The organism is Bacillus changyiensis (assembly GCF_027706145.1).
GTDB classification, from domain to species: domain Bacteria; phylum Bacillota; class Bacilli; order Bacillales; family Bacillaceae; genus Bacillus; species Bacillus changyiensis.
This window is the reverse complement of the sequence record NZ_JAQFWW010000001.1, coordinates 229,969-287,639: the sequence shown is the minus strand read 5'-3', so window position 1 is coordinate 287,639 and position 57,671 is coordinate 229,969. Positions and strand designations below refer to the sequence as shown.

The following is a 57,671-nucleotide window of genomic DNA, read 5'->3' as shown; positions in this document are numbered from 1 at the left end:
TGGGTAACCAATGAAGCTGTCTTAAAACGCGAAAAGGGCATCGACTCCATATTTTCAACCTTTTTCAAACCGTAACGAACTGCTTGCTTGATCGATCAATAATGATATTAGCAGAATCTATAGGTTTTTCTAACTTCTATATCATGTTCTTCAGCAGTCATCCATAAATCTTTCCAAAGATGACGTTTGCCTTACCATCACGTTCAGGCTGCAAACCGAAAATTTATAGCAAAATCTTCATGAGATAATGATGATGATCAGTCCACTTGCAGGTACATGATGCCATTCTGCCGCTGATCTTTATCCCAAACATATCTCTGATATTTAGTATTTTGATTTTTTCTCAATGGTTCTAACACGTGCGTTTTCACACGTTCACAGTCCCAATCTCCAAAGATAACAGTAAAAATACCATCACAAATGAAAATCGTCCAAAAGATGTATTCATATGTGCGAATCATGATTTCCGCACATATGAATCAACTATATTGATAAATAATGATCACATGCTGTCATTTTCTATATTGAAAATTTGATCTGCCCAATCTCGGTAAAAATTCTCTTCGTGAGAAACTAGTAGTACACTGCCTTTAAACTGGATTAAAGCAGTTCGTAAAGATTCTTTCGCGTCTGCATCCAGATGATTTGTGGGCTCATCTAAAATAAGAAAATTACAAGGAGAAAGTAGCAAACTACACAATTTCACTTTTGATTGCTCTCCACCACTTAATGTGCTCATTTCTTGTGAAACATTCTTATCTTTTACGCCAGTTCGTGATAGATGATGTCGAATCTCCTTTACATTCAGTTTAGGAAACTGTTCTGAAAGGATTTGGAGAGGCGTTAGTGATCCGTTGTTCCAGTTTAAATCTTGCTCATAATATCCCACTTTTATTTGATTTGAAAATTGAAAATAACCTGAAATGGCTGGGATATGACCTACTAAAGTTTTTAATAAAGTTGATTTCCCAACCCCATTAAACCCTGTAATGATCACTTTTTGTCCACCCATAACTGAAAAATTCAGTTTTGGTAAAAGCACTGAGTCATAGCCCACTTCAAGGTCTTGGATTGTGAGTACCGTATGTGATGAAATAGGGACTTCATTAAACTGAATGCACAGCTTTTGAGTTAATGGAGGTGGAGCGATCCTTTCTATCCTTTCTAATTGTTTTCTACGTCCTTTTGCTATTTTTGAGTTATTCCCTGCGATATTTTTTCGAATATATTCTTCAGTTTTTTCAATCTTTTTTTGCTGAGCATGATATCGACGAATATAATCTCGTTGTAAATGTTCTTTTTGCCTTAGAAAATCTGAATATTTGCCATTATACTTTTTGATTGTTCCAAATTCTATGTCACATATACAGGAAGATACTTTTTCTAAAAAAGCAAAGTCATGGGAAACGACAATAAAAGCACCAGCAAACACTTCTAAATCATGTGCTAGCCATTCCACATGTTCCTGATCAAGGAAGTTTGTAGGCTCGTCTAGCAATAGTATATTTGGTTTTTCCAATAACAGTTTGGCTAAAATGACCTTGGCACGTTGTCCACCACTTAACTCTTGAATCTTTCGATTGATTCCAATTGCATCTATACCTAGGCCGACAGCAATTCTATTTATGTTGCGATCTATTGAATAAAAGTCGTTAGCTTCCAGTTGTTCTTGGTATGTTGCTGCTTGCAGTAATTGTTCAGTATCACCAGTCATATCTTGGTATAGTCTGTTCATTTTACTCTCAATCTCAAACAAATCCGCAAACGCCGTTTTGAGGTATTCCTCAACCGTATCATTTAGATTGATTTCAGCATATTGGTCTAAATGTCCGATTTTAATATTGGGTTGCCATTTGATCTCCCCTTCATCTGGCATTATCTCTCCCAGCAATATTTTTATTAAAGTACTTTTCCCAGTGCCGTTTTGCCCAACGAGCCCCATATGTTCGCCCTTATACAAGTCAAAAAAGGCATTTTTATATAAAGTTTTGTCTGCAAAAGAGTGTGATAAATGTTCAACTTTCAGTAAGCTCACCATCATTCCTTCTTTCCTAAAAAATAAAAAAGCAGAGGGCCATGTTTTTTGACATTGGCCCTCTGCTTTGTAATGTGTCATGCTTTTAACAAAACCAATTTGATGTAAAACTCAGGTTGGTTTTTGCTACAAACACAAAGGACCATAGACAAAGCATTGTCTATGGTCCTTAATCTATTGTTTCATCAGCAAATAGCCATGACTTAATAAGCATAGTAAAAACTATCCTTTTTATGGACTATTCAACCGATGAATATAAGAAGCATTATGCTCCTTGATTAAGCTCCGTACAACGCTTCATCGTATACATTTGTACAGAGCAAAGTTTTCTAACGAGTTTTACAAATTTTATATAAAGCATTTTGAAACACCTTCCTTAATAGGAATTTTAAATCAAATGATAATGAATGACAAGTTGAAATTTACATTTCTTCGTTTGCAAAAACATAAAAAAGCTTGTCGATAAGCCGTTTTTGACGACTTTTATCGACAAGCTAATAGGTTGAGTTATTTAAAAACACCGATTACATCCAAGAAAACGATGATGATGACAACTGGTGCTACATAACGTATTAATAAAAGCCAAACGGCAAACGCCTTTCTACTGATTGACGATCCTTGCTTTAACTCAGCAAACAGCTCGTCCTTTGGTATTTTCAAAGGAACAAACACAGCGATTAATAAGGCCCCAATAGGCATTAAAATATTACTGACAAGATAGTCTGCCGCATCAAAGAATGATAGGTTGAAAATTGTTAAATGATGTAGGACACTAAATGATAAAGCAGAAGGAATGCCAAGTAAAAAGATCGCAATTCCTCCTATCCATGCAAACAACTTTCTTTTTCTCGTATTTCCTTTAGAAAGAGAAGAAACGAGAATTTCCAACATGGAAAAGGCTGAAGTCAATGTTGCAAATAAAAACAAAATCAAGAAAGCTAATAAGAAGACAATCCCAAACGGCAGTTTTTGAAAAACGGATGGCAGAACATTAAATAAGAGCATCGGTCCTGCGTCAGGTTTTAAGCCAAATGAGAATACAGCTGGGAAAATCGCAATTCCCGCAAGAACAGCAACAGAGACATTTAATAGTGTAACCGAAACAGCTGATTGAACTAAATTTTCTTTTTTGGATAAATATGAGCTGTATGTCACCATCACCGAAACCCCAACACTAAGTGAGAAAAATGCCTGTCCCATTGCAAATAAAATCGTACTCGTACTGATATGTGAAAAGTCTGGTTTTAGGAAAAACTCAAGTCCTTCCATTGAACCATCAAGTGTGACAGAGCGGATAATCAGCAGCAAAAAAATAATAAAAAGTGCAGGCATCATAATTTTGCTTGCTTTTTCAATACCGCTTTCGACTCCTTTTGCAACGACTACAATTGTAATGATGATAAACAGTAGCTGACTAGCGAGAACAAGATAAGGGTTGGCAATTGTTGAATTAAATAGCCCTGCATAATCTGGACTTCTTAACAGTTCCCCTGTTATCCCTTTGAATATATAAATGATAATCCAGCCACCAACAACACTATAAAAAGATAATAGAATAAAACAAGTAATAATACCGAGTCGACCGATCCAATGCCAAAGTGAACCAGGAGCGAGCTCTCGATAGGACTCAACAGCATCTTTTTGAGTCTTTCTACCGATAATAAATTCTGCAATTAATAAAGGAAGCCCCACTAATAAAGTAAAGAGAATAAAAATAAGTAAAAATGCTCCACCGCCACTTGTCCCTGCAACATATGGGAACTTCCAAATTGCGCCAAGTCCAATTGCCGAACCTGCTGATGCTAAAATAAATCCAAGCTTTGATGACCATACATTTTGTTTGTCTTCCACTAAAGCACCTCTTCTTCTAAAAACTATATTCCAAATGATTACCCACAAGTTCTCATTTTAAAAATCATAAACGAATTCGTCAAGATTTTCAAACATTTCTTTCAGTTTACATAATAAAATTACAGTAACCATATAACTTCATGTTGAATTATTCAGAATATTAATTATAATAGGAGAATGTTCAATTTTTTAATGATGAGGAGCTGGACTTATGGGTTATTTAATTAAAATCAGTCAATTTGCAGGAAAAACTTTCGCTGTCTGGGTCATCATATTCGCTTTGCTCGGCTTTGTATTTCCATCTTCTTTTGTTTGGATTAGCCCTTATATTACAATCCTGCTCGGTCTGATCATGTTTGGCATGGGGCTGACACTGACAGCAAATGACTTTAGAGAACTTTTGAGAAACCCACTTCATGTGCTGATCGGAGTCTTCCTTCAATACACGATCATGCCTTTAACTGCTTTTGGACTAGCCTATGGACTAAGACTGCCATCAGAAATTGCAGTTGGTGTTATTTTAGTTGGCTGTTGTCCAGGGGGAACAGCGTCAAATGTGATGACTTTTTTGGCAAAAGGGAACACTGCACTGTCTATTGCGATCACAACGGTATCCACTTTGCTTGCACCTTTTTTGACACCGTTTCTTATTTTATTTTTTGCGAAGGAATGGCTCCCTGTGTCTCCAGGGTCACTGTTCACTTCTATTTTGCAGGCCGTTCTTCTTCCAATTATTGCAGGACTGATCGTCCGATTTTTCTTCAAAAAACAAGTTGAAAAAACGGTTCAGGTTTTACCGCTGATCTCTGTCCTTGGAATTGTTGCCATTGTCGCTACTGTCGTTGGCGGTAACCGAGAAAATATCATTCAATCAGGCCTGCTTATTTTTGCAGTTGTCACCCTACATAATGGTCTTGGATTGCTACTCGGATTTGTTTCAGCCAAATACTTTAGAATGGATAAGGCATCACAAAAAGCCATTGCTATAGAAGTCGGGATGCAGAATTCAGGCCTTGGTGCAGCGCTAGCAACCGCCCATTTTTCTCCGCTTTCCGCTGTACCGAGTGCGATTTTCAGTGTCTGGCATAATCTATCAGGCTCATGGCTTGCAACATATTGGTCCAAACAAACAAAGAAGACGCATTCTTCTGCCCTGTATATGGATAAAAAGCTTTAAAGGTCAGGTGATGACGAATGAAAAGAACTTCTGCCTTCACCTATCTCAGGTTTAGTTATTCGTTTTGGGTGGCACATAAAAATCGCGCAGCTTATCTGGCCACTTCAGTTTAATAAACTGACGCCATTGGAGAACTCGCTCATAAAAAATCTCCTGATAGCAAGTTTTTGCTATCAGGAGATGATTGCTACTTATCCTTCTAAAAGAAGCTGTTCTGGATCTTCAAGCAAGTTTTTAATCGTCACTAAAAATCCGACTGCTTCCTTTCCATCGACAATTCGGTGATCATACGATAATGCGATATACATCATCGGCCGGTTTTCAAAGCGCTCTTCATCAATTGCAACAGGACGAAGTTGAATTTTATGCATTCCTAAAATTCCGACCTGTGGGCTGTTTAAGATTGGTGTTGATAAAAGTGAACCAAATGTTCCACCATTTGTGATTGTGAATGATCCACCTTGAAGTTCTCCAAGTGATAATTTATTGCTTCTCGCTTTTTTCGCGAGCTCGCCGATATCTTTTTCAATATCTGCAAAGGTTTTCCGGTCTGCATCCCGAACGATCGGAACAACAAGACCTTCAGGAGCAGCAACGGCGATGCCAATATCATAAAATTGTTTAATGACAAGTTCATCACCTTGAATTTCTGCATTAAGAAGCGGGAATTTTTTCAAGGCAGCCACAACGGCTTTTGTAAAGAAAGACATAAAACCAAGTTTCACATCATGCTGTTCAAGAAATTGCTCTTTTCGGCGTTTTCTGAGATTCATCACCGCTGTCATATCGACTTCATTGAAAGTTGTCAGCATAGCAGCAGTATGTTGAACTTCAACAAGTCGTTTGGCAATCGTTTGTCTGCGACGAGACATTTTTTCACGTTTGACCGGTTTTTGCGAATCGTCAAGTTTAGCAGTCTGGGCCGCTGTTTCACGTTTTGGCTCAGAAGCTTTTGGCGGTTGCTCATTTTGATATGCTGCAACATCTTGTTTTCTGACCCTTCCTAATGGATCAACAGTTGGAACTTCTGATAAGTCAATACCTTTTTCACGGGCAAGCTTTCTAGCAGCCGGAGAAGCAATCGTTCTTGTTTTTGCTGTCCCTGCATTGTTTTCAGCTGGTTTTTCATCTTCTGTAGAAGTGCTGCTTTGTTGAGCTTCCCCTTGAGGTGAGCCAGCCCCTTTCTCGCCTTCTGAAATCGTTCCAATGATTTCGCCAACCTGAACTGTATCCCCGGAATCTTTCAGCACTTCCTGGAGAATCCCCGACTGTTCTGCAGTCAATTCAACATTGACTTTATCAGTTTCCAGTTCGAGCAGGAACTCCCCTTGTTCCACATAATCTCCAGGTTGTTTTAGCCATTGAGCTATTGTTCCTTCTGAAATTGATTCCGCTAATTCAGGTACTTTAATTTCCGCCATTTTTCTAGTTCCCCCTTAGTTTTTGCGAGTCAAGCTATCAGATACGATACGTTCCTGTTCTTTTTTATGAATGGTCGGATCCCCTTCTGCTGGACTGGAACGTCTTCTTCTTCCAATATAACGTACTGTCACATGTTTCGGAGCAATTTCTCTTAAGTAAGGCTCAATATAGTTCCACGCCCCCATATTTTGAGGTTCTTCCTGAACCCAGACGATTTCTTCCAACTGTGAGAGTTTGCTAAAGATCGCCTTCAAATGTTTGGCAGGGAAAGGATAAAGCTCTTCAACTCTTGCAATATGAAGCCAGTCTTTTTCTGCTTCCATCTGATAAAAACGACCACTAATATCAATTGAAATTTTTCCGCTTGATAAAACAAGACGCGTCACCTTCTCATACTGATCGGAAAGACCTGCTATTTCGTAAACTGGCTTAAAGCCACTGCTTGTGAATTCCTCTACTTTTGATATCGTGTTCGGATTTCTGAGCAGGCTTTTTGGCGTCATTAAGATGAGTGGACGGATTTCTTCACGAAGCAGCATTTTTGCCTGTCTTCTTAAGATATGAAAATATTGAGCCGCACTTGTCAGATTAGCAACAGTCCAGTTATTTTCTGCTGCGAGTTGGAGAAAGCGTTCCGTTCTTCCACTGGAATGCTCAGGCCCCTGTCCTTCGTACCCATGTGGAAGCAAGACAACAATACCGGACTTTTGCCCCCATTTTGCCCTTCCTGCAGAAATAAACTGATCAAAGTAAACTTGTGCGGCATTTGCAAAATCCCCAAATTGAGCTTCCCAGATCACTAATGTTTCCGGTGAAGACACATTGTAACCGTACTCAAATCCAATCACAGACCCTTCCGACAACGGACTGTTATGTAGTGCAAATGCTGCCTTTGTATCTGAAAGATGATGTAAAGCGATAAATTCGTCACCTGTCTTATTGTCATGCAGGACAAGATGTCTTTGTGCAAAAGTGCCGCGTTCTGAATCCTGGCCGGTCATTCTTACAGGTGTACCATCTTTTAAAATAGAAGCAAACGCCAGTGACTCTGCCAAAGACCAGTCGACCTTATCATCATCAGAAAATGCTTTAGCACGTTTCTCAAGAATTCTTTTTAGTTTACCGAAAACGTTAAAGTTTTCTGGCCATGAAATCAGCTCTTGATTGATTTTGTGCAAAACAGCTGTTTCAACTGAAGTATTAGTGTCAGGAAAACCGTTTGAAACAGGCTCCGGAAGTTCAATTTCATGGGCCAGATCTTCCTTTTTCGCCGGCACTTTCCGATATGCTTCATCCAAGCGTTTCATGGCTGAGTCATGAAGCTTTTTGACCGTTTCTTTTTCGATAATCCCCTCTTGAATGAGTTTTTCTGCAAAAATATGTTTGACCGTCGGGTGTTTTCTTACCGCATCATATAACATCGGCTGGGTTGTCGCTGGTTCATCCATTTCATTATGTCCAAATCTGCGATAACCGATCAGGTCGATCAAGAAGTCTTTATTGAAAGTCTCGCGGTACTCGACTGCAAGCTGAACGGCAGAAAGACAAGCTTCAGGATCGTCGGCGTTCACATGAACAATTGGGATTTCAAATCCTTTTGCAAGATCACTCGCATATTTCGTTGATCTTGATTCATTGCTCTCTGTTGTGAAGCCGATCATATTATTGGCGATAATATGAATCGCTCCACCAATCTGATATCCTTTCAACTGACTTAAGTTCAGCGTTTCAGCGACAATCCCTTCACCAGGAAATGCTGCATCTCCATGGATCAGAATCGCCAGTGATTTTCTGACATCTTGCACTGGATAGCCACTTTCCGTTCTTGTTTCTTGGGCAGCTCTTGTGCTACCTTCCACAATCGGGTCAATAAATTCAAGGTGACTTGGATTATTGGCCAAATGAATCCGCGCTGTTTTCGTCTCTTTATCCTGAATCTCACGGTCTGCTCCTAGATGGTATTTCACATCTCCTGTCCAGCCGTAATTAATTCCAGTCGATCCTTCTGACGGAACAAGATCTTTATTAGGTGCATGCTGAAATTCAGAAAAAATAATTTCATAAGGTTTTCCAAGTACATGCGCTAGAACATTCAAGCGCCCCCTGTGTGCCATGCCAATATTGATATTTGTCGTTCCTGAAGCAACCGATTTGGCGATCATGTCATCCAGCATAGGAACTAGTAAATCAAGACCTTCAATTGAAAAACGCTTTTGTCCGACAAAGGTTTTGTGAAGAAATTGTTCAAGTCCTTCAACTTCTGTTAGTCTTCTTAGAACGTCGATTAATTTCTCTTTCGGTTTTGGAGTAAATAATTCACCCGATTCAATCTTTTTCATCAGCCAGTTACGCTCTTCAAAAATGTGAACATGATCAAACTCAAAAGAAATCGTTTTTTTGTATGTGTTTTTCAAGTATTGAATGGCTTCTAAACCGTTCGATAATTCTTTAGGAGCATTTTTACATATGACTGATGCCGGAATTTTTTTCATGTCTTGCTCGGTTAGCCGGTATTCAGCAAGTGGAAAAAGCTCAGTTTTTTCTTGTGTTTTTTTTAATGGATTAACGGAAGCATTCAAATGGCCATAGGTTCTAATATCTTCTGCAAGTTTTATTGCCGCTGCGATTTTCTCAATGGTTTCAGCCGTGAAGCTTGCCTCTGTGTTTTTTTCAGAGGCGGTCCTTATCTCTCCCGGAGGAGCTCCGAGCTGATCAAACATCTCCCTTATGTCAGGATCGATGGCGGAAGGATCCTTGACATATTGATCGTACAGCTCCAGCGCGTAGCCGAGGTTCGGACCGTGAAATTCTCCCCAATGCATGGTTTGTTTCATACTATTTTGAAACATTCGAACATTACCCCCAACTTAATAATCAAGTGAAAGACACTATTTTGATATATCTCCTAAAACCCTATGCCCAAAAATATGTAATAAATCGCTTCCAAGTACATTTTACCACTGATTCAAATTTGTTTCTACACAGATTGTTCAAATAAAATTAAAAAAACGTCTTGAAAATTTAAAATTTTTATACTACCAATTTAGACTTAAAGAAGATGATTTTAACCTTTTTTTATTTCCTGTTTTTATAGTTACTATTTAAGGAAAATTCTGAACATTTAAACTAAATAAAAATAATAAAAATTGTATTAAAAATGGCCGCACCTCGTTAGGTGCTGACCATCTGTTTTTCTACAATAGACTTTTATTTAGCAGTTTTTTCAAAAGCGGAAACAACCTATCTGGCAACTGATCAACATCAGGGACGAATAAGCAGTACTTTCCGTACATATCTTGGATCGTTTTAATTTGTGATTCTTCAATTTCACTGTTTGATAAAAAGACATTGATCACTTCAATCTTTCTTTTTCTTGCTGCGATCACCGCTTCATGTGTATCAACAATACCATTTTGTTCATAGTCAAAAGCCGCAGGCTCCCCATCTGAAAAGACAATCAAAAATTTTTGCGACTCATTTCTCTTCATTAGCATATTCGTCATTTGTCTAAGCGCAAACCCGTCACGATTATCTTCTTTTGGCTCAAGCTGCATAATATGAGGTCCAGCATCTTTTGTTAAAGAATCGATGAAAGAAACGACTGTATGGAAGTAATTAGGTTGACTTATGTTTGTTGCATCATTTGTGTCTTCCCAAAAACCAACGATTTGATGGGGAACTGCCACTGATTTAAGTGCCTCATGAAAGAGGATGATGCCTCTTTTTGTTTCAGCCATTTTATCAAACATACTAGCAGAACAATCGACAAGTAAAGTAAACACCGCATCGATTTCAGTTGATGGATCATGTTTTTTAAAAAACAGTCGCGGATTTCGCTCCGTAAAATAGCGCAACAGTTTATGATTCAATCTTCCACTATGCAAATCGGTCCGCGGTAGAATTTTTTTATGTTCAAGCGTTTTTTGGATCATCTGTTTCAGTCGTTTTTGATAAGATTCAATCGTTTTCGCCTGATGACGATATTCAGATATTTCATCAATAGAAGGTTTTTCAGGTGCTTTAAAAATTGGAAAAGCGTAGCGATTTTCTTTGCCACTTTGTCCACCTGAAGGAGGGAGATCTTGAACTGTTTCAAGGGATTCCAGCTTCCTATAGTCTTTTCTGTTTGATTGTTGTGCCCGTCCTTGAACTGCACCTAATGCCTGATCCCCATCCTCTCCTTCTCTTAAAGCTCCGCCGGAAAGGTCTGTTTTTGCACCATGCTCTAAATCAAATTGCAGAAAGCTTTTAGCAGGTGCCTCTGTTTCCCTGTGCCATGTCGGCATTTCTTCATCGAGAACTTCTTCATCACCTGATTTTTCCTTATCAAGATTCAACTCCTCGCTAAGCTTGGGTTTGGCTTTTAAATCTTTAAAAAGAGACGTTTCATCAACTTGTTCATAGGCCAACTCGGGAAAGAAAAAATAGGTATTCAACATATCCTTTTCAAGAACTTCTTCAAAACTTTCCATTAAAGTGTTAACAATCCATACAATATCTTCAGTCGTCCGGGCATCAAATACACGGCTTAATTGATGTTCGATGAATCGTTTCAACGGATCAATCGATAGATGGATCTCAGGTATATCCTCAAGCGGTGACTTGGCGGTTAATTTAAGATACATGGCACAAAATAATGCGTCAGTAAAAATGCTCCGTTCTTTATTCAATGTCAGTTGAGTCATAAAAAATTTTCTGTATATCTTTTGCCTGCTGAAAAACACTCGTTTAGTTCCAGGTCGCTCCTGTTTAATATACTCTTCGATTCTAATATCTTCGAAAAGCATAAATATTTGCTTTGCAAAACTCTTACACTTGAAATCCTTGATGTTGTCCAACAGATTGGCAAATTCTTTCATCGAACTATATGTCGTTCCGATCGCGCGCAAATAAACATCGCTTTTTAGCCCAGCGACCATATCATGATAAGAACGATCCTTCCAAAAATGACTCAAATATATCTTTTTCTCAAATGGATTGTAATAGGATTGAACACCGTACTCGACTTCAACTTGATCGCTTTTAGCAAGCGTCCTTGCTAAATCTGTTAACTCCATAAATAGAAAAGAGTCAATCTTCTTGTCATTAAATTTAATAAACTTCATGACATAACCCTCACTCAAATAAAGTTTGGGCAATATTACGAACAGCCGCTTTTTCGCGTTCATCATCTAGTTTCTCAACGATTCCCCATTCTATCGCCCTTAGGGGTGGAATGTATGTTGAAAGGTCACAAGTATCTATAAGTGCCCTAATTGATGCAGCATCTTCAGATACTTGTCCATTTCGTGCCTGTGTCATTAAGTCTGATGCCAAAGTCACGAAACGGCTGATCAGCTTTGGATTTTTTAATTCAGATTGATTTTCAAGGACGCTCTTTAAAAGATCACCTTGAATATATGGGACATCAATGATAATAAAACGGTTTTTCAATGCTTCATTTAAAGGAACGGTTCCGACATACCCTTCATTAATAGCTGCGATTACGCCAAACCCTTTTTTGGCTTTGACGACTTCTCCAGTAAACGGATTTGTCATCATTTTTCGATAATCAAGCACTCCGTTCAAAATTGGTAATGTTTCTGGCTTCGCCATATTGATTTCATCAATATATAAAAAGTGACCGTGGGTCATCGCTTTTGTAACAGGCCCTTCGATAAATTCAATCGTAGCTTGTCCATCCGTATTTACAATCGTCTTATAGCCAATAAGCGCCTCTGCATCAAGGTCAACAGAACAGTTGACACTGTGCATTGGCTTTTGAAAATAAGCAGACAGCGTTTCGGCAAGCTTTGTTTTCCCTGAACCAGTAGGCCCCTTTAACAATACGTTTTTCCCAAGTACCAGAGCGATCAAAGCGTCAGAAAGGATGGCATGATCCTCAGCTTCATATTCGGGAGTTCCGATCAATGATTGAAATTCACGTTCACTCTTTTGCTCGGCAGAGAGAAGGAGCCGTTCTTTTATTTTATTTGGCAAGTCAAGTTCATGTAGGTCATATTTCATTAAGATAATTCCTTTCTAAAAACGTCATATTCACAAGTATACTAAGGAATTGTTCATGACCTCAATTGATATGTTTGCTTCATTCTATTTTGTACTGTCTTTTAAAAGAGCACCGCAAACCATCCGATCACCTGAGTTCCCAGATGGATTTGTTAAATCATCATCCTGATGCTGATGAATAATAAAAGCACTTCCATCTTCATCAAGTAGGCTAAACTTACTGTTTTCGTCAAGGGTGACTTCCGGTGCATTTACAACAACATCGACTTTTCCATCCGCACCGATTTCAATATTAGGCAAATCACCGGCGTGATGTCCTTTCGGATTATTAAAGCCATGTTCCTTTTGCTCAGGATTAAAGTGGACACCCGCGCTTTCAAAGTCAGGTTTTCTGCACTCTCCTGTTTCGTGAATATGAAAAGCTAGTAGTCCAGGTGGAAGGTCATGAGCTGAAACCCTAATATCAAGACCTTTTTCGGCAGATTTAGAAACTTCTATGAATCCTGTATTTGTTCCGTCTTGTTTAATGAGCGGGATTTTTACAGGTTGTAGTTGCGTTTTAAATGTTTCTGTATGCTCTTGTTCAACAGCCTTTTGTTCCAATTCATTTTGCTGTGTACACCCTGTTGCTAAGTAAATCGGAATACTAATTAAGACCGCTTTGTACAATGAATTCAACGGATAAGCCCCCCTTTGTTATTTTCCTCTCTATTGTAGACAAGTGCTAAGTCTCATAAACCTTTCCATAAAAATAGGAGACATGCGAAATTGTTCATTTATTTTGATTTGTTAAATGGGGATGAAGTAAAACATATACGAATAAGAGGATGACGAGGTCACAAGATTTATTATATTTGCCGCCCAAGCGATTACCTTCTTGATCGGATGACAGGCAGATTCGATAGATTAAACCTAAGGACATGAACCTAATCTACAAATTAAAATACCCATCTTGAAAATCTAAATATTAATGTGCAATTCGTTTTTCCATTCTCACATATTGGTGGGGCTTGTCTTCACTTTAAAAAAGCACCTTGATAAGTGCCGAGACTTCGTGTTTTTTCAGAAAAAAGTCGTCCATACAATACAAATAAGGCATGAGTTCTATCATTTCAGAACTCACGCCATTTTAACGATGAAAAACAGATCCGTACTCCTTTAAAATGCGTAACGTTTTGCACCGAGATACCGTTGTTTCCAATAAGAATTGTTCATATCGCTAATTGTAACACCAGAATCATTCGAATTGATAAATTTTCCATTTCCCAAATAAATGCCAATGTGCGACGGCCCTGGTTTATACGTTGAGAAAAAAACGAAGTCCCCTCGTTTTAGCTCATTGACCGGCCCCATACTGTTCCAATATCCGGCTGCAGTTAGTCTAGAGACAGATGTCACTTTATTCAAGGTATAATAAATAAACCCGCTGCAATCAAAACCTGAAGGATTGTTGCCTCCCCATCTATAAGGAACACCGATATGCTTTTCAGCTTCATCAATCATTCGTTCAACCTTTGCACTCCCCATCGTTCCTCTTGAAACCGAGCCTGATGAAGAACTTTTTGACGGAGTTGAATGTGATTTGTGTGTTGCGCCGGAAATTTTCAATTTTTGACCAACATATACAACATCTGTTTTTAAATTGTTATTTTCCCTGATGCTCTGCACCGTCACATTCATCATGTTTGCAATTTTCCATAAGGAATCCCCAGACTTAACAGTATAAGTTTCCTTTTTTGAGCTGTTTGAATGATGCTTCGTTGAGCGTGAAGATGAACTTGAAGACGAAGACGACTTCTTGTGCTTTGAAACTGTGCCTTTCACTTTAAGGACTTGACCTGGATAAATAGTATCCGATTTTAAATTGTTCATTGCTTTAATCTCAGCAACAGTCAAATTCATTTCATTGGCAATTTTCCACAAAGAATCTCCGAGCTCGATTTTGTATGTACTACTTGATCTTTTAGAACTACTAGAGGGCTCTGATAACCGCTTGACACTTGAGGATTTACGGCTGCTATTTTTTATTTTCCCTTTAATAATCAGCTTTTGGCCAGGATAAATTAGATCATTATCTAAACCGTTTAAGTCTTTAATCTCCTTGACACTTGTTTTGTAATCTTTGGCAATCATCCAGAGAGAATCTCCCAATTTAACCGTAATGGTCAATTCGGATTCATCTGATTTAGAGCTTTCATCTTTCACTTTAATGTCTTTGTCTTCTGCTTTATCATCAGGAATTTGCAAAGTTTGTCCAACAAAGATGGTTGTAGAGGAAAGATGATTAACTGATTTAAACGCAGAAACACTTGTGTCGAAATCAGTGGACAGTTTCCATAAAGTGTCCCCGTTTTTCACCTTAATCGTCTGAGCCTCAGCAGGTGAAGCCGCCAAAGAAGTACCGACAACTGCAGAAGCCGCCAAACCTACTGCTATCTTCTTCTTCATCATGTGATAACCTCCTCCTTAGAATTTTCTTTTTCTCTATGTATCCCATTCCACTTTCCACTCATGATCAAGGTATACCTAATAAGTCTTTATACCTATCGATACCTCCTTGAAATTGAAGAAAAAAATGTAATTCACGATTTCTATCGGTCTTTTTTATGTTTTGTTAATAGTTTTTAATGACTTTTTAATAAAAATACAGACTTTTAGACTCATTAAATAGTTTTCGTTTTTCCTGAACAAGGCCATCTGTAAAAATTTTCGTTTTGAAAGCCGCATATCTTCGTCTTTTATGCGGAAAATGCTTTAGGGCAAGAGTGGTCTTCAGAAGATAACAACAAAGGTAGATGAGACAGACTACAAAAAAGCACTTTTGTGCCTTTTCACTATTGTCAGAAGAACGGCTTTCTCACATTCTTTAATTCAAACAAAGCCAAATACGATAAGCACGTCAATTAATGGGGATTTTATCAAACTCTCCAAATGTATGTGTCAGGCCGTGACACATACAACAACAAGATATCTTCTCTAAATACTTGATCATAAATTGACAATACCATACATTTTTCTAAGAAACATCTGAAAATCTGAGTATTTTTTGATCAAAATTCTCCCTTTAAACTACTAAATGAATAAGTATTTTATAACAATATAATAACACTCAGCATTTATCAATATATTTATATAGTTCTAATAGTTCTAATAGCTTATAATATTTTTCGATATGATAGATTGATCAACTAGGTTTTGTTCACCATCAGCACAATCGTTTATTTTATCTGTTTTTGACGAGTTCTTCAAGAATAAAGGCTAATGATCGAGCAAGCGATCATTGCATTTTCCAAATAACGTGTTATAATTTCTCTCGTTATCCAAAAGAAATGGGGAACGCATAATGAGAGAAACAAAACATTTGAGTGAAAAAACAAAACAATTTTTAATGATCCTTATTCCGATATTGATTACACAAGTGGGATTGTCCTTTATTGCGTTTCTTGACACGGTGATGTCAGGCAAAGTCAGTGCCGCTGATCTCGCAGGCGTTGCAATCGGAGCGAGTTTGTGGACACCTGTTTATACTGGGCTTGCAGGGATATTAACGGCTGTTACGCCTGTTGTTGCCCAGCTGATGGGAGCACAACGGAAAGAGGCTGTTCCCTATACTGTGATGCAATCGATTTATGTCGCAGCGATTCTCAGCTTGTTTGTCATGATTTTAGGGTTTTTTTTAATTGATCCAATTTTGGATAAACTCCAGCTTGAACATCAAGTATATCTCATTTCACGGCAATATTTATCATATTTAGGATTAGGGATTTTACCGCTGTTTGTATATAACGTTGTGCGCTGTTTTATTGATTCACTGGGAAGGACGAGGGTGACAATGATGATTACCTTATGTTCTTTACCAATTAATTTTGTCTTAAATAGTTTATTTATCTTTGGATATTTTGGTTTTCCTAAATTGGGGGGAGCCGGAGCGGGCTTAGCATCTGCATTGACGTATTGGTGCATTTGTTTGCTTTCATTGTTCATTATTCATAAGAAAGTTCCCTTTTATGAGTTTAGGATCTTTGGGACGTTCCATTCATTCTCATTTTCAGAAAGTCTAAAACTATTGAAACTTGGGCTTCCCATCGGCTTTGCAATCTTTTTTGAGACGAGCATCTTTGCAGCAGTCACTTTGCTGATGAGCCACTTTGACACAGTGACGATTGCTTCACATCAGGCGGCAATGAACTTCGCTACACTGCTGTATATGCTTCCACTTAGTATCTCGATGACATTAACGATTGTTGTAGGTTTTGAAGCAGGAGCAGAACGGTTTAAAGACGCTAAAACATATAGTTACCTTGGGATCTCAATCGCAGTTGGATTTTCATTATTGACTGCTCTTATTATTATATTGTTTAGACAACAAATTGCCGGAATGTATGCTGCGGACGACAATGTGTTACTTTTAACAAAGCGCTTTTTACTATATGCATTGTTTTTCCAACTTTCAGACGCAATCGCAGCACCAATTCAAGGTGCGCTAAGAGGATATAAAGATGTCAATTATACACTTATTACAGCCTTAGTTTCTTATTGGATCATCGGGCTTCCTGTTGGGATTTTAATTGCCACGCATACTTCTTTAGGAGCGTATGGCTACTGGATAGGATTAATTGCAGGACTTGCTGCTGGTGCAGTTGGACTTTTCTTCAGACTCAAATCCATTCAAAACCGGTTTATACAAAAGCATAGTATGTAAAAAGGGCTGTCCAGTGGACGCCCTTTTTACATTTAACAAACACTGATGTATCAGCAATTTTGAAACAAATTTTTTACCATTTTGCACTTTTTGGATAGCTTTTTTTTTGATGAAATAACTAATCATTCCACTTGTAAGTCCAAAAAAATTCCTTTTCAAACCACCTTTGTGCAACCGGATGGCCGTTTGCTTTCTTTCTCTCGAGTTCTTTAAATAGAGCTTCTGTTTGAGATTTATGCGCTTTTAAAGCGTTCATTTTAATATTGGCAACTTCTTTTACATCAACAACAACATCAGGTTTGCCCAATACTTCTTCCCGATGATGAGTGATCGCCATACATAATGTTCTTGGCCGATCTTCTTTCTGTTTACGAGCTAATGCACGGATCACTGCTGCCCCACAAGCATCATGATCAGGGTGAACCCCGTGACCAGGATAAAAAGTGACGATCAGACTTGGATTGACATCGTCAATAACAGCTTCTATCTTGTCTGCTAATCGTTCTTCATCTTCGAATTCAAGGGTTTTATCACGAAAACCGAGCATTCGTAAATTTTGGATATCCAATTCTCTACAAGCATTGATCAATTCTTGCTTTCTGAGGAGAGGAAGGGTTTCCCGATTAGCAAAAAGCGGATCACCCATGTTTCTGCCCATCTCTCCTAGAGTTAGACAAGCATATGTAACAGGTATCCCTTCTTTGCGGTTTAAAGCCATTAAGCCCCCTGCTCCGAATGATTCATCATCAGGGTGCGGTAAAATAACGAGTAAATGTTTTTTCATTGATAACACCTTCTTTTTAGACTGTAAATGGCTCTTTGCTTATTTGAAATGAAATGGCTAATTTGCCCTCTGGTAAATGACCGGCGAGAAGCAATCTGCCTTCTTGATCGATGGTGTAGTCAGTTAGACCCTCTGCGTATATCCATCCATCTTCTGTTTTTAGACCGGCACGGAAAGGTCCGTCCCCTGTGATTTTTGCACTGGTACAGAGAACCTTTGCATTTCGGATAAACGCTACTACTGTCATACTCTGTTCATTTTTATGTGCGGAATATGATCCGGTCGTTGTCTCCAGATGGATATAAACAGGTTGTTGCAAAAATGATTCCAAAGATGCCTGCACATCTTTTTTATTTATTTCTTTCATGTTATTCCCTGCTTTCTGCATTGATTAAGACATGTAGACGTTCTGTATGTAGTTCAATCAGCTTTAGTTTTACATCTTGTTCCAGCGTGGAATTCGTAATTCGCCGAATGGATTGAAAATATTTTTCAAACCTTGTTTTTCTAAGCCTTGGATGGGTTCTAAGATCATTCAGTTCATCATCAATCAACTGAATGAGTGACCGTTCTGATCTTTCAATTATCGTTCGGTTTTTCCAAAGGCTCAAGTAAACTTGAATAAGCTGTGGTTCTTCTACCATAACTGATCAACCTCCAAGTCTCATTATACATGATCTTTGTTGATTATGAATGATGTGCGTTTTTCCTTTTTAACAACAGCTTTGTTCGTTTGTTCCAATTGAATTGTGAAAAAGTAAACAATATTAGCGCTGCCCAGATGCATGAAAAAGTAAATGCTTTTCCACTATTAAAAGGTTCATGATAGACGAAAACCCCTAAACATAAAGTTATGGTTGGTGCAATATACTGTAAGATTCCAATTTGATACAGCGGAAGCTTTTTAGCTCCTTCTGAAAATAAAAGTAGCGGAATGGCTGTTAAAACACCGGCCAAAAATAGGAGTAGCCAAATTTTCGGATCAGAGGAAGCGGCTGAATACCATGAATGACTATAAAACAACAAAAAGAATAGGGCAACTGGTGTGATCATAATCGTCTCAAGAGTAAGCCCAATGGCACTTGTCAATGTTGTTCTTTTTTTCACCAATCCGTAGAGGCCAAAGGTAAAAGCCAGTATAAGCGCAATATACGGAACAGAACCATATTGAAAGGCTGATATCAACACACCGATCGCTGCAATTAAAACAGCTCCAGTCTGCATTCGTGATAGCCGCTCTTTCAAAAAAACAATCCCAAGCACGATAGAAACGAGTGGATTAATATAATAACCTAAGCTTGCTTCAAGAATATGACCATGACCTACAGCCCATATGTATACAAACCAATTGATTGAAATTAAAATAGTGGAACAAAGCAATGAAACAAGTGCTTTTTTGTTTCCTAAAAGCGACTTCAAGGCTTTCATGCCAACCTGCCACTGCTTCAAAAACAACAATACTCCACACATAAACACACACGACCAAACAATACGGTGAGCCAATATATCAAGTGCGGCGATTTGATCGAGCATTTTCCAATAAAGAGGAAACAATCCCCATAATAAATACGCAAGTGCAGCGCAAAAAACCCCTTTAATATCTACATGATTCATAAGTTCATTTTTCCTTTCTTGTTGATGACTTCACCCATTCCTTTTGACAAACATATACTAAAATTGGTTATGTGAAAGGAAGTGTGATCGTGTTTGATTGGCAACGTTTTTTTCCGTTTCAGCAGTTTTCTAAAAACGGCTTTAGAAACACCGATCCGAAAGATGTTGAACAGTATATCCATCAAGTGATGACAAGTGTCTTTGGACCTAGGTACGAAGATCAATTTCCTTTTCGTGATCCTCTTTCAAAAGAAACATCTTTTACAGAAGAAACACCTGTGAAAGAAACGGATCCATTTGATATTTTCGAAACCGTAAGTCATATTTTTGTTAAAATTCCACTTACAAGAGAACAACTTGATCTGATAAAAATTAAACATACTTCACAAGCCTTAATATTAGAAAACTATCCCGAAGAAGAGCAACAAAAAAAAATTGTTCTCCCCTCACTTGTACGCAGAAAAGGTACAAAAGCCGTTTTTAAAGACGACATTTTAGAGGTGATGTTTTTAAAAAATGAAGACTTTAACCTTTCTGAAATTGAGATTTCATATTGAAGTTGAGGCCTTGCTTTGAAGGAGCGGGCTACTCTTTTTTACTATGATCACCTCCCCTGTCATTTATCAGTGAATCTGCTTCTATATACCCCATCAATCTATCGATCTATTTCCTCTTTTAACAGCTATAAGATTATCATTATAATAGTCTTGTTATTGAGGAGGTTTATATGAGAAAAAAGATTAATATAGGTTTTATTTTTATAGTGCTGATAATGTTTTGCAGTGTCCCACAAACTTCAGCTGCATACAATGATTGGCACAACGGCTATGCGACTTATACTGGTTCAGGCTACTCGGGTGGAGCTTTCTTACTTGATCCTATTCCTTCCAATATGGAAATTACGGCTATCAATCCGAGAGATCTGAATTACGGCGGTGTTAACTCAGCTCTAGCAGGGGCTTATCTTCAAGTCGAGGGTCCCCGCGGAAAGACGATCGTTTATGTAACTGACCTTTATCCTGAAGGCCATTCTGGAGCACTTGACCTTTCCACAAATGCTTTTCGAAAAATTGGCAATATGAAAGACGGAATAATCAATATAAAATGGAAAATTGTCAAAGCCCCGATTACTGGGAGTCTTACATATCGAATCAAAGAAGGCTCTAGCAGATGGTGGGCAGCGATCCAAGTCAGAAATCATAAGTATCCGGTTATGAAAATGGAATACAACCAAGATGGAAAATGGATCAAAATGGAAAAAACGAGGTACAATCATTTTGTCGGCACACATTTAGGGACTCGTTCTCTTAAAGTCAGAATCACAGATATCCGCGGAAAGGTTGTCAGAGATATAATCCCAAAACTCCCTAAATACGGTACATCTCAAGCATATACAGTGCGAGGACGCACACAATTTCCTGATTAAAGACGGCGGTTTAAAACCGCCGTTTTTCCATATTAATCATCTTATCTATATCCATATCCTCCATATGGACCACCTGCATAAGGTCCTGGTCCACCATAAAACGGTGCCATTCCATATCCTCCATAAGGCCGAGGGTAAGCGTATGGTCGAGGGTAATTAAAAAGCGCACTACCAAGAAATCCACCCAACAATCCGCCAACTAATGGCGCTCCAAAACCCCAAAAAAATGGTGATCTTGCTGGATAACCAGCAGGAGCTGACCTTGAATATCCATAAAAATGAGGGTTCATTTCTTTTATCCTCCTTTATGTTTGCCTACAATAAGGTATTCATAAAGTCGGGAAACGTTTGGGCTAACCTTGTTCATTGCCACATGGTTACCTGTTTCAATGTTCAACAACACAATACCGTTCTGCCCAGTATTGTATCTCCTGCAAAACGGGTTGTAAAGCTGTTCCTTTTTTCGTTAATTGATAAATCACTTTAACTGGTGTTTCTGGAAGAACTTGTCGTTCGATGATTTCATTCTGTTCAAGTTCTTTCAACCGTTCAGCTAACATTTTTTGGCTGATCATTGGAATCATCTCATTCAAATCTTTAAATCGTTTAGGTCCGTCAAATAAAACATGAATAATCAGTCCATTCCATCGCTTGCCAAGTAAAGAAAAGGCAACCTCCATTTTAGGACACATTGTAAATCCCATTCTTTCACCTCTTCATCTTCCAGTTGACAAATTAAAATAGAGACATTACAATACTCATTACAGTTACAAAAAGTAAGTTTCTAACTTTTTGTTCGACTATATTATAACACGTTTATCAACAAGGGGGAAGTTACATGACAAACAGCACATTGAAGATATTAGAAGAACGAACATCGATTAAAGAGTATGACACTAGTGTATCAATTCCAAAGGAAGAGTTAACAGAGCTACTTCACATTACGACAAAGTCTCCGTCTGCTTGGAACTTACAACACTGGCATTTTACCGTGTTTCACAGCCAAGAATCAAAGGAACGTTTACTTCCAATTGCATACAACCAAAAACAGGTTTCGCAAGCATCTGCTGTTATCGCTGTATTAGGAGACCTAGAGGCAAACAAAAACGGTGAAGCTGTTTATGAACCTTTAGCAGAAACTGGTTATATGACTGAGGAAATCAAAAATACGCTTTTGGAACAAATCAATGGGGCTTATCAAAACAGTCAATTCGCTAGAGATGCCGCATTTTCTAATGCATCGCTTGCGGCCATGCAGCTCATGATCGCTGCTAAAGCAAAAGGTTATGATACCTGTGCAATGGGTGGATTTGACCATGAAGCGTTTGTTAAAGAATTTAAAATTGATAAACGCTATATACCGGTGATGCTGATTTCGATCGGAAAGCCTGTAAAACCGGCTCATAAAAGCAGTCGTTTTGCTGTATCTGAGGTATCAACTTGGCTGTAGACATTTCATCAATCAACCTTAGTCTTAAATAGGCTAAGGTTTTTTTATGCGTTTCTTGAACTAGTTTTGGATATGTTATAGGATTTGGTTTACAATGAAAATTATGTCAAGAAAGGAGTGTGAATAAAAATGTTTAAAACATATCAAGACATTTTTAAAATTCAAGGTTTTCCATATGTTTTTTGCGGCCTGCTGTTTTCCAGGTTGGGCGGATGGATGTGGGGATCAGGGCTGATTCTGTTCGTTTTGTATGTATTTGACTCGCCTTTATTATCAGGAACCGCTGTTATTTTCGGTACAGTTCCCAGCATTTTATTTTCCCCTTTCGCAGGGACAATGATTGACCGCTATCATATAAAAAAAGTGATTGTATCGAGTCAATTTTTTGCAGTCATCATCATGCTGTTCATTCCCTTCTTGTTTTCTATCAATCTTTTATCTTTTCAGCTTTTTTTGGTATTGATTACTTTTATCAGTCTGATGCGTCCCTTCGCCAATATCGCTTTTCGCTATCTTTTGCCTCAAATCGTCTCTGAGAAGAACTGGGATCAAGTAAATGCGCTGGACGGAATCACCCAGGAGCTCTCAGTCATACTCGGTCCGGCTGTTGTCGGTATTCTAATCAGTCTATTTGATGCAAATACAGCGATCATTGGGATAGCACTTTGCTGGGCTGTTGGTGGAGCAAGTGTGTTTTTTGTGAAGACACTGGAAAAACCTAGCGACAAAAAATCACATAGCAATCTATTGTCTGAGTCATGGCTGGGATTAAAATATCTCTGGAAAAACCCAGTTTTGCGAGGGCTTTCACTTTGCATGCCGTTTTACACCATGACGTTTGGCGTCTTAAATGTCGGCTTGCCGATTCTTGTAGAAGAAAGATTATTATGGGAGAAAGCTGCGGTTGGAATATTTTGGTCGTTCCTTGGTACAGCATCTTTATTATCAAATATTTATTTCGGGCGTTTTAATACAGAAGGAAAAGAACGAAATAATTTGGCTTTAGGTATGTTTATCAGTTTAATCGGATTTGCGTTTGTGGCATTTTCGGGAAATATTTTCATCATACTATGCGGCCTCCTTTTGATTGGGAGTGTTCAAGGTCTTGTTGATATTAATCTTTTATCCCTCAGACAAAGAAGCACAGATACCAATTGGTATGGACGGATTTTTTCCATGTTAGGTATGATGCTTGGATTTGGAACTCCCATCGGCTCAAGCCTAGCCGGATTCGCTCTTACATATTCACTAACTTTTACCTTGTTAATTCCCGTTTTCACTGGTCTCTTCGCAGTGCTGATATGCATGATATCCATTCCTAGACAAACGGCTAAACAAAAAGACGTATATGATACACAATCATAGTTAAGCAAACAGTCTACATGGCTCTAAATGCTTTAGAGTCCACCACTATTCACCATGTACTAACGGACAATCAGTCGTTTCGTTTCTCAGCAAAAAGGGCCTAGGCAGCTCTTGAGCTTTTTCTTTAAAACTTCTTTGGCGGCTTTTACGTTTTTTTCCTACGGCTGCTGACTGTCGGTGTCTAAACTTACTTTTTCCTTTCTTAGCTAAAGTTCCAACTCCACCACCAACTGGCTTGTTAAACAGAAAAAGGGCGTTCCAATAGTCAAAAAGTCGACTTCTTGGACAGCCCTGAGTGTTTTATCATTTTTCCTTTTTGAGAACCTCAATCGCTTTCTCTAATTGAGTATCATTTTTAGACAGCTTCTCTTGGAGTTTTACCGTCATGGAAGCTGTTGTTTCTCCTGTTATCACTCCGGTCAGTTTGAGTTTTTGAGCTTTTTGAAAGGCTTTGACAGCCGTTTCTGTCTGTTCATCAAATGATCCGGTCGTTTTCAGTTGGAAACCGAGCGCTTGCAGCATCTGCTGTGCGACTTTCACTTCATCTCCTACACTGCCTGCCTTATACTCTTTTTTTGGATTAAGGAACGGCAACTTAGCATAGCTTGGAAGTTCGGCCTTGTATTGAGGATTAATCCCTTTTTCATGAATCCAGTTTCCGTTCGGTGTCAACCATTTAGCAATTGTCAGTTTTACAGTGGAACCGTCATTAAAGTTTTCTGCATTTTGAACAGTTCCTTTTCCAAACGTTTTCTCTCCAACAATCGGAATGTCTGAAGATTGGTGCAGTGCAGCTGCCATAATTTCGGCTGCGCTCGCTGTTCCACCGTTGACCAGAACAACGGTCGGTTTGTCCACTTGACGTTCATTCTTAGCCTTGTATATTTTTTTATCACCGTTTTTTGATTCAACCTGCAAAATCGTTTTGCCTTTATCAACGAATAGATTGGTCATGACAATCGCCTGATCCATTAAACCTCCAGGATTGCCTCTAAGGTCTAGTACAAACCTTTTGGCCCCTTTTTCATTTAAATGGTCAATTGCCTTTGCCAATTCTTGCGGTGTATTTTCAGAAAAAGTTGTGATTTGGATTTTGCCTATGTTGTCATCCAGCATTTTCGAATAAACTGTTTCAATAGGAATTGTATCCCGCTTAATCGTGACATCAATTTGACCAACACCAGCTCTATGCAAAACAAGCTTGACATTAGTACCTTTTTTTCCACGAATCATTGTCACTGTTTCATTAATTGTTTTTCCTTTTACACTTTTACCGTTCACTTTCTGAATTTCATCATGTGGTTTTAAACCAGCTTTTTCCGCAGGTGACCCTTTAATAGGTGCCGCAATCAAAATTTGTCCATTTTTCTCTTCTACTTGTGCACCAATTCCTTCAAACGAAGAAGTAATACTTTCTTCAAAACGTTTCGCTTCTTTCTTGTCCATGTATGTAGAATATGGATCATCAAGAGCTTCGAGCATTCCTTTAATTGCTCCATCCGTTAATTTTTCATCGTCTGCCTTTTGATAATAATCACTCTTAATTTTGTCATATGTCGCCATCAGCTTTTCAAATTTTTCATCGTCTGATGATGAATTGATCGACATGATATTGCCTTTACCTGAAATGTAAAGGGTGATTCCTGATGTTGCAATGGCTGTGACGAGTACAATTAATAAGAGTTTTAACTGTTGTTTCAAACGAACACCACCTTTTCTTCTTACCATATTATCATGGACGAAACTTTATTCGTCAACTCGAATCCCTTGAAATTCTTGTTTTGCCAAAACGATTTGGTTATTTTTGCATATGTATACAAAAAAGGAGGGCTTATTTTGAGCGATTATTTAGACATGTTAGCTTGTTTCGGTGTGTCTGGTGCTCATCCAGGTGGCATAACATTGACAAAAGCCGTACTTGCTAAAGCCGATATCGAGCCAGAAGCACCGATTCTTGACGCTGGCTGTGGAACCGGGCAGACTGCAACATATTTAGGGCATCTGCTGTTTCCTGTAACAGCTCTTGATTCAGACGAGGTCATGATCGATAAAGCCAAAAAACGATTTGCAAGAGAAAGATTGACCATCCCCATCGTTCACTCTCACATTGAGAAAACACCTTTTCAATCTGAGAGCTTTGCTTGTGTACTGTCGGAATCAGTGTTAAGCTTCACAGATCTTCATTTATCACTACCGGAAATTCGTCGTATTTTAAAGCCCGACGGCAAGCTGGTAGGCATAGAAGTTTCTCTTGCAGACACCAGTCTCACAGAAGAAGAAAAAAAGGAAATTATTACTTTTTATGGATTCACAGCTTTGAATGATCAAGATGGCTGGATACACACCCTGCGTAAAGGTGGTTTCTCACAGATTGAAATCATTGGAGCAGTTATAAAAGAAGAAGCTAATCATGAGGAGACGTTCACAGAAATGGATCTATCTCCTTTCATCTCTGAAAAAGCCTATCAAACAATGGAGACACATCAGCAACTCCATAGTAAATATCAAGATTTTTTAAAACCCATTATTTTTGTGTGCCAACCATAAATCATCATTTAACCTCCTTCTTTCGTCCAACCTTTTCTTTCTATTCCGTCATATGCTGATTAGGAATATACGAGATGGAAGGAGTGTTCGTGTGGATCGTTACTATAGAATGTGTCACCAAAATATAGGAAAAGTTGCGAGAATAAGAGACAAACGAGGCCGCGACCATGTCGGCAAAATTGTCCGAGTCTCACCAAACACCGTTTATATTGCTCCGCCAAGAAGAGGTCCCGGCGGCTTCGGCTATGGTTTTTATGGAGGCTGGTGGGGATGGGGTCCCGCTTATGGTGTTGGTCTCGGTTTAATTGCTGGCATTGCCATTGGAAGCTTGTTTTGGTGGTAATGGAAAGGGCCAATCTTCATTGGCCCTTCCCGTATTTCAAATTATATGTTTTTCACTTTCCTGAAGTATTCTTCAAGCGTCAGACCGTGTTTTTTGATGATTTTTGCTACTTTTTTGCCAATATAACGTAAATGCCATGGTTCATATTTATATTGTGTAAGCTTTTCTTTGTTTTTCGGAAAGCGGATCACATATCCATATTGAAAAGCATGCTCTTGAACCCATTTTCCTTCTTTTGCTTCAGCGAACTCCTGAGAAAGAACAGAGCCTGAACCTTTTTTAGAGATGTCAATCGCCAACCTTGTCTGATGTTCACTTTGGCCTTAGAAAAGCTACAGCTTCTTTTGCTTTTTCTTTCCCTTTTTGATTCACTTCTAGTTGATAGAGCGTTTTTTGTCGGTCAAACGATCTATAACCTGATACTGCAACAAGATAAAGACCTTGTTCTTTCGCCGCTTCTTTCCTGATATAACGCTTATCAATATCTTCTGTAAAAGAAAACACAACATCAGGTACTGTCAAATCAGACGGTTTGTAGTTTCTTGGAAGAACGTAAGTTTCAATAACAAGTGGCTAATATATTTTCGGGATTTTGAATCGTCGGAAGTCCACCAACTTCTTTTATTTGATTAGAATTTGGTTCAGCACAAATTCTTGATCTAGACTATACTTGTCACCATATCAATTTATTGCGCACTCCCTTTATATACATGGACAGAATTTGGTTGGAATGCTTGTTCATGAATAACTTTCAGTGGGTTTATTGCATTTTGTTTATTCTCTGTCCATACTCCATGATGAACTTCAAAATGAAGATGCGTTCCTGTTGATATACCTGTGTTACCAATGATTCCGATTGAATCACCTTTTTTCACAAGGTCATTTGCTTTTACATATCGTTTACTTAAATGAGCATATACTGTTTCATACCCATTGGAATGCCTAATAAAAATGACCTGACCGTAAGAAGCTGAAACATACGATTTACTGACTCTTCCATCAGCGGCAGCTACAATACTCTCCCCTTCAGGAGCAGCTATATCAAGCCCCTTATGTTTTCCACCTCTTGTTCCAAATGTATCGGTAATTTTTCCTTTAATCGGTTCAATCCAGTTTGTACTGAAGGTAGCTTTAGAAGCCATGGCTGGACAACTGGAAGTAAAAGTGAATAAGAATATACTGATGATGAATAACAGGAAGTTCAGATGTCTAAACGTTTTCAAAGTTCATGTCCTCCTATTATGTTAAGCTCCCGTCAATCTTACATAACAGTTTAGTATACTCTCTAAAAAAGAACATTTTATACATTTTATCCAATAAAAAAAGACTCCAGTAAACAGAGTCTTCATCCTTTTATCATGATTGGGTTTGGAGCATATGGAACAGGAACAGACTTTGATAAGTCATAATGTCCGATCCGGGTGATATTTGTATTTATAAATTGCACTTTTGCAAACCCGAAATCTTTCGCCGTCATAAGTAAACCCTCAATCATTAAAATGGTTTGAACATCATTGTGAAGGTCTCCAGAAAATTGCAGAGTCAGCTTGTTTCCTTTTTTGTCGATTTCTTGAATTTTCTGGTTATCAGATATAATTGATTTTAAATAAGAGCTGTTTGCGTCGCTTTGCATCTTTTGGATTGCTTCTTCTATATTATGATATGGCTCACTTGAAGGTGCAAGAAACTGTCTTCCTTCAGAACTTTCATACAAAAAATAACCTTTTTTAGAATGCTGCTCAATTGGGATTTCAACAAGTACTCCTGAAGAACTAAATACGACACCAGGTTCACCGTTTGAAACAAACTGGACAGATTCGTACGCTCCCCATTTGAACGCGTCATTAATCATTTCCTTTACCAGTTCTAATTCATTAACTGAAATATCTGGAACATCGTCATTCACTTGAATCGTCATTTTTTTAGCTTGTTTTTGTTCAGTGAATTTAATATGTTGGAAATATGTATCTATTGATTCAAAATGATCATCTTCAAACCGCCTAAATGCATTGTAAGCTTCTTTGACATTTGTGATCGTGTCATTTTTTCGAATGCTTACAGGTACAATCACTGATTTAGAATGATTAATAAATGCGAGGGTAACATAATCATCTTTTTGGTTATTGGAGACGACAAAGCTTTTTTCGTTTTTCGGTTGATCAGAACTCACTTTCGAATGACCATGTTTAGCTTCATTGATTTTGCCTTCAGATAGATCATGAGCTCCTCCATTTTGAGAGCTATTTTGTTCTACTAATTGAGGAGTAATTAGCATAAGAAGGAAGAGAACTAAAACTGTCGCAGTAAATGCCCCTATCCGCTTTTTAGAGGATTTATGTTGCGGTTTTGCCATCCAAAGCTTTTGATATATCTGGTTTGCTGAACGATCATCCTTAACCATTGGAAGTTGGTTTAGTAATACCTTCAGCCGCTCTTCGTCCCACTCTGACTTCTTCATGTTTTTGTTCCTCCTTCAAAAGCTCCATCTGTTTACGAAGCACTTTTAGGCCACGATGTTGTGTTGTTTTCACTTTACTTTCAGAAAAATGTAATGCCTTTGCTGTTTCAGAAATTGAGTAACCTTGAATAAACCTCAAGATGATGACAGCTCTTTGGTCTAGTGTGCATTTATCAAGCGCCGTAAAAATCTCTTGAAGATTTTCATGTTGCATGACAACTTCTTCAGGAAGTGGCTGGTGATCTTTTACGTCTTGTTTTTCCCAGTCAAACGTTCCTAAAATTCGTTGCCGGATTGTCTGCTGCTTTCTGAACCAGTCAATTGCCACATGACGAGCTATCGAAAGAAGCCATGTTTTTTCACTGCTTCTTCCTTCAAATGTTTGATAGGAATGTAACACACGAATGTACACTTCTTGTACCAAATCTTCTGCCTGACTTTTGTCTTTTACCATATAAAATAAAAACTGAAACAAGTCTTGATGATATTGATCATATATTTTCTGAAAGGTTTCCTCCATCTGAAACCCCTCCGTTCAATTTTATTGTCGTTTGTCAATCTTAAAAAGTTACATTACAACTATTACAACTATATTACAAACAGATGAAAATAGAAAGGGGGTGGTTTAAAAATTAAGCTTAATTTAATCGTATGTTCCTTAAGCATAACTGTTATGTCAATCAATTTAAAACCATACACACTCTTATTTCAATAACCATATATTCACTTTTTTGCATTAAGAATTCAATTAGACTTACGTCTATTTCATGATATTGTTGGGAGTGATGTAGGCATTAAAATGATAACAACATGTAGTTTATTAGGTAGGGATATTTGATATAAAAGGGGTACCTAAATGCAACTTCTCAACAAAATGGGTTGGTAACAATCTTGTATTTTCATTGTTTTTTGCTACTTTAGTCAGTTCTGGCTAGAGCTATTACAGCAAGCAATCCAATCAGGTACAGTGATTTTCATGACGGTTCGGATTACTCTACATTCTTCTAACGGACGTCTTTGGATTGTCTGGATCCGTCCGAAAGCATTATAGGAGCAATGTATGTGCTGATTCTTACCAGATCTGGATTCATTATCACCCAACTTACAGAGCTGGATTAAAATGATACAATTTCACTTCTTTAGCCATCTCATTACAGTGGTTTGCAGAATATAGCAGGAATTGAATGACAACCTATATGTTTTTCAGATTCATTCTTCAACTCCTTTAGGAAGCTTATGGACGGCCTATCACCTTCCATCTGGCGTGCCTTGTGAACTCTCGTTTTTTCGCCCTGCAAGGGGAGGATCGCTTTTACGTATGGACATTGTGCCAGGTACGGGAGCGTTGTTTGTGATCTTTTTTAAGTTAATGATTGTAGGTCTGAATACTTGTAGCTATCACTCGCCGACATACTATTCAGGTGGCGCAAGACTATGGGAGACGATCAAAATGTTTCATTTCTAAATGAAACAACGGTATATAAAAAAATCCACGGGGCATAAACCCTTTTCGTGGATTTTTTAGTGTCTGTCGGGTACTCACCTTTTGTTTCGTATGGAACAAGATTGTTCGTCAATTATGGTCAGTATCTTTCTTTTTTCTCGGAATGTAGAACGTAAAAGATGTACCTTCATTTAACCTGCTATGAACTGTGATTGAACCGTGATGAGCATCGACAATGTTTTTAACGATGGCAAGTCCCAGACCTGTCCCACCTTTTCCTCTAGTTCTCGCTTTATCTGCTTTATAAAAGCGTTCAAAAATAAATGGTAGATCTTCTTCAGGAATTCCGCTTCCTGAGTCTTTTACAGCAACTTTCAAACCGCTTGCTGCAGACTGAACTTCAATATGGACATGACCTTCCCGATCAGTATGACGAATGGCGTTATCAATTAGATTGGTCAGCACTTGTTCCATTTTATCAGGATCAAACACAAATACTGTCTCATTTAAGTCAAGATTATGGGTGAGGTTGATGTCTTTATCACCGGCTAAACCCGAAAACTTACGAAATATTCTTTCGAAAAACTCACGGAGTTCAACTGTTTCAACATTTAAGGAAATGTGTCCAGCTTCCATTCTCGCAAGGTCAAGTAAATCGTTGACTAATCTGCCCATTCGTAAAGATTCATCATAAATCACCTGGGCGATTTCTTTTTTCTCTTCTTCGGAACTAGCAATGTCATCGACGATTGCCTCACTATAACCTTGGAGCATTGAAATTGGTGTTCTCAGTTCATGACTGACATTAGCAATGAAATCTTTTTTCAACTTGTCAAGCCGTCTTTCTTCTGTCATGTCTCTTAGGACAGCAACTGCCCCACGAACATCTGATTGGTTATAAAGAGGACTCATTAACAACACCCATGTTCTCCCCTGTAACGTCATTTCGATCAACTGTTCTTTTTCTGTATCAACAGTATCTCGAAAAAGCTTGCGTGCTTCAGGAGGCAATTCATTTCCTTCTTGGACATTCATATTCTGCTCATAGTACCAGCTTTGTAAAAAACGCTCAGCCGGAGGGTTTGTGACAAGTATTGTTCCATCAATATTGATGGTGATCACACCATCAGCCATACTGCTTAAAATATTTGATAAGTGTTCTTTTTCCTGATTTAAAGCGGTAATATGAAATTTCAGTTGACGACCCATTTGATTAAATGCAATCGCTAGTTCACCAATTTCATCCCTTGTTAGGATTGGAATTTTCGTATCAAATTTACCTTTAGCTAAACGGTGTGCCCCTTCTCTCATTTTTCTGAGCGGATATGTTACTCTGCTAGACAAGAAAAAAGCGAATATTGTTGTTAAAATGATTGCAACAGCAGCAGCTAAGAGAATATACCTTGTCGTATGCTGTGTCGTATCCTTAACAGCAAGAAGAGACTGTGAAAGAAAAACCATCCCTTTGTTTTTACCGCTCCCATATGGAACACCGACAATTAGCTGATCATTTTTTCGGTTTTTTAACAACACCCTTTTTTGCACCTTTTCATGCTTAGTTAGCGCTTGACTTAAATCAGGGTCCTGCTTGATTTCCTTTAGATGAATGGAAGACGGCTTTTGATCTTGGTCAGGTGAATACCAGTATTGATTCTCGTCTTTCACGATGAGAATGCTTGTCAGTTCATCCGCAAGCTCCCAGGTAATCGATCTGGCGATTTTTTGTTCCGGATGATTTTCAATAATAACAGCCACTTTGTTAGCAAGTTTTGTCAGTTCTGTTTCCGCTTCATCAACATGATAATTTTCGATAAACTCAAGTAAAAAAACAGTTAGAATAAATAAAACAAATGAAACTAAAAGAAGAATGGTAAACCAAAGTTTACCAACCACACTCTTCCAAAACATCATTCGTTTCCGACCTCAAATTTATAACCGACTCCCCAGACTGTCACAATTTTTTTCGCTGCTTTAGGTGAGACTTTGTTAAGTTTCTCACGCAACCGTTTAACATGAGTATCAACCGTTCTTAAATCTCCGAAGAACTCATATTGCCAAACTTCTTTCAGTAGCTTTTCACGATCATAGACTTTATCAGGAGTTTTTGCCAAAAAATAAAGTAATTCATATTCTTTCGGTGTTAGGCTCACTTCACTCCCATCTGCCATCACGCGATGCGCATCATGATCAATTGATAAATGAGAAAAAACAAGTACATTTTTTGCAGTCGTATCTGTATTCAGATAAGAGGTTTGCGATGATCTTCTCAGAAGCGCTTTAACCCTCAGTACCACTTCTCGTGGACTAAAAGGTTTTACAATGTAATCATCTGTTCCGACCTCAAACCCTTGCACTCGATTGGCTTCCTCACCTTTTGCTGTTAGCATAATAATCGGAATTGCTTTTTTTTCACGAATTTGTCTGCACACTTCAATACCGTCTGTTCCTGGCATCATCAAATCGAGCAAAATCAAATCGTAATGATTGCCAAGTGCTTTGTCGATTGCTTCATCCCCGTTCTCAGCTTCTTCAATGATATAATGTTCTCTTTCTAAATACATTTTTAACAGGCGCCTAATTCTTGCCTCATCATCTACTACTAATATTTTGGTCTCTTTTGTTTGTTCCATCGTAATCCTCCTGATTTGAATCTTCTTACACTCATTTTATTAAAAAAGCTTTTATAATCCAAGCGACGTTTCTTATTTCAAATTCACCCTTCTAATAAGTTGCTGTTACATGACAGGAATCATGCATAGGAATGAAGCCCAGCGATCACAAGGTTTACAAATATGAGATTAAACATAATAATCGCAAAACCGATGACAGCAAGCCAGGCTGATTTTTCTCCATGCCAACCCCTGGACAGCCTGAGATGTAAGTATGCAGCATAAAACAAAAAGGTAATCAATGCCCATACTTCTTTTGGATCCCAGCCCCAGAACCTGGTCCAAGCAAGTTGCGCCCAAATCATAGCAAAGATCAATGCCCCTAATGTGAAAACCGGAAAACCGATTGAAACAGAGCGATAGCCAATTTCGTCGACAAGATCAAGATTCACGTTTTTCACTAGTGGCTGTAACAGTGCGCTAACTCGTTTCCTTATTAGCAACCTGACAGCTCCATACAATAAAATACCTGCCGCAAATGACCAAAGTACAGTATTTAATTTCCGACCGTCAATGATCGGCGGTACATTGAAGAACGGTTCCATTTTTCCTTCTGTCAAAAGTTCACCGTTGTTCGGACCAATCAATGCGGGAAGTTGATATTCCGTGACTTCTTGCTGACCATTTTTATTGATCCATTTAAACTCTGCTTCATAACCTGCTAATCGAAACGCGGTTGTCACCAATATAAATGCAAGAGTTGTCACAAGCATAAACATGACAAACTCAAGCCAAAATGTTTTTTTTCCCGGCTTTGATTGATCAACATACTTGAGCAGAAAAATAACGCCAGCTACAAAACTGATCGCAAGGATGGCTTGCCCAAGCGCTGCTGTTGTGACATGAATATACAGCCAATGACTTTGGAGTGATGGAATCAACGGTGTGATCTCAGTTGAAAACATACTGGCATATCCAATTAACAAGAGCGCTACCGGGAGTGTAAACAACCCTAGCGCTGATAAGCGATACATAAAAAAGATGATGATGAACGCAAAGACTAGCATCATGCTGAAAGCCGTTGTAAACTCAAACAGATTGCTAACTGGTGCATGTCCAGAAACAATCCATCTGGTGATAAAATATCCAAACTGACATAAAAACCCGATGATCGTAATCGTGACAGCAATTGATGCCCAGCGATTCTTTTTCTTATCCGTTGAAGTTTTACTTCTGATCGAACCACCGAAAAAGAAAACAGCTACTAAATACAAGAGAAATGCCGCATACAGTAAATTACCGCTAAGCTCTTCCATGAAAACCCCTCCCTAGGCTGACCGATTTTCCTTCAGCAGTTCTTTTTGATCGGTCGGTTCGGATATCCCCGTATCCATTAGTACTTTTTGCAAATCCTTTTTTAGTCCATACCAGTTTTTGTTTGTATGTCCAGCGACAAGTACTTGATCGTCTTCTGATCGTAACCAAATCCGTCTATGCTGCCAGTACATCCCTTGGATAACGCCGATCATAAAAATCACCCCGCCGATCATCAGTACCCATAGTGTCAAATCTTTTCTGACCGTAAGCCCTGAGATGTTTTTTGTCTCCACATGGTCAAATTTCATTTTGTACTTATTGTTTGCAGATCCCTCTATGGTCTCTTGAATAGCTACAAAACTTTTCTCCCCATTTGGCTTGTCAGGCGTAATGATTTGAAAAACAAATGCCGGATTGTTTGGGTTTTTCGTTTTCGTACTTGGTTCCCCATCTTTATTAAAATAAAAATCTGGCAAGTAGCTTGCAAGATGCACTTTGTAACCGTTGCCAAGATCATAGTTTGATTTCGGTTCCAAAAGATCTATCGACACACTGCCGAACGATTTCCCCGTGTTCTTTGCAATTAGCTTAAACACCATTTTGTCCAGTTCACCTTCTTTATAGGTGGTCTGGTAAAGTGAATAAGAACTAAATTTCAGGGGCTCATTGACTTTTATCGTACCATTTCTCAATTTTTTTAATTTTGGCGACTCACCTGGCAAGCTTTTATTCTTTCTTTCATAAAGTGCCACATCGGTTTGATAGTTTTTCGCAACCATTCCATCACCGGCTTTCGTAATGGCATCAGAAAACACTTCTTTTTCCTGTTTACTGTTATACATTTCCTTTATAAACCGATCGTTTTTCAAATAATAATGCCCTTCTGTTCCTGGAATTGGAACAGTTTCTCCCTCCCTAATCCAAAGAGTTTCATCAACATACATACCTGGAACGTAACGAAGCATAACACCGATTAAAAAAACGATCAATCCGATATGGTTAACATAAGGTCCCCATCTTGAAAAGCGACCTTTTTCGGCAAACAGATTTTTGTTTTCTTCTTTTACTCGATAGCGCCTTTTTTTAAGTGTTTCAATGATTTGTATTCTTTTTTCTTCAGAAAGTTCTGTTTCTGTCAGACTGTATAGTCTCTGTCTTTTCATAAAACTTGTATTTCGCGTGATACCCTGATTTTTTAAAGCCCTATGTAAAGGGATAACCCGATCAAGGCTACATATCACGAGTGAAACACCGAGTAAGGCAATCAGAATAATAAACCACCATGATCCATAAAGATTGTGAAAACCAAGAATATAATAGATTTGTCCAATGAGTCCATATTGCTTTTGATAATATGTATCTGCTTGTGCATCAGGTGGTAAATACATTTCTTGCGGAAGAATGGTTCCGAATGCAGATGCTGATAATGTGATGATGATCAGCCAGACACCGACCTTTACAGACGAAAAAAAGTTCCAGATTTTATCGATGAGTGTTTTTTGATAGGTTTGCGATCGTCTTGCACTTCCGTCATACCGCATATCAAGAAGTTTCTCATCCTGTTTTTGCAGCGGTTTACCGCAAGATTCACAAAGGAATGTCCCAAGCGGATTCACATGCCCACAGTCGCATTTTATTTTCGTCATGATGATGACCCCTCAGGTTTAATCATATTCAAATAATCATGGATCATCCGTTCGGTCATTTCACTTTCAACAACCTTGACAACTTCACCATCAGAGTTTATTAAAAACGTTGTCGGTATCGGAATAACACCATACGCTTCCAACACTTGCCTATCTTTATCAAGCACAACTGGAAAATTGACCCCTTTATTTTTTATAAAGTTTTGAACGGCCAATTTGGATTCCCCGACATTGACAGCAACAATTTCGACACCTTGATCTTTGAACTTCTTATATTGGTTTACCATAGAAGGAAACTCTTTTTTACAAGGCTCGCACCAGCTACCCCAGAAGTTTAAAAATACCCCTTTACCTTTTAAGTCTTCTAGTTTAAGACGATTCCCACCAACTTCCTCAAGTGAAAAATTCGGTGCTTGTACCCCAGCTGTTACCTTTTCTTTGTTGTCAAACACAGCGCTGTAAAGTGTGTAACCGAGCGCAGCAAGCAAAACAAGCAGAATAACTGTCCGGATGTAAAAACGTCTTTTTTTCATCATCCGCCCCCTATTTTTGACATTCAGCTATAGTGTACCATCCCTATATTACCAACCATTTTCTTTTTTTAAAAGTTATATGAAACCTATAAAGCGTTTTTCCCGTGCTCTGCTAAGGCTCTCAGCCTCTTTACTTCGTGCGGTGTCAGCTCTCTTTTTTCGCCAGTTTTTAACCCTTGCAAATTCAAAAAAGCATACTCTTCCCTTTTCAGTTTGATCACTTCATGACCGATCGCTTCAAACATCCTCCGTACTTGGCGGTTGCGTCCTTCATGAATGGTGATTTGAATGATGCTAGTCTGCTTCTTCTTATCCATTGACAATAGTTTAACTTTGGCGGGAGCCGTTTTGCCTTCTTCAAGTTGCAAGCCCCTTTCAAGTTTTTTTAAGTTTTCTTTTGCTGGTATACCTTTTATTTTTGCAACATATGTTTTATTAATTTCATATTTAGGATGCATTAATTTATTGGCGAAATTCCCGTCGTTTGTTAAAAGCAGCAAGCCACTCGTATCGTAATCAAGTCGGCCAATTGGATAAATTCGTTCTTGAATCTCATGAAAAAAATCGGTTACCACTTTACGGCCTTTATCATCTTTAACTGCGGATATAACGCCTTTCGGTTTATAAAAAAGGAAATAAACGGGTTCTTCACTTTCAAGTTGGATTCCGTTCACCTCAATCCGATCACCGCTAGATACCTTAACCCCGAGTTCTTTTATCGTTTTCCCATTAACTGTAACTTTTCCTTCTTTTATTAGTTCTTCTGCCTTTCGTCGCGAAGCAACGCCAGCATGAGCAATTACTTTTTGAAGTCGTTCCATATCTTTCACCTCATGTATTATCTTACTTTTTTCAAAACGAACAAACAAGCATTCCTTTTATACCTGACCTTAAATGTATCTTTTCTCAAGCAAAAAGTAAAATTGTTTAATAAAAAAAACACCTTTTTAGGTGCTTCCAAATAACAGTGTTACAATAATAACAGCGGCAATAACCCCTGATAAATCGGCAAGCAGTCCTACTTTTAAAGCGTCCCCCATTTTTTTTATTCCAACCGCTCCAAAATATACAGTTAGAACGTAGAGGGTTGTGTCTGTTGAACCTTGCATGACGGATGCGAGCCTACCGATAAAAGAATCTGGACCGTGAACAGCGATTAAATCTGTTGTCATACCAAGTGCAGCCGTTCCTGAAATGGGCCGGATGATAGCAAGTGGAACGACTTCTGTCGGCATGCCGATTGCTGTAAAAACAGGTTTTAACAAATCCATAAAAAAATCCAGTGCTCCAGAGGATCTGAAGACTGTAACAGCTACAAGCATACCGACCAAGTAAGGAATGATCGAAAAAGCAATTTGGATGCCTTCTTTTCCCCCTTCAACAAAAGCTTCATAAGTCGGAACTTTTCGAACTGTTCCATATAAAAGGATCGAGGCGATGATAAACGGGATAAGGGCTAAAGAAAGCCCATTGATGAATTCCAAATTCTCACCCCTTCTTTTTTCTTTTATGGTAATAATACCTATCGATGATGATCGCGAAAATCCCTGAGATGAATGTTGCTAATATGCTAGGACCAACAATATCGGTTGGTGTTTTTGAGTCATATGTCATTCTCACAGCAATTACTGTTGTTGGAATCAGTGTAATACATGAGGTATTGACTGCTAAAAAAGTGATCATCGAACGACTTGCTTCAGGTCGGTTTTGATTGAGCTGTTGCATTTGTTCCATAGCTTTAATGCCAAGCGGTGTTGCTGCATTCCCTAATCCGAAAAAATTAGCAATGAGATTAGATAAGATATAACCCATTGCGGGGTGATCAGAGGGGATTTCCGGAAACAATTTGGCGATAAACGGTCGGCACATTTTGCTGAGCTTTTCCAAGAGTCCGGACTGTTCCGCTATTTTCATCAACCCCAGCCAAAACACAAGAACACTGATAAGTCCAATCGCAATTGTAACGGCCTCTTTTGCTCCTTTAAAAACCGCTTCATTGACATCCTGAACTGTTCCATTAAAAAAGGCAAATACGAGACCAATAATCGTTAAACCAACCCAAATTATATTGACCATGTAGAACCGCCCGCAAACTTATGAAATATTGATTGAAAAGTCTCTATAAATGACTTTTTCGGTTTTTGATTCCGTTCATTTTCATAAAAAATCGGTAATTTAGCAATTGATTCACCTTTAAACATCACATTCATTGAGCCGATCATATTTGGAATCGCTTCTTGATTTTTCTTCCACTTTCGCTTTGGTTTAAGAAGTGTTGTCTTAATCTTCACTTGATTTTTTTCATCATCACTTAATAAATAAGTGACATCCCTTTTAATAAAAGCTTTGTTTCCATAAAAAGTATCCTTCAAATCTGGTATTTCCCCTTTTTTAGCTAGTACATATGTTTTGTAATGTTCATACACATACTCAAACATCTGGATATGATCATCCCAATCATCAGGTGCATTTATTGTGACGGCAATTAAGTCTGTGTTGTCCTTAGATGAAGTTGACACTAGGGTTCGCTTGGCAAGTTTTGTGTATCCCGTCTTTCCTCCTGTACTATAGCGATAAAGGCCGGTTAATAATTTATTTTTGTTTTTCCAAACACCTTGCATTGTTTCAGCTTTGTAACGTTTTGTTCCAGAGATCTTTTGATAAGTCTTATCTTCCATCGCATATTTTGTTAAAAGTGCCATGTCATAGGCTGTAGAATAGTGATTCTTATGATCATCCAGACCATGTGGATTTTGAAAAACGGTGTTTTCCATGCCAATTTGAGCTGCTTTTTGATTCATCATATAAATAAAACCTTCCAAACTTCCACCGACATGCTCAGCAATCGCAACAGCCGCATCATTGCCCGATCTCAGCATCAAGCCGTACACAAGATCCTGAAGTTTTACTTTTTTTCCTCTTTTTAAATAGATGGAAGATCCTTCAGTTCTTACAGCCTTATCACTGATGGTTACCATCTCGTCCAGCTTTCCTGATTCTATCGCTAAGATCGCTGTCATGATCTTTGTAATACTGGCAATCCGTCGTTTTTGATGTTCATCTTTAGCAAATAACACTCTACCAGAATGTCCGTCTATAACAATTGCGCTTCTTGCGCTGACATGAATTTGATGATTGGCTTTAGTCATTGGGGAAAAGGAAAAGATAAGGGAAATCATGAGTGTGACTTGTACAGCTCTTTTTAGAAAGCGCATTTCCTCACGTCCTTGTCAGTATTTGTACAAGTTTATGCGCTTGTCTCATTGTTATGAACATCAATTATACATTTTCAAGAAAAAAACTCCTCCTTAAACGTAAGGAAGAGTTTTTATATAGGCTACATCATTTGGAAATTAGCGCCATAGTATTCCAAGTTTTCTCTCATTGATTGATAGTATGTTGCAAGTGAAACCATCAATTTTTCTAATGTGGCTGGTATCGGTTCATGAAAACAAATGGCATTTCCTCCTGTATACAGTGCTCTACTGTCTTCATACCACGTATCTTTTTTAGGAGAAAAGAATTCCTCGACACAGCGATGATAAATCTGATATAACACTCTTTCTGCAGCAGCGTCCTGAAATGGCTTTTGCTGAAGCATAATTTGACAGGTGTCAAGCCCTTCTTCACAGCAGACAGCAAGCTTTCTCAAATTACTAAGGACCTCTCTGTAATAAGCTTCTTGTCTAGGTTCTTCCGCTTTGAGGGATGTTAATGTTGTTTCATTTAAAAAATGATTCAACATCTGTACAGCCTCTGATAGAAATACGCCCGTTTGCTCAGTATGGGCTTTTGCCACTGATTTTTTCATTGGTGTTGGCAACCTTCCTCTCATCACTTTGTTTCTCAATATATTCATTTGGGAACGACCCCGACTTACGCTTCGCATAGAAGTCGGAACTTCCCTAGAAATAAGGTCTCTCAAATACCAAGCGATCCCCGTAGTTCCTTTACGGTTCTAGGCTAAATAAAATGATGTCGGCCATGTTGAACATGGCAACAAGTCAACTTTTAAATATTGAAAGGTTTTTTGCCTTCTTGATGTGGATTCCACTTTGTTTTCAAGCTTAACACAGAAATCGGATTTTCTCAGGTGTTGGAAACTCCACTTGTTTTTATGTCCTTCGACCGATCCTATTCTGTGATACAACATCATATGACTTCTCGCAGATTAAGTTAAATCTTCAAATGTTTGATTAAACTTTTCAAAGAATAGGTCAGCTTCTTCTTGTACACCTTCATCCATATTTTCCGGAAGCGGTGGAAGCTCATCCAGCGCCTTTAATCCAAATTGTTCAAGAAAAGTCTCTGTTGTTCCATACAAAATGGCTCGTCCTGGGCCTTCTGCTCGACCAACCTCACATAAAAGTGCTTTTGCAACAAGACTATGAAGAATCCGTTCTGATTTGACTCCCCTAATATCTTCAATTTCCGCCCTTGTAATAGGTTGTTTATAAGATACAATGGCTAGCACTTCAAGCGCTGCTTGAGAAAGTCCTTTTGAAGGAACTTCAACTAGCTTTTTCAAATATACGGCATACTCTTTTTTTGTTGAAAGCATGTAATGATCTGCATATTCGATAAGCTCTATTCCTCTATCTGTTTTATCGTAGTTTTCCTTGACATCTTTCATAACATCTTCAAACTCAGTTTCGTTTATATCTAAGACGGACACAAGCTGTTTTTTCGTGAGACCCTCATCACCAGCTGTGTACAGCAAAGCTTCTACAATGGCCTGCCAATTCACGATATCAAGCGTCATGAATCGTTTCACTCCCTGTTATGTAAATATCAGAAAAGTTGTGTTCTTGCTCAATCACAATCAATTGTTTTTTCATCAACTCTAAAATCGCTAAAAAGGTTACGACTAAATGTTCTTTATCTTCATTTGGAAATAATTCCATAAAGTTCATTCTCTCGGTAGCGGCTGTCAAACTGGTCATAATTTGGTTCATTCTCTCCTCAATTGGAATTTCTTGCCTGGCAATTCTTGTTTCCTTTGGACGATTGATTTTTTTTCGACTCAGCACTTTTTGAAATGCACCTAACATGTCATAAACGGTCACAGAAAGCTTTTGTTCGCTCAAATTGACTTCCTTAGCATAATCACTTAAATCACTTGGTGGTTTGGCGAACGATTTTTGCCTTTCTTCTTCACGTTCTTTTAAATTTTGTGCTACCTTCTTATATTTTCGATATTCTATCAGCTTTTCAATCAATTCTTCGCGCGGGTCCTCTTCTTCTTCAAGAAACTCCTCGTCAAACAGTTCTTCCTCTTGTTTCGGAAGAAGCATCCGACTTTTTATACTTAGTAGGGTTGCAGCCATCACCAAATACTCGCTTGCCACATCCAGTTCAAGCTCTTGCATGGTATGCACATATAATAAATATTGCTCAGTTATTTTCGCAACAGGTATATCATAAATGTCTATTTCGAGCCGGTTGATTAAGTGTAACAGCAAATCCAAAGGTCCTTCAAACGCCTCGATTTTCACCTGATATTCGATCATCCATTCTCACCATTTTCAAAATCACTTCTTAGCCTGTCTATCTTAGCTACACTTTAGTATAAATTACGGTCTATATGAAGTCCAATATAATTTAAGAAATCACCGTGTCTCTTCAAAATGAATGGGTTTGCGCCATTTCTTATCTATGGTACACTTTAACGGGAAAAGGAGAATGTCAAATGTACCCTTCAGCTTACATTCATTATTTGACCGAATTTCATGTAGAACGAGATTATTTTGAGTGTCACGAAATTTTGGAGGAATATTGGAAGAAAGATCCCCCCCAAGATAGAAAACGATATTGGGTTGGCTTCATTCAGTTGGCTGTCGCTCTCTATCATCAAAGGAGAAACAACTTTATTGGAGCAAAGCGCTTAATAGCAAACAGCCTTAGCATTCTAGAAGAAGAAAAGGTTGCTGTTGAATCTCTCGGACTGGATCATGAAGAGTTAATCAACCTCTTAAAACAAACTGATCAAAAAATAAAGGATCACTCTCCATACGAAAGCATCATGCTTCCTCTCACTGATCAAGCCCTTATCAAAGCTTGTCAAAAACAGTGCAAACCAATAAGTGGTCAACCAAATGATTTTCTCATTCATAAACATCGACTAAGAGACCGTACTGAAATACTGCAAGCACGAGAAAAAGCAAAAATGCTTCGAAAAAAGAACAGAGACTAACTGTTTAGTCTCTGCTCAATTGTTATATGTGATGTCTTCATGTTCGTGATCTAGACAGCGTTCAAAAAATCCCTTCGTTAATTCATTCGGAACAAGCGGTTTTGTTTCAAACATTTTTGAAAGCCCAACAACCATTTTTTTGCCGATTCCTTGATGACGGTGAGACGGATTCACACTGATATGTCTAATTTCCACTTCTTCCTCTTTTTTTTCAACCCCTACACAGCCGACAATATCCTCGCCTTCTTTCCATAGGAAGAGCTGTCTTTCAGTGTCCGTTTCATAGTCTTTAATTGTCTGCTGAAGCTGCTTGACATCCTTTTCATTCGGCATGAATGAAAGGAGTCCCATCGCAATCTTTTCAAATGACTTTTTATAACGAATTAACATAAATACCCCTCAATATTTAAAATATGGATCTAACGAAGGCTAGTCGCTTCACATCACATTATAAACATTTTTATATCCTTTTTAAACTGTTTTTGAGGAATTTAATGTAGCGTTCGCGTCAGATTTGCCATTTCAATTGCTGCTACAGCTGCTTCGGCACCTTTATTCCCGGCCTTCGTTCCAGCCCGTTCAATGGCTTGTTCTATTGTTTCTGTTGTGACAATTCCAAAGATCACCGGAATACCGGTCGACACGCTGCTTTGAGCGATACCCTTCGCTGCTTCATTACAAACGTAATCATAGTGGCTTGTAGCACCTCTAATCACTGTCCCCAATGTGATGATAGCATCATACTTTTTAGATTCAGCCATCTTTTTTGCGATCAGCGGAATTTCAAATGCACCCGGGACCCATGCCACATCAATATCGTCTGATTTAACTCCATGTCTCATTAGCGTATCTTCTGCTCCACTTAACAGTTTACTTGTAATAAAATCATTGAATCTTGAAACAACAATCCCGATTTTTAAGTCTGCCCCAATGACATGACCTTCAATTTTATTCATATGAATCCCGTCCTTTTTTGTGAAGTATTATTCTTAAAAGTGAAGTAAATGCCCTAACTTTGATTTTTTTGTTTTTAAATAGTGTTCATTATCTTTATTCGTTTCCATTTGCAAGGGAATCCGTTCAGTGATTGTCAAGCCGTAGCCTTCAAGTCCGGCAAGTTTTCTCGGATTGTTTGTTAAAAGCTTCATTTTTTTCACGCCAAGATCTCTTAAGATTTGCGCGCCGATTCCATAGTTTCTTAAATCAGGGAGAAAGCCGAGTTCTTCATTAGCCTGAACTGTATCATAGCCTTCTTCTTGAAGTTTATAGGCTTTTAATTTATTGATTAATCCAATGCCTCTCCCCTCCTGTCTTAAGTATAAGAGCACACCGCGTCCAGCTTTTTCAATTTGCGACAGTGCAGCGGCAAGCTGTGGACCACAGTCACAGCGGTGGGAACTAAAGACATCACCGGTTAAACACTCTGAATGAACACGAACAAGCACAGGTTCATCAGCAAAAGGGATATCCCCTTTAATAAGAGCAAGATGCTCTTTCTGATCGATTTCATTTGTATATCCAACACAATGAAAGGTACCGAAATCAGTTGGAAGTGTAATGTTTACTTCACGATTGATCAATGTTCCTGCACTGTACCGGTATTCGATCAAATCCTTAATCATAATCATTTTCAATCCGTGCTGTTTAGCAATCTCTTTTAACTGCGGAACCCTTGCCATTGTTCCGTCTTCATTCATAATTTCACAAATCACACCGGCTGGTACCGAACCCGCTGCCATTGCAAGATCAACAGTGGCTTCTGTGTGCCCTGCTCTTTTTAAAACTCCACCTTTTTTAGCGATCAATGGAAAAATATGTCCCGGTCTTTTAAAATCATGTGGTACTGCTGTTTCATCGATCAGCGCTTTAACAGTCAATGACCGTTCCTGTGCGCTGATCCCTGTTTTAGTCTCCCGATGATCCACAGATACTGTAAAAGCAGTTTGATGGGAATCAGTATTTTCTTCAACCATTGGATAAAGATCAAGCCTTAAAGCAATTTCTTCACTAAGGGGCGCACAAATTAAACCTCTGCCATGCGCCGCCATAAAATTAATCATTTCAGGTGTTGCATACTCTGCAAGTGCAACAAAGTCGCCTTCATTTTCCCTATCTTCATCATCAACTACAATAATCGCTTTTCCTTGTTTCAGATCAGATATGGCTTCGTCAATTGTATTAAACATCCTTCTCTCGCCCCTTTTAATGAAAGCCGTTTTCTTTTAAAAACGCTTCAGTCAATGTGTTGCTCTCTGTTTTCACATTTGGTTGATGTAGAAATCTGTAAATGTATTTACCGATCATATCACATTCAATATTGACAATACTTCCTACTTTTTTTTCAGAAAAAATCGTCTCGTCCAACGTATGAGGAATCAATGAGACTGTCACTTGATTATCAGTTAATCCAAATATCGTCAAACTCACACCATCTACAGCGATTGAACCTTTCATCACAAGAAATTTCGTCAATGATGGTGAAACATCTAAACAATAGTATATGGAATTTTCCGCTTTTTTTATCCGCACGATTGAACCTGTCCCATCAACATGGCCTGATACCATATGTCCGCCAAAACGACCGTTAGCTGACATCGCTCTTTCTAGATTGACAGAACTTCCGATTGTCAAACGACCAAGAGACGTGGCTTTCAGCGTTTCCAACATAACATCAGCTGTAAACTGGTTTTTTTGACATTCATGGACAGTAAGACAAACACCATTGACCGCAATACTATCACCAAGGTTGACATCTTCCGTCACTTTGCTGGCTTTAATCAGTAATGACATGGCATGATCTGTCTTTTTCATACCAATGACCGTGCCGATTTCTTCAATAATGCCTGTAAACATGGGCACCACCCTATTCTTCGATTGGTTTTGCTATAATCTTTAAATCTGGACCGACTTTGGTAATAGTTGAAAATTGTAATAAGGGGACATCTTTCATCAATTGAAAACCTTCACCGGAGACAGCAGTGGGAGAGTGCCGTCCTCCGATTAGTTTTGGGGCAAGATAGATGATGAGTTGCTGATAAAGCTCTTCGTTCATAAAGCTTGCGTGAACGGTTGATCCACCTTCAACAAAAACTGAGGTGATCTTGTTTTTTGCCAATTGCTGCAAAACGTCTCTGACAGAAATCGTTTCTGTCTCAAGTACTGTAACCGTTACACCGTGACTTTCTAAATAACGAATCGCCTCAACTTTGGCTTTGGAAGTTGTAAATATCCAAGTAGGCGCTGCTTGATCATGAATGACTTTAGATTGAAATGGAAGCGTAAGCTTAGTATCAAGCACAACACGCACCGGTTGTTTCGAAACGCCAGGCAAGCGGCAAGTCAGACTTGGATCATCTCTTTTTATGGTACCCACTCCGACTAAAATACTCTGATGGTTTTTTCGATATGTGTGAGCATCCAATCTAGCTTCTTCTGAGGTAATCCATTTGCTATCACCTGTTATAGTAGCTGTTTTTCCGTCAAGACTTGTGGCAGCTTTTAAGGTGACAAATGGCAGCCCTGTTCGCATGTAGTGCATGAATCTCTCATTCATTTCTTCCGCCTGCTCTTTAAGAACACCTGTTGTTACTTCAATCCCAGCACTTCTCAGCATTTGAACTCCTTTTCCGGAGACGAGTGGATTGGGATCCTCTGTGGCTATGACCACTTTCTGCAAACCGGATCGAATGATCAATTCCGCACAGGGTGGTGTTTTCCCATAATGGCTACAAGGTTCAAGCGTAACGTAGATCACAGCGCCTTCAGCATGGTGGCCTGCCATTTGAATCGCATGCACCTCAGCATGAGCTTCCCCGTATTTTAAGTGCGCACCCATACCGACAACCTGATGATCTTTCACAACAACTGCTCCTACAAGCGGATTTGAGCCTGTTTGACCTTCGCCCTGCTTTGCTAGTTCTAGGGCAAGATTCATAAAATACTCATCTGTCATGTTTTTGTTTCCCCCCCTTCTTCTCAAAAAATCTCACAAAAAAACCCCAGAGTTTTTTTCCGGGGTTAGTTTTTTGCATCAGAAATAAAACTATGCTTCAATGTTTTTTCACATAGTTTTATTATCCTTCTCCCATCCAGACTTTCACTGTCGGCTTCAGCTTCTCACTGAATCCACCGCATGCAACAGCATAGCGGGTCACGGGCTCTAAAGCTCTATCGGCTTTACTACCGCCGGTCGGGATTTTCACCCAGCCCCGAAGGATACAATCGATATTTTCTTGTCCTTATCGGTATTATAGCTTTCAATATCTGAATTTGCAATCGATTTAATTCGCCACTTTCACCACTTTAATTAATCCATCAATTCGATTTTCCTTACTGAAATAAGCCTTCACTTTGTCCCCTTTTTGAATATCAGAAAGGTCTTGATTTAAATTTTTTTCGTCAAAAATAATCTTTGTTCCGTTGTCTGAGATCCCATGGTACTCAGTACCATCGATTTTTGTAATTTTATATTGAATAATGGTATAGTTCTTTTCCTCAGATGAAATGGTTTGGCTAAGTGCCGTTGAAACGTCCTGCATACTCCCATTTTTCAAATAGTAAAAACCACCTGCCAAGACCGCCGCTAACACGAACAACAGTGTGAGTTTCATTTTTATTTTTCCCATGATCATAACCCCCAGAACACATTCTGAAATATCATATGTTATATTCCTATTTTTGATGAAATAAAACAGTTTCGTTTCAGACGGAAAAATATTTGTTTATTTTATTATAACGCAAACGGGAGGCAAATCGTTTCAAATTGCAATCAAACACTTTTTAAAATCTTTTTGAATAGTGAAAAAGACCCCGTTTCAAAAGAGCTCGAAATGCCATTTATGAAAAAATTATTTTTGATTTGTGTATCCATGCTCTAGAAGGAGAACTAGACAAATCCGATCTTAAAAAAACCCAAAATTCGCTCAGTATGATAGAGAAACACTTTTTTCTTGATTAGGAAACAACTTAACAATTTTCTTAGAAAAGAAAATGTGAAAATCGAAGAGGTTATTGTATGTCATGACATGTTTGTCGAACATCTTTACTATATTAAAACGGTCGAAGGGAGAATAAAACAAAGTACCTAAAGGTATTGGAAAGCTGCTTTGAAACTAAAAAACTAGAGGCAGACTATTGGAGCTTAAACTTACATAAATTATCAATGGTTACTATTGCCCTTTAAACCAAAAATAGGATATGATGATAAAGTGTTTTGTAATAAGAAGGGTTGTAAGGGGGATTTTTGAAAAATGAATAAAGAGAATATTTGGGAAAGAAACTTTACCTTACTTTATTGTTCGAAGTTGGTGAAGGTAACCGCAGACCGTTTAGCATTTAATTCAATCCTGTGGTTTTTAATTTTAGATGGGAAAGGTGCTATTGGTACATCTTTATTAATAGCCCCTTCCTTCCACAAGCAATAATAGCACCACTCATTTCTCCTTTAATGAAAACTAACACTCTGAAATTCTGGATGCTTAGTGCAGACCTAACGAGAGCTTTACTTATGCTAATTGTTCCAGTGTGTTATTTTAATGGGTTTACACCATTATGGTTTATTATTTCGTTAATGCTGATCCATTCTGCAACTGGAGCGTCTTATGATCCAGCATCTATTTCTTTAATCCCGAAAATTGTGAAAGAAAATGTCATTCAAAAGGCAAACGCTACAATCGTATCATCAGTCGAAATTGTAAACTTATCAGCTGTTATGGTTTGTGGTGTTTTGATTGTCATGATTGGAGCGGCACAAACAATGTTAATAACACTGCCACTTTACATCATATCAGCCGGTTTGGTTCTTTTAATCAAGTACAAAACAAGTGAAGTTAAAACAAAAACAAACGAGTTAAAGCAAAAAAACACTTATTTAAGCAAATTGAGAAGAGGTTTTACTTTAGTGCGTCATCACCAAATTTTATTTCCATTAACGATTTATTGCATCTTTCTAAACTTAGGATCCGCTCCTTGGGAAGCATTATCGGCCATTTATATTTCAGAAGATTTAGACGGCAATTCAATCACTCATTCTATTCTAAGAGTCGCCACAGCAGCTGGAGCATTTCTCATGGGCTTTATTTTAACAAAGGTCAAGGTGAATCGGTATGGATTATTGTTTGTTACCGCTGGAATTATAGAAGGAACAGATTTTTTCATTACAGGTATGAACTCACTTTTACTGTTAGTCGTTATTGCTGCTTTTGTTTTAGGGGCAACAGTGAGTGCAAATAATGTTCCTGAACATACCATTATCCAAACATCTGTTGCAGATGAAGATCAACCACAGGTGTTTGCAGTCATCGGGCTTATTTCATATATCATGATTCCAGTCGGGGCTATATTAAGCGGATATGCTGCATCTGCTATTGGAGCAGGGAAAGTTATTGCCATTGGGGGGATAGTCGAAATCATTGCAGGAGTTGCAATATTAGTCTTAACAAAGTTAAGAAAAGCCAAGCGGTCAGACTTGATACTGGCGAAAGACGAATCTATAAAAATATAAACATGAAGTAGATTATTTGATAGTGGTATAATGTATTTCATACTTTTTCTTTATCTTACCGCAGGGGGCATTGTGAAATATTTTGTATTTAGCCGTTCGTTTTTCCTAATCAGCCAATAAAAAGTTATTACATCTATGAACAAACTGGAACGATATTTTTATTGTTATGGAAACAGAAGAGAAGTTCTTCGGGCTATATTATTATACAACAGCTGAATATGGCCACTGCAGCAAAAATCATAAGAAATTGTACATGATAAGCACCCTTTCTATAGTTGGATGCTTTTTTTCTCACACTCGGACAGAATGTTCAACTTTTCGTCTTTTGAAAAATTCCAGCCATGAAAAAACTCTCCTAAGGCAAACAGATTTTTTTATTTCATCTGTCTAACTTGTAGGGGGTTAGTCTATTTAAAAACGGGATGGTGTTCAACGGCTGAAGTTCTCTATAAAAAAGGAGGTCGATAAAATACGAAAGATCATATTATAAGAACCTTTATAAAAGAAATATAACTATAACTTTATGGTCTACGGGTGATTTTTTAGAAATCAACTTTTGACGAACAAAATTAAGAAAATCCCAAATACCAGACATACGAACCCCTCTTTCCCATAATATTTTGCCTATAGTCAATATGTCATAGCGCATTCAAAGAAAGAAAAAAAGCCTATCCCACAGGGACAGCTTCTAATGATCGATAAACAAACACATCAATTTCATATAATTATTTTAGTTTATAGTCAAGTTAGTACACGTTGTGCAACTTTGAAATTACCATTTGAGACATCACTTATTGTTGTTACTGCACCTACTACTATACCTACCAAAAGAACTGCACAAATTAATTCTTTTCATAAAAATTCTCCCCTTTCGATTTGCCGCTTTGCTTCGTTTGCATACCGATAAAATTCGGATGCTCCCCACGCATCTGACTTACTCAACAGGATGTTACCCACTGACTCACCGAAATCTTCCTTGTCTTCAAAATGTTGTTTTTATTAAAGAACTCAAATGCTTCCCTAACCTTGCTCAAATCATCTTCAATAAACAGCCCCTCGACCATCTCTAACTTGGCTAGGATTAACTTATTGTTGGCTTTTTCAGCAATATGTTTTGATTTGTTGAAATAATCCCTTGCACCTGTATAATCCTTCTGCTTACCCTTTGTATAAGCAATTAGAAAAAGTGCAGTAGCCATAAAGTTATTATCTTCAGGATTCGTAATAGCAAGAGATTTACAAAGGAGGGTTACTGATTTTTCGAGTTCTTCCATTTTATGATAACATAATCCAAGATTAAACAGTGCAGCACGAATTAAATATTCCCGGTTTGTTTCCTCTTTGTTCAATTTGCTCGCTGAAAGATATGTTTTTTCTGCTTTCTTCAATGCCTTGTCATATTTATAATTGTCTAACAAGTTTCCGAATTTTACAAATTCGCAACGCACCAATTGAACACCGTAAATATTTTTCCCTTCCTCGTTTGTTTGGTTTTTAAATAATCTGCATGCTTCATCAGCATAGAACATTGAAAAATGTGTTTGCTTCATATGGTAATACGCTTCAGCGATTTTAAAATAAAACTCAGCCTGTTCAAGTATTGCATCTGCCCCTAAGTTTTTGAGGCATTTTTCTGCCTGTATATAATATCTTAATGAATGAGTAAACTCCATCTGCCTGAAATAATACATCCCTGAAAAGAAATAATAATAATACTCAAGCAGACCATTAAGTTTTTTGTTGTTCATTGACGCTATAATATTGTCATAATTCGTATGTAAATCTCTCACAGAGTTAGGAAACATGTAAGACATCATTAAGTTGTGCCTAAATTCTAACAATTGATAATATAGCAGAGCATCTTGATTTTCTTCCATCTGCTTTAACTCTTTTTGTACTTCTTTTTTAGCATCCTCGGCCCCAGCTGGATCATTCTCTTTCATCCGGTTATACCAAAAATTCATTTTGACGGCAACCCAGTCATAAGGAATAATTACATTTTCTTCCAACGATCCTCCCTCCCTTTTTTCCACATATTTAACATTGTACCATGATATAGGATAAAGTAAATACATTTAAAGGAAACAACTAAAGTGAGAACCCAGTTTATTTAATTTTTTTATTGTTTCACTCGTCGTTATTCAGCATCTCTGAAATGGGGATTATAGGATTAATGATTAATGATTCGTATAGAATAGTAGAAACTCACAAAAAAGAAAAAACAAGTGATTATATAAAGTATGAAGAAGGTGAGGTAGTGCCTCGAATCCAAACGATCTATTTACCCTCCTTTTTTAAACGATAACAACGAAGATACAACTGTGAAGAAATTTAAGGATGTTGTTCGTGAAGAACAGAAAAAAATATTGGATGGTAAAAGTAAGAAAAACAATGTTGTACTTCCTCCTTCTCCATCATTAGCAAAAAAACAAAATTCACAAAAGAAACGGAACCGTATGCCTCTAATGATGAATTCGCTTTGGCATATTATTATTGGAGGACTAGCTTATTATTCTATTCCTATGTTTTAGTATCTATCCTCTGAAACTCCAAAGTTATCCCATGTAACGAAGAAAGCAGAAGACACTCTAGCAAATTTATCAAAAGGAAGTCAATGGACCAAAACAGCCAAAGACCACCTCCCTGTTTCAAATTCGGAAGCAGTTAGGTAGTGTTCGAAAGTGTCACTTCAAGTCTAAAATTCGTTAAAGAGTCGGTAAATCTAAATAAGAGATCTAGATCAATGTGTATTCTTGTTTCGTATACCCGGCAGTCCCTTAATCATGATCCTAAAAACCACCTCTAAAATCAATGTCCAATAATACATCATTGCTTACGAACATCAGAAATGTTTTATATTAAATTGAATGAAAAATAAAAAGACATGGCTCGGTATAATTCCGAACGCATGCCCTTAAATTACTCAATCTTGTCCTACTCTTCACTTAGCATGTGGAATATATTGAAGTTAACCTTCAAACACTTCAACCTTTTCCATGCCTTGCCCTTGATCCATTGACGTCACAGCATCAAGGCCTGAGGTCACTTTTCCAAATACAGTGTGAACACCGTTTAAATGTGGTTGTGGCTCATGAACGATAAAGAATTGGCTACCACCCGTATCTTTTCCGGCGTGTGCCATTGAGAGAGATCCAGCTTCATGTTGATGTGGATTCCCTTCTGTTTCACATTTAATTGTGTAGCCTGGACCGCCTGTGCCGGTACCGTTCGGGCATCCTCCTTGGCTGACAAAGCCCGGAATAACCCGATGAAATTTCAGGCCATTATAAAATCCTTCATTAGCAAGTTTTTCAAAGTTGGCCACAGTGCCTGGTGCTGCGTCTTCATATAATTCAAATTCGATTTTTTTACCGTTGGTTAACTGTATGTATCCTTTTTTAGCCATCTTCATTCTCTCCTTTCATTTTCAAACCTCATTATATAATATCAAATATTTGCTTTAAATAAACAATTATTTGGCTAAATTCATTGATTTCGATAAAATACACTTTATAAGCAAATTTTTTATGATGGGAGGTTGATGGTTGTGTTCTTTTTCTACTATGACAAAATCATCAATAAAAAGAGGAGGTATATTCATCTTAAAACCATTTGAAACTTCCCGTACTTTTTATTCGTCTATATTTCGGAACCGATGAATTTCGTTCCGGCAGGCTTCTCAAATCGAACAGCAATTCTGCCTGAAGCCTGCATTTTTAAGGAGGGCATAAAGCTTGAAAAAAACGTTATTTGGAATATTTACAGCACTGTGTTTGTTCATCTTTCCACAGATTAGCTACGCTGATGCTGCAGTAGGAGATGTCATCATCACACTCGGTAAAGACCTATCTAGCCAACAAAAACAAAAAGTACTAGATGAACTGAATCCGCCTCAAAACGCAACCACCATTGAGGTGACAAATGCTGAAGAACACAAATATTTAGGATCTTATATACCAAAAGCACAAATCGGTACAAGAGCCCTATCATCTTCATCGATTACAATTGCTGAATCAGGGACCGGTTTGGAAGTACAAACAAACCATATTACGGGCATTACAGATGAAATGTACTTAAATGCATTGATGACTGCTGGAGTAAAAGATGCAAAAATTCATGTTACAGCTCCGTTTAATGTGTCTGGAACAGCTGCTTTAACAGGATTGATGAAAGCATATGAAACAACTTCTGATAAGGCTATTCCTGAAGATGTCAAAAAAATTGCCAATAAAGAACTCGTAACCACGTCTGAACTTGGAAAAGACATCGGTAAAGAAAATGCAGCAGCTTTAGTGGCGAAAGTCAAACAAGACATTGCGAAAAATGGTGTCCCTAAAACACAAGAAGAATTGAAAAACATGATTAATCAGGCTGCATCTGATTTAAATGTCTCTTTGACAGAGGAACAAATGCAATCTCTCTTATCATTGTTTGATAAGATGAAAAATATCGATATTAACTGGAATCAAGTTGGCGATCAGCTTGATAAAGCAAAAGATAAAATTACCAACTTTCTTCATTCAGAGGAAGCTAAAAACTTTTTTCAGAAACTGATTGATTTCTTTGTTGCTATATGGAACGCCATCGTCTCCTTTTTCACAGGTGGCTGATGATTGGAAAAACACCTCTTCATCATAAAAGAGGTGTTTTTCATATCTTTTTATTTTACTTTTGATTTTAGTGGAAGATCCAATTTGATAATATCCTCATATGTCTCTCTCTGAATGACAAGCTGTGCTTCGCCATCTTCAACAAAAACGACAGCTGGGCGAGGAATGCGGTTATAATTATTGGCCATGCTATAACCATAAGCACCTGTACAAAAAACGGCTAAGAGATCACCATCGTAAACCTCTGGAACTTCCAAATCCCAAATGAGCATATCACCACTCTCACAGCATTTCCCAGCAATGGATACTGTTTGATCGCAAGCTATATTTAATTTATTCGCCACTGCCGCCTCATATTTCGCTTCATAAAGGGCTGGTCTGAGGTTATCATTCATTCCCCCATCTACTGCCACATATTTGCGAATTCCCGGAACTTGTTTTTGAGAACCAATTGTATAAAGTGTCGTGCCTGCATCTCCAACGAGAGACCTGCCAGGTTCAATCCAGATTTCAGGGATCTCAAAGCCAAAATGCTCCGCATTTGTTTTAACGGCTTCAATAATTTTTTCTACATAAAAATCTGCAGGTAATGGCTCATCCTCTTCCGTATAGCGAATGCCAAAGCCACCGCCCAAGTTTAATACTTTCGGCACATATGAATATGTCTCTCTCCACTCTGTAAGCTTTTCGAAGATTTTATCGGCAGCAAGAACAAACCCCGCTGTATCAAAGATTTGCGAACCGATATGACAGTGTACACCAAGCAAATGAAAAGCAGGGGACTGAAGAACTTTTTCAATCGCCTGTTCTACCTGACCATTGTGCAAATCAAAACCGAATTTTGAATCTTCCTGACCCGTCGTTATATAATCATGTGTATGCGCTTCAACTCCAGGAGTAATTCTTAGCAAAACGTTTACCGTTTGTTCCATCCGCTTACAAAGCTCTTCTGTTATCGCAATCTCATGAAAGTTATCAAGTACTATACAGCCAATCTGGTGCTGAAGTGCCATTTGCAACTCCGCCGGACTTTTATTATTCCCATGAAAATGAATACGTTCAACAGGAAATCCCGCTTGAATGGCTGTAAAAAGTTCGCCCCCTGAAACAACGTCCAATGACAGTCCTTCTTCTGCAGCAAGCTGAATCATCGCAACTGATGAAAACGCCTTGCTTGCATACGCGACCTGTGCTTTTAACCCGGCTTCCTGAAAAGCTTTTTGAAATTTTCTGGCGCGTTCGCGTATTAAAGCAACGTCATATACGTAAAGTGGGGTACCATATTTTTCTGCTAACGTTAAAACATCGACACCACCGATTTCAAGATGTCCTCTTTCATTTTGTCTACTAGTCCCGTGTAAAAACAATTGTCATTCCTTCTTTCTCTATCTACTGTCCGGATCACTGCCCTTAATTTTCGAATTCATATGATGTATTATAGCATTCATATCAAAACCAAAACACTTTATTTATTCAAAATTGTCATAAAAAATGATGAGTCAAACACATGCTTTCTTATAGAATAACAGAAAAATACAATTGATAGAAATAGGTCGTTATTTCAATTTGACACAAATTCTCACATCTTCGTTCACCGCAAATTTACCATTTCGACAGATGGAATTGAAAAAGAAGCTAATCACTAAGAATTAGCCTCATCTTAACTATTTGACGGTTGTCTTTCTCGATTTTTCGGTTGAACAATACTCGGTCTGATTTTCCCTCCAGGTACGGATGTCCTCACGAGAATATTCCAAAATGCTTTACCGTTAAATGGTATAAACGGCCAGAGATACGGTGTCCGTAATGAACGGATCGAGGCCATTACCAAGGTGGTTATGGTTAAGCCGATAATAAATCCTTCTACTTTAAAAAGGGCAACTAAAATAAGCATGACAAGTTTCACCATTTTATTTGCCAAGCTTAACTCATAACTCGGTGTCGTGTAGGCTCCAATTGCTGAGAGGGCAACATACAATATAACTTCAGGGGAAAATAGCCCGACATTGATCGCAATGTCCCCAATTAAGACTGCGGCGATTAGGCCCATAGCAGTTGAAAGTGCAGTTGGGGTATGGATCGCAGCCATTCTTAAAAACTCAACACCAAGATCGGCTAAAAAAATCTGCATAATGATTGGAATATGATAATTTTTGTCGTTTAAACCGATATATGATAGTCCTTCAGGCAAAAGTGAGGGCTGAATAACAAATAAGAGCCAGAGCGGCAACAAAAAGGTTGAAGCAAAAATACCAAAAAACCGTACCCACCTTAAAAAGGTTCCGACGGCCGGGGTTTGCCTGTATTCTTCCGCATGCTGGACATGATGAAACAATGTAGTCGGTGTAATGATCACACTTGGTGATGTATCAACAATAATAATTACATGGCCTTCCAAAATATGGCTCGCTGCAACATCGGCTCTTTCTGTAAATCTGACCAGTGGGAAAGGGTTGAAACCTTGGCCAACGATAAATTCTTCAACTGATTTGTCTGACATTGGCAAACCGTCGATTTTCACATTTTCAATCTCTTTTTTTAAGATGTCAACAAGGTCTGAATCTGCAACATCTTCTAAATAACAAAGACAAATATCTGTTTTAGAACGCTCTCCAATATGAAGCATTTTATAGCGGAGCCGTTCATCTCTGATACGTCGTCTAATAAGAGATGTATTGACCACAATATTCTCTACAAAGCCATCCCTTGCTCCACGAACGACTTTTTCTGTATCTGGCTCCTCCGGCGTTCTTCCTGGGTAACTTCTGACATCAACTACAAAGGCAAATCCGGTTTCTTCAACAATGATAACGACAAGACCAGACAATACTTGATCAACCGCTTCATCAAGTGTTTCCACTTTGGAAACCTGCTGGTTTAATAACCGGTTTTCAACGATTTTTTCTGGTTCTGAAGATTGCCTTTCCAGATCATTCAGATGAACCAATTCTCTTAAAAGATGAATGATGTACTGTGTATCACATAATCCGTTAACATAATAAAGCTGGATTTCACGGTCAAGGATGAAAAATTTTCGGACGCCCAGATCGAAGCTTTCTCCCATACCAACCCGCTTTTTAAAATATGCTTCATTCTTAGAAGGATCATGGAATATGTTTGTTTTCGTTTTCGTTTTCGTTTTCGTTTTCGTTTTCGTTTTTGCTTTTTCTTTTGTTTGATCACTCATCATACCCGCTCCTTTCTAAAATCAGTTCAACAGCTTTCATTGTAATCGGAGAGCCCTTTTTCACATCGTCTTTTCTGGCCATTTTTCCGATATCACCGATTCCGACGATAATCGGGACATCAAGCTGATCAAGACAATAGACTGTGTCACCACTCATCCGTTTGACATCAAATTCTTGTACACCATACTTATCGACTCCGAATTCAGTTAGTTCCCCTTCGGCATCAATGGAAACATCAATTCGTGTCCACTCTGCATGGTGGGTCTTTGAAGCAACAGCGATCACGCCGAGAACTTCAATTTGAGAATGTGATGCGACATATTTCATTGCTGCTTCTCCTGGTCCTTCTCCTGGTAAACCGGAATCATCAAACATCACAAAAACAGGATCATAAGGTGTTTGAAGGATCATTGTTACTAGTTCTGGACCGTTTTTTTCACTCGGATTCC

At 38.2% G+C, this 57,671-nt stretch carries 52 protein-coding genes, 3 pseudogenes and 1 riboswitch (1 of these 56 running past the window's edge); of the genes and pseudogenes, 13 read left to right on the top strand and 42 right to left on the bottom strand.

The features are described 5' to 3' along the window. Positions 1-502: 502 nt before the first annotated feature. Both PDT38_RS01540 and PDT38_RS01535 read right to left on the bottom strand, forming a co-directional pair. The gene (locus tag PDT38_RS01540) at positions 503-2,035 is read right to left on the bottom strand and encodes an ABC-F family ATP-binding cassette domain-containing protein (protein ID WP_270800086.1); all 1,533 of its coding nucleotides are present in this window, start codon (positions 2,033-2,035) and stop codon (positions 503-505) included. A 507-nt stretch (positions 2,036-2,542) separates the two neighbouring features. Beyond that, the gene (locus PDT38_RS01535) at positions 2,543-3,886 is read right to left on the bottom strand and encodes a sodium-dependent transporter (protein ID WP_270798514.1); all 1,344 of its coding nucleotides are present in this window, start codon (positions 3,884-3,886) and stop codon (positions 2,543-2,545) included. A gap of 211 nt (positions 3,887-4,097) precedes the next feature. On the opposite strand from PDT38_RS01535, the gene PDT38_RS01530 reads away from it, so the two are divergent. Next, complete coding sequence (locus PDT38_RS01530) at positions 4,098-5,063, top strand: bile acid:sodium symporter family protein (RefSeq protein ID WP_270798513.1); 966 nt, start codon at positions 4,098-4,100, stop codon at positions 5,061-5,063. A 191-nt stretch (positions 5,064-5,254) separates the two neighbouring features. On the opposite strand, the gene odhB is transcribed toward PDT38_RS01530, so the two are convergent. The 6 genes from odhB to PDT38_RS01500 form a co-directional block, all read right to left on the bottom strand. Then, positions 5,255-6,484, bottom strand: a complete 1,230-nt coding sequence (odhB, locus tag PDT38_RS01525; protein ID WP_270798512.1) for a 2-oxoglutarate dehydrogenase complex dihydrolipoyllysine-residue succinyltransferase — start codon at positions 6,482-6,484, stop codon at positions 5,255-5,257. 15 nt (positions 6,485-6,499) lie between these two features. Continuing rightward, complete coding sequence (sucA, locus tag PDT38_RS01520) at positions 6,500-9,334, bottom strand: 2-oxoglutarate dehydrogenase E1 component (protein ID WP_270798510.1); 2,835 nt, start codon at positions 9,332-9,334, stop codon at positions 6,500-6,502. A 345-nt stretch (positions 9,335-9,679) separates the two neighbouring features. Further along, positions 9,680-11,590: a nitric oxide reductase activation protein NorD gene (locus PDT38_RS01515; RefSeq protein WP_270798509.1), complete on the bottom strand. Its 1,911-nt coding sequence runs from the start codon at positions 11,588-11,590 to the stop codon at positions 9,680-9,682. A gap of 10 nt (positions 11,591-11,600) precedes the next feature. Beyond that, positions 11,601-12,491 (bottom strand): ATP-binding protein, encoded by an 891-nt coding sequence (locus PDT38_RS01510; RefSeq protein WP_270798507.1) that lies wholly within the window; start codon positions 12,489-12,491, stop codon positions 11,601-11,603. A gap of 84 nt (positions 12,492-12,575) precedes the next feature. Next, positions 12,576-13,142 carry a superoxide dismutase family protein gene (locus tag PDT38_RS01505; RefSeq protein ID WP_394356231.1) on the bottom strand — a complete coding sequence of 189 codons (567 nt, stop codon included), beginning with the start codon at positions 13,140-13,142 and terminating at the stop codon, positions 12,576-12,578. A gap of 507 nt (positions 13,143-13,649) precedes the next feature. Then, entirely contained in the window at positions 13,650-14,939 is a 1,290-nt protein-coding gene (locus PDT38_RS01500; protein ID WP_270798504.1) for a C40 family peptidase, read from the bottom strand. A gap of 895 nt (positions 14,940-15,834) precedes the next feature. Here PDT38_RS01500 and PDT38_RS01495 point away from each other — a divergent pair. Further along, positions 15,835-17,193: an MATE family efflux transporter gene (locus tag PDT38_RS01495; protein WP_270798503.1), complete on the top strand. Its 1,359-nt coding sequence runs from the start codon at positions 15,835-15,837 to the stop codon at positions 17,191-17,193. Between the two features lie 118 nt (positions 17,194-17,311). Here PDT38_RS01495 and bshB2 read toward each other — a convergent pair whose 3' ends face one another. From bshB2 to rarD, 4 genes are read right to left on the bottom strand one after another with little or no spacing between them, the layout of a single operon-like run. Then, on the bottom strand, positions 17,312-17,977 hold the full coding sequence (bshB2, locus tag PDT38_RS01490) for a bacillithiol biosynthesis deacetylase BshB2 (protein WP_270798501.1): 666 nt from the start codon (positions 17,975-17,977) through the stop codon (positions 17,312-17,314). Between the two features lie 16 nt (positions 17,978-17,993). After that, positions 17,994-18,344, bottom strand: a complete 351-nt coding sequence (locus PDT38_RS01485; protein WP_270798500.1) for a YojF family protein — start codon at positions 18,342-18,344, stop codon at positions 17,994-17,996. A gap of 1 nt (position 18,345) precedes the next feature. Further along, the gene (locus PDT38_RS01480) at positions 18,346-18,621 is read right to left on the bottom strand and encodes a hypothetical protein (RefSeq protein ID WP_270798499.1); all 276 of its coding nucleotides are present in this window, start codon (positions 18,619-18,621) and stop codon (positions 18,346-18,348) included. A gap of 43 nt (positions 18,622-18,664) precedes the next feature. After that, positions 18,665-19,591 (bottom strand): EamA family transporter RarD, encoded by a 927-nt coding sequence (gene rarD, locus PDT38_RS01475; protein WP_270798498.1) that lies wholly within the window; start codon positions 19,589-19,591, stop codon positions 18,665-18,667. 89 nt (positions 19,592-19,680) lie between these two features. Between rarD and PDT38_RS01470 the strand changes: the two genes are divergently transcribed. Together PDT38_RS01470 and PDT38_RS01465 are read left to right on the top strand one after the other, a co-directional pair. Then, complete coding sequence (locus PDT38_RS01470; protein ID WP_270798497.1) at positions 19,681-20,148, top strand: spore gernimation protein GerT; 468 nt, start codon at positions 19,681-19,683, stop codon at positions 20,146-20,148. Positions 20,149-20,318: 170 nt separating this feature from the next. Then, a complete protein-coding gene (locus tag PDT38_RS01465; RefSeq protein ID WP_270798496.1) occupies positions 20,319-21,017 on the top strand; it encodes an expansin EXLX1 family cellulose-binding protein in 699 nt (232 codons plus the stop codon). A 41-nt stretch (positions 21,018-21,058) separates the two neighbouring features. Here PDT38_RS01465 and PDT38_RS01460 read toward each other — a convergent pair whose 3' ends face one another. Together PDT38_RS01460 and PDT38_RS01455 are read right to left on the bottom strand one after the other, a co-directional pair. Then, entirely contained in the window at positions 21,059-21,307 is a 249-nt protein-coding gene (locus PDT38_RS01460; RefSeq protein ID WP_270798495.1) for a hypothetical protein, read from the bottom strand. 96 nt (positions 21,308-21,403) lie between these two features. Further along, on the bottom strand, positions 21,404-21,721 hold the full coding sequence (locus PDT38_RS01455) for a winged helix-turn-helix transcriptional regulator (RefSeq protein ID WP_270798492.1): 318 nt from the start codon (positions 21,719-21,721) through the stop codon (positions 21,404-21,406). Positions 21,722-21,855: 134 nt separating this feature from the next. Between PDT38_RS01455 and PDT38_RS01450 the strand changes: the two genes are divergently transcribed. Together PDT38_RS01450 and PDT38_RS01445 are read left to right on the top strand one after the other, a co-directional pair. Then, entirely contained in the window at positions 21,856-22,467 is a 612-nt protein-coding gene (locus tag PDT38_RS01450; RefSeq protein WP_270798490.1) for a nitroreductase family protein, read from the top strand. 129 nt (positions 22,468-22,596) lie between these two features. Further along, positions 22,597-23,832, top strand: a complete 1,236-nt coding sequence (locus PDT38_RS01445; RefSeq protein ID WP_270798488.1) for an MFS transporter — start codon at positions 22,597-22,599, stop codon at positions 23,830-23,832. Between the two features lie 303 nt (positions 23,833-24,135). On the opposite strand, the gene PDT38_RS01440 is transcribed toward PDT38_RS01445, so the two are convergent. Continuing rightward, positions 24,136-25,533: a S41 family peptidase gene (locus PDT38_RS01440; RefSeq protein WP_270798487.1), complete on the bottom strand. Its 1,398-nt coding sequence runs from the start codon at positions 25,531-25,533 to the stop codon at positions 24,136-24,138. A gap of 135 nt (positions 25,534-25,668) precedes the next feature. On the opposite strand from PDT38_RS01440, the gene PDT38_RS01435 reads away from it, so the two are divergent. Further along, positions 25,669-26,379, top strand: coding sequence for a class I SAM-dependent methyltransferase (locus PDT38_RS01435; protein ID WP_270798485.1), 711 nt, complete (start codon positions 25,669-25,671; stop codon positions 26,377-26,379). A 91-nt stretch (positions 26,380-26,470) separates the two neighbouring features. Next, on the top strand, positions 26,471-26,722 hold the full coding sequence (locus PDT38_RS01430) for a hypothetical protein (RefSeq protein WP_270798484.1): 252 nt from the start codon (positions 26,471-26,473) through the stop codon (positions 26,720-26,722). A gap of 41 nt (positions 26,723-26,763) precedes the next feature. Here the strand turns inward: PDT38_RS01430 and PDT38_RS01425 are convergent. The 4 genes and pseudogenes from PDT38_RS01425 to sigX all read right to left on the bottom strand — a co-directional run. Beyond that, positions 26,764-27,353 (bottom strand): annotated as a pseudogene (locus PDT38_RS01425) (M15 family metallopeptidase); the annotation flags it as partial. Positions 27,354-27,417: 64 nt separating this feature from the next. Then, a pseudogene (locus tag PDT38_RS01420) lies at positions 27,418-27,864 on the bottom strand (M23 family metallopeptidase); the annotation flags it as partial. A 203-nt stretch (positions 27,865-28,067) separates the two neighbouring features. Beyond that, a complete protein-coding gene (locus PDT38_RS01415; RefSeq protein ID WP_270798483.1) occupies positions 28,068-29,180 on the bottom strand; it encodes an RsiX protein in 1,113 nt (370 codons plus the stop codon). Beyond that, the gene (gene sigX, locus PDT38_RS01410; protein ID WP_270798482.1) at positions 29,116-29,700 is read right to left on the bottom strand and encodes an RNA polymerase sigma factor SigX; all 585 of its coding nucleotides are present in this window, start codon (positions 29,698-29,700) and stop codon (positions 29,116-29,118) included. Before sigX ends, PDT38_RS01415 begins: the two co-directional genes overlap by 65 nt. A gap of 798 nt (positions 29,701-30,498) precedes the next feature. Between sigX and PDT38_RS01405 the strand changes: the two genes are divergently transcribed. Beyond that, positions 30,499-30,645, top strand: a complete 147-nt coding sequence (locus tag PDT38_RS01405) for a hypothetical protein (RefSeq protein WP_270798481.1) — start codon at positions 30,499-30,501, stop codon at positions 30,643-30,645. Between the two features lie 108 nt (positions 30,646-30,753). Here PDT38_RS01405 and PDT38_RS01400 read toward each other — a convergent pair whose 3' ends face one another. From PDT38_RS01400 to PDT38_RS01345, 12 genes are all read right to left on the bottom strand, one after another. Next, positions 30,754-32,535: an ATP-binding protein gene (locus PDT38_RS01400; RefSeq protein WP_270798480.1), complete on the bottom strand. Its 1,782-nt coding sequence runs from the start codon at positions 32,533-32,535 to the stop codon at positions 30,754-30,756. Continuing rightward, positions 32,532-33,254: a response regulator transcription factor gene (locus PDT38_RS01395; RefSeq protein WP_270798479.1), complete on the bottom strand. Its 723-nt coding sequence runs from the start codon at positions 33,252-33,254 to the stop codon at positions 32,532-32,534. The genes PDT38_RS01400 and PDT38_RS01395 overlap by 4 nt, the downstream gene beginning before the upstream one ends. Positions 33,255-33,373: 119 nt before the next feature. Further along, positions 33,374-34,549 carry a c-type cytochrome biogenesis protein CcsB gene (gene ccsB, locus PDT38_RS01390; RefSeq protein WP_270798478.1) on the bottom strand — a complete coding sequence of 392 codons (1,176 nt, stop codon included), beginning with the start codon at positions 34,547-34,549 and terminating at the stop codon, positions 33,374-33,376. A 12-nt stretch (positions 34,550-34,561) separates the two neighbouring features. Then, complete coding sequence (gene resB / locus PDT38_RS01385) at positions 34,562-36,196, bottom strand: cytochrome c biogenesis protein ResB (RefSeq protein WP_270798476.1); 1,635 nt, start codon at positions 36,194-36,196, stop codon at positions 34,562-34,564. Further along, positions 36,193-36,729: a thiol-disulfide oxidoreductase ResA gene (gene resA, locus PDT38_RS01380; protein WP_270798471.1), complete on the bottom strand. Its 537-nt coding sequence runs from the start codon at positions 36,727-36,729 to the stop codon at positions 36,193-36,195. The genes resB and resA overlap by 4 nt, the downstream gene beginning before the upstream one ends. Before the next feature lie 86 nt (positions 36,730-36,815). Next, positions 36,816-37,550, bottom strand: coding sequence for a 23S rRNA pseudouridine(2605) synthase RluB (rluB, locus tag PDT38_RS01375; protein ID WP_270798470.1), 735 nt, complete (start codon positions 37,548-37,550; stop codon positions 36,816-36,818). A 126-nt stretch (positions 37,551-37,676) separates the two neighbouring features. Further along, on the bottom strand, positions 37,677-38,213 hold the full coding sequence (locus tag PDT38_RS01370) for a spore maturation protein (protein WP_270798468.1): 537 nt from the start codon (positions 38,211-38,213) through the stop codon (positions 37,677-37,679). A gap of 4 nt (positions 38,214-38,217) precedes the next feature. Continuing rightward, on the bottom strand, positions 38,218-38,805 hold the full coding sequence (locus PDT38_RS01365; protein ID WP_270798465.1) for a nucleoside recognition domain-containing protein: 588 nt from the start codon (positions 38,803-38,805) through the stop codon (positions 38,218-38,220). Next, positions 38,793-39,944 carry a D-alanyl-D-alanine carboxypeptidase family protein gene (locus tag PDT38_RS01360; RefSeq protein ID WP_270798462.1) on the bottom strand — a complete coding sequence of 384 codons (1,152 nt, stop codon included), beginning with the start codon at positions 39,942-39,944 and terminating at the stop codon, positions 38,793-38,795. The genes PDT38_RS01365 and PDT38_RS01360 overlap by 13 nt, the downstream gene beginning before the upstream one ends. 122 nt (positions 39,945-40,066) lie before the next feature. Next, positions 40,067-40,540: a DUF3907 family protein gene (locus tag PDT38_RS01355; protein WP_317134946.1), complete on the bottom strand. Its 474-nt coding sequence runs from the start codon at positions 40,538-40,540 to the stop codon at positions 40,067-40,069. A 360-nt stretch (positions 40,541-40,900) separates the two neighbouring features. Then, on the bottom strand, positions 40,901-41,491 hold the full coding sequence (gene scpB / locus PDT38_RS01350; protein WP_270798459.1) for an SMC-Scp complex subunit ScpB: 591 nt from the start codon (positions 41,489-41,491) through the stop codon (positions 40,901-40,903). Continuing rightward, positions 41,481-42,239, bottom strand: a complete 759-nt coding sequence (locus tag PDT38_RS01345) for a segregation/condensation protein A (RefSeq protein ID WP_270798458.1) — start codon at positions 42,237-42,239, stop codon at positions 41,481-41,483. Before PDT38_RS01345 ends, scpB begins: the two co-directional genes overlap by 11 nt. A gap of 179 nt (positions 42,240-42,418) precedes the next feature. Between PDT38_RS01345 and PDT38_RS01340 the strand changes: the two genes are divergently transcribed. Then, positions 42,419-42,922 (top strand): DUF309 domain-containing protein, encoded by a 504-nt coding sequence (locus PDT38_RS01340; RefSeq protein ID WP_270798457.1) that lies wholly within the window; start codon positions 42,419-42,421, stop codon positions 42,920-42,922. 15 nt (positions 42,923-42,937) lie between these two features. Here PDT38_RS01340 and PDT38_RS01335 read toward each other — a convergent pair whose 3' ends face one another. From PDT38_RS01335 to PDT38_RS01310, 6 genes are all read right to left on the bottom strand, one after another. Continuing rightward, positions 42,938-43,312, bottom strand: a complete 375-nt coding sequence (locus tag PDT38_RS01335; RefSeq protein ID WP_172295881.1) for a GNAT family N-acetyltransferase — start codon at positions 43,310-43,312, stop codon at positions 42,938-42,940. Between the two features lie 101 nt (positions 43,313-43,413). Next, positions 43,414-43,878, bottom strand: a complete 465-nt coding sequence (gene ribH, locus PDT38_RS01330; RefSeq protein ID WP_172295883.1) for a 6,7-dimethyl-8-ribityllumazine synthase — start codon at positions 43,876-43,878, stop codon at positions 43,414-43,416. A gap of 33 nt (positions 43,879-43,911) precedes the next feature. Beyond that, positions 43,912-45,108, bottom strand: a complete 1,197-nt coding sequence (locus PDT38_RS01325; protein ID WP_270798456.1) for a bifunctional 3,4-dihydroxy-2-butanone-4-phosphate synthase/GTP cyclohydrolase II — start codon at positions 45,106-45,108, stop codon at positions 43,912-43,914. Positions 45,109-45,124: 16 nt separating this feature from the next. After that, positions 45,125-45,775, bottom strand: a complete 651-nt coding sequence (ribE, locus tag PDT38_RS01320; RefSeq protein WP_270798454.1) for a riboflavin synthase — start codon at positions 45,773-45,775, stop codon at positions 45,125-45,127. A 10-nt stretch (positions 45,776-45,785) separates the two neighbouring features. Next, a complete protein-coding gene (gene ribD, locus PDT38_RS01315) occupies positions 45,786-46,874 on the bottom strand; it encodes a bifunctional diaminohydroxyphosphoribosylaminopyrimidine deaminase/5-amino-6-(5-phosphoribosylamino)uracil reductase RibD (protein WP_270798452.1) in 1,089 nt (362 codons plus the stop codon). Positions 46,875-46,994: 120 nt separating this feature from the next. Continuing rightward, positions 46,995-47,142, bottom strand: a riboswitch (FMN riboswitch). Positions 47,143-47,202: 60 nt separating this feature from the next. Continuing rightward, positions 47,203-47,547 (bottom strand): hypothetical protein, encoded by a 345-nt coding sequence (locus tag PDT38_RS01310; RefSeq protein WP_270798450.1) that lies wholly within the window; start codon positions 47,545-47,547, stop codon positions 47,203-47,205. Positions 47,548-48,171: 624 nt separating this feature from the next. On the opposite strand from PDT38_RS01310, the pseudogene PDT38_RS01305 reads away from it, so the two are divergent. After that, positions 48,172-49,424: pseudogene (locus tag PDT38_RS01305) on the top strand (MFS transporter). 938 nt (positions 49,425-50,362) lie between these two features. Here the strand turns inward: PDT38_RS01305 and PDT38_RS01300 are convergent. Further along, positions 50,363-51,433, bottom strand: coding sequence for a Rap family tetratricopeptide repeat protein (locus PDT38_RS01300; protein WP_270798448.1), 1,071 nt, complete (start codon positions 51,431-51,433; stop codon positions 50,363-50,365). Between the two features lie 312 nt (positions 51,434-51,745). Between PDT38_RS01300 and PDT38_RS01295 the strand changes: the two genes are divergently transcribed. Next, the gene (locus PDT38_RS01295; RefSeq protein WP_270798446.1) at positions 51,746-51,955 is read left to right on the top strand and encodes a hypothetical protein; all 210 of its coding nucleotides are present in this window, start codon (positions 51,746-51,748) and stop codon (positions 51,953-51,955) included. Positions 51,956-52,392: 437 nt separating this feature from the next. On the opposite strand, the gene PDT38_RS01290 is transcribed toward PDT38_RS01295, so the two are convergent. Next, complete coding sequence (locus PDT38_RS01290; RefSeq protein WP_270798444.1) at positions 52,393-52,830, bottom strand: peptidylprolyl isomerase; 438 nt, start codon at positions 52,828-52,830, stop codon at positions 52,393-52,395. Between the two features lie 328 nt (positions 52,831-53,158). On the opposite strand from PDT38_RS01290, the gene PDT38_RS01285 reads away from it, so the two are divergent. Further along, the gene (locus tag PDT38_RS01285) at positions 53,159-54,034 is read left to right on the top strand and encodes a DUF1002 domain-containing protein (protein WP_270798442.1); all 876 of its coding nucleotides are present in this window, start codon (positions 53,159-53,161) and stop codon (positions 54,032-54,034) included. Between the two features lie 50 nt (positions 54,035-54,084). Here the strand turns inward: PDT38_RS01285 and lysA are convergent, their stop codons facing one another. From lysA to PDT38_RS01270, 3 genes are all read right to left on the bottom strand, one after another. Continuing rightward, positions 54,085-55,401, bottom strand: coding sequence for a diaminopimelate decarboxylase (gene lysA, locus PDT38_RS01280; RefSeq protein WP_270798441.1), 1,317 nt, complete (start codon positions 55,399-55,401; stop codon positions 54,085-54,087). A 293-nt stretch (positions 55,402-55,694) separates the two neighbouring features. After that, entirely contained in the window at positions 55,695-57,221 is a 1,527-nt protein-coding gene (locus tag PDT38_RS01275; RefSeq protein ID WP_270798440.1) for a spore germination protein, read from the bottom strand. Further along, positions 57,214-57,671 carry the 3' portion of a stage V sporulation protein AE gene (locus PDT38_RS01270; protein ID WP_270798437.1) on the bottom strand. Its footprint extends 112 nt past the window's final position, so the window shows 458 of its 570 coding nt (coding positions 113-570); its start codon lies beyond the right edge, outside the window — the gene reads right to left on this strand; the stop codon is at positions 57,214-57,216. Before PDT38_RS01270 ends, PDT38_RS01275 begins: the two co-directional genes overlap by 8 nt.

Coding starts and splice junctions, on each gene's coding strand:
- PDT38_RS01530 (WP_270798513.1), top strand. CDS start 4,098: ATGGGTTATTTAATTAAAATCAGTCAATTTGCAGGAAAAACTTTCGCT.
- odhB (WP_270798512.1), bottom strand. CDS start 6,484: ATGGCGGAAATTAAAGTACCTGAATTAGCGGAATCAATTTCAGAAGGA.
- sucA (WP_270798510.1), bottom strand. CDS start 9,334: ATGTTTCAAAATAGTATGAAACAAACCATGCATTGGGGAGAATTTCAC.
- PDT38_RS01515 (WP_270798509.1), bottom strand. CDS start 11,590: ATGAAGTTTATTAAATTTAATGACAAGAAGATTGACTCTTTTCTATTT.
- PDT38_RS01510 (WP_270798507.1), bottom strand. CDS start 12,491: ATGAAATATGACCTACATGAACTTGACTTGCCAAATAAAATAAAAGAA.
- PDT38_RS01500 (WP_270798504.1), bottom strand. CDS start 14,939: ATGAAGAAGAAGATAGCAGTAGGTTTGGCGGCTTCTGCAGTTGTCGGT.
- PDT38_RS01495 (WP_270798503.1), top strand. CDS start 15,835: ATGAGAGAAACAAAACATTTGAGTGAAAAAACAAAACAATTTTTAATG.
- bshB2 (WP_270798501.1), bottom strand. CDS start 17,977: ATGAAAAAACATTTACTCGTTATTTTACCGCACCCTGATGATGAATCA.
- PDT38_RS01485 (WP_270798500.1), bottom strand. CDS start 18,344: ATGAAAGAAATAAATAAAAAAGATGTGCAGGCATCTTTGGAATCATTT.
- PDT38_RS01480 (WP_270798499.1), bottom strand. CDS start 18,621: ATGGTAGAAGAACCACAGCTTATTCAAGTTTACTTGAGCCTTTGGAAA.
- rarD (WP_270798498.1), bottom strand. CDS start 19,591: ATGAATCATGTAGATATTAAAGGGGTTTTTTGCGCTGCACTTGCGTAT.
- PDT38_RS01465 (WP_270798496.1), top strand. CDS start 20,319: ATGAGAAAAAAGATTAATATAGGTTTTATTTTTATAGTGCTGATAATG.
- PDT38_RS01460 (WP_270798495.1), bottom strand. CDS start 21,307: ATGAACCCTCATTTTTATGGATATTCAAGGTCAGCTCCTGCTGGTTAT.
- PDT38_RS01455 (WP_270798492.1), bottom strand. CDS start 21,721: ATGGGATTTACAATGTGTCCTAAAATGGAGGTTGCCTTTTCTTTACTT.
- PDT38_RS01450 (WP_270798490.1), top strand. CDS start 21,856: ATGACAAACAGCACATTGAAGATATTAGAAGAACGAACATCGATTAAA.
- PDT38_RS01445 (WP_270798488.1), top strand. CDS start 22,597: ATGTTTAAAACATATCAAGACATTTTTAAAATTCAAGGTTTTCCATAT.
- PDT38_RS01415 (WP_270798483.1), bottom strand. CDS start 29,180: ATGAAGAAGTCAGAGTGGGACGAAGAGCGGCTGAAGGTATTACTAAAC.
- sigX (WP_270798482.1), bottom strand. CDS start 29,700: ATGGAGGAAACCTTTCAGAAAATATATGATCAATATCATCAAGACTTG.
- PDT38_RS01405 (WP_270798481.1), top strand. CDS start 30,499: ATGGACATTGTGCCAGGTACGGGAGCGTTGTTTGTGATCTTTTTTAAG.
- PDT38_RS01400 (WP_270798480.1), bottom strand. CDS start 32,535: ATGATGTTTTGGAAGAGTGTGGTTGGTAAACTTTGGTTTACCATTCTT.
- PDT38_RS01395 (WP_270798479.1), bottom strand. CDS start 33,254: ATGGAACAAACAAAAGAGACCAAAATATTAGTAGTAGATGATGAGGCA.
- ccsB (WP_270798478.1), bottom strand. CDS start 34,549: ATGGAAGAGCTTAGCGGTAATTTACTGTATGCGGCATTTCTCTTGTAT.
- resB (WP_270798476.1), bottom strand. CDS start 36,196: ATGACGAAAATAAAATGCGACTGTGGGCATGTGAATCCGCTTGGGACA.
- resA (WP_270798471.1), bottom strand. CDS start 36,729: ATGAAAAAAAGACGTTTTTACATCCGGACAGTTATTCTGCTTGTTTTG.
- rluB (WP_270798470.1), bottom strand. CDS start 37,550: ATGGAACGACTTCAAAAAGTAATTGCTCATGCTGGCGTTGCTTCGCGA.
- PDT38_RS01365 (WP_270798465.1), bottom strand. CDS start 38,805: ATGGTCAATATAATTTGGGTTGGTTTAACGATTATTGGTCTCGTATTT.
- PDT38_RS01360 (WP_270798462.1), bottom strand. CDS start 39,944: ATGCGCTTTCTAAAAAGAGCTGTACAAGTCACACTCATGATTTCCCTT.
- PDT38_RS01355 (WP_317134946.1), bottom strand. CDS start 40,540: ATGAAAAAATCAGTGGCAAAAGCCCATACTGAGCAAACGGGCGTATTT.
- scpB (WP_270798459.1), bottom strand. CDS start 41,491: ATGACGCTTGATATCGTGAATTGGCAGGCCATTGTAGAAGCTTTGCTG.
- PDT38_RS01345 (WP_270798458.1), bottom strand. CDS start 42,239: ATGATCGAATATCAGGTGAAAATCGAGGCGTTTGAAGGACCTTTGGAT.
- PDT38_RS01340 (WP_270798457.1), top strand. CDS start 42,419: ATGTACCCTTCAGCTTACATTCATTATTTGACCGAATTTCATGTAGAA.
- PDT38_RS01335 (WP_172295881.1), bottom strand. CDS start 43,312: ATGTTAATTCGTTATAAAAAGTCATTTGAAAAGATTGCGATGGGACTC.
- ribH (WP_172295883.1), bottom strand. CDS start 43,878: ATGAATAAAATTGAAGGTCATGTCATTGGGGCAGACTTAAAAATCGGG.
- PDT38_RS01325 (WP_270798456.1), bottom strand. CDS start 45,108: ATGTTTAATACAATTGACGAAGCCATATCTGATCTGAAACAAGGAAAA.
- ribE (WP_270798454.1), bottom strand. CDS start 45,775: ATGTTTACAGGCATTATTGAAGAAATCGGCACGGTCATTGGTATGAAA.
- ribD (WP_270798452.1), bottom strand. CDS start 46,874: ATGACAGATGAGTATTTTATGAATCTTGCCCTAGAACTAGCAAAGCAG.
- PDT38_RS01310 (WP_270798450.1), bottom strand. CDS start 47,547: ATGGGAAAAATAAAAATGAAACTCACACTGTTGTTCGTGTTAGCGGCG.
- PDT38_RS01290 (WP_270798444.1), bottom strand. CDS start 52,830: ATGGCTAAAAAAGGATACATACAGTTAACCAACGGTAAAAAAATCGAA.
- PDT38_RS01275 (WP_270798440.1), bottom strand. CDS start 57,221: ATGAGTGATCAAACAAAAGAAAAAGCAAAAACGAAAACGAAAACGAAA.